52 protein-coding genes (1 of these 52 running past the window's edge) are annotated in these 57,671 nt (G+C 45.7%); 22 read left to right on the top strand and 30 right to left on the bottom strand.

Translation table 11 applies throughout. The features are described 5' to 3' along the window. Positions 1 to 592: the end of a L,D-transpeptidase family protein gene (locus DN730_RS01530; protein WP_115466344.1), read on the top strand. It extends 1,100 nt beyond the left edge of the window; only the last 592 of its 1,692 coding nucleotides appear in the window; its start codon lies beyond the left edge, outside the window; the stop codon is at positions 590 to 592. A gap of 51 nt (positions 593 to 643) precedes the next feature. Here DN730_RS01530 and rlmM read toward each other — a convergent pair whose 3' ends face one another. Next, positions 644 to 1,696, bottom strand: coding sequence for a 23S rRNA (cytidine(2498)-2'-O)-methyltransferase RlmM (rlmM, locus tag DN730_RS01525; protein WP_115466343.1), 1,053 nt, complete (start codon positions 1,694 to 1,696; stop codon positions 644 to 646). Between the two features lies 1 nt (position 1,697). After that, positions 1,698 to 2,393 (bottom strand): pseudouridine synthase, encoded by a 696-nt coding sequence (locus DN730_RS01520; RefSeq protein WP_115466342.1) that lies wholly within the window; start codon positions 2,391 to 2,393, stop codon positions 1,698 to 1,700. Between the two features lie 268 nt (positions 2,394 to 2,661). Between DN730_RS01520 and DN730_RS01515 the strand changes: the two genes are divergently transcribed. The 7 genes from DN730_RS01515 to DN730_RS01485 all read left to right on the top strand — a co-directional run bounded on the left by DN730_RS01515 (position 2,662) and on the right by DN730_RS01485 (position 8,976). Beyond that, positions 2,662 to 2,877, top strand: a complete 216-nt coding sequence (locus tag DN730_RS01515) for a hypothetical protein (protein WP_115466341.1) — start codon at positions 2,662 to 2,664, stop codon at positions 2,875 to 2,877. A 190-nt stretch (positions 2,878 to 3,067) separates the two neighbouring features. Beyond that, positions 3,068 to 4,531: an ABC transporter ATP-binding protein gene (locus tag DN730_RS01510; RefSeq protein WP_115466801.1), complete on the top strand. Its 1,464-nt coding sequence runs from the start codon at positions 3,068 to 3,070 to the stop codon at positions 4,529 to 4,531. Next, the gene (locus tag DN730_RS01505) at positions 4,528 to 5,595 is read left to right on the top strand and encodes an ABC transporter permease (protein WP_115466340.1); all 1,068 of its coding nucleotides are present in this window, start codon (positions 4,528 to 4,530) and stop codon (positions 5,593 to 5,595) included. The genes DN730_RS01510 and DN730_RS01505 overlap by 4 nt, the downstream gene beginning before the upstream one ends. Positions 5,596 to 5,604: 9 nt before the next feature. Continuing rightward, entirely contained in the window at positions 5,605 to 6,537 is a 933-nt protein-coding gene (locus tag DN730_RS01500; protein WP_115466339.1) for an ABC transporter permease, read from the top strand. Between the two features lie 64 nt (positions 6,538 to 6,601). Further along, a complete protein-coding gene (locus DN730_RS01495) occupies positions 6,602 to 7,672 on the top strand; it encodes a BMP family ABC transporter substrate-binding protein (protein ID WP_115466338.1) in 1,071 nt (356 codons plus the stop codon). Between the two features lie 121 nt (positions 7,673 to 7,793). Next, a complete protein-coding gene (locus tag DN730_RS01490) occupies positions 7,794 to 8,150 on the top strand; it encodes a DUF2750 domain-containing protein (RefSeq protein ID WP_115466337.1) in 357 nt (118 codons plus the stop codon). Positions 8,151 to 8,169: 19 nt separating this feature from the next. Continuing rightward, positions 8,170 to 8,976: a M48 family metallopeptidase gene (locus DN730_RS01485; RefSeq protein WP_115466336.1), complete on the top strand. Its 807-nt coding sequence runs from the start codon at positions 8,170 to 8,172 to the stop codon at positions 8,974 to 8,976. A 65-nt stretch (positions 8,977 to 9,041) separates the two neighbouring features. Here DN730_RS01485 and DN730_RS01480 read toward each other — a convergent pair whose 3' ends face one another. Further along, complete coding sequence (locus DN730_RS01480; RefSeq protein WP_115466335.1) at positions 9,042 to 9,350, bottom strand: high-potential iron-sulfur protein; 309 nt, start codon at positions 9,348 to 9,350, stop codon at positions 9,042 to 9,044. 233 nt (positions 9,351 to 9,583) lie between these two features. On the opposite strand from DN730_RS01480, the gene DN730_RS01475 reads away from it, so the two are divergent. The 4 genes from DN730_RS01475 to DN730_RS01460 all read left to right on the top strand — a co-directional run bounded on the left by DN730_RS01475 (position 9,584) and on the right by DN730_RS01460 (position 14,419). After that, on the top strand, positions 9,584 to 10,966 hold the full coding sequence (locus DN730_RS01475; RefSeq protein WP_281270477.1) for an HD-GYP domain-containing protein: 1,383 nt from the start codon (positions 9,584 to 9,586) through the stop codon (positions 10,964 to 10,966). Between the two features lie 79 nt (positions 10,967 to 11,045). Next, a complete protein-coding gene (locus tag DN730_RS01470) occupies positions 11,046 to 12,260 on the top strand; it encodes a LysR family transcriptional regulator (protein ID WP_115466334.1) in 1,215 nt (404 codons plus the stop codon). Between the two features lie 146 nt (positions 12,261 to 12,406). Next, entirely contained in the window at positions 12,407 to 13,354 is a 948-nt protein-coding gene (locus DN730_RS01465; protein WP_115466333.1) for a Gfo/Idh/MocA family oxidoreductase, read from the top strand. An 81-nt stretch (positions 13,355 to 13,435) separates the two neighbouring features. Further along, positions 13,436 to 14,419 carry an aldo/keto reductase gene (locus tag DN730_RS01460; RefSeq protein ID WP_115466332.1) on the top strand — a complete coding sequence of 328 codons (984 nt, stop codon included), beginning with the start codon at positions 13,436 to 13,438 and terminating at the stop codon, positions 14,417 to 14,419. 65 nt (positions 14,420 to 14,484) lie between these two features. Here the strand turns inward: DN730_RS01460 and DN730_RS01455 are convergent, their stop codons facing one another. Then, on the bottom strand, positions 14,485 to 15,093 hold the full coding sequence (locus tag DN730_RS01455; RefSeq protein ID WP_115466331.1) for a TetR/AcrR family transcriptional regulator: 609 nt from the start codon (positions 15,091 to 15,093) through the stop codon (positions 14,485 to 14,487). 110 nt (positions 15,094 to 15,203) lie between these two features. Here DN730_RS01455 and DN730_RS01450 point away from each other — a divergent pair, with 110 nt between their 5' ends. Beyond that, entirely contained in the window at positions 15,204 to 15,959 is a 756-nt protein-coding gene (locus tag DN730_RS01450) for a glucose 1-dehydrogenase (RefSeq protein ID WP_115466330.1), read from the top strand. A gap of 105 nt (positions 15,960 to 16,064) precedes the next feature. Here the strand turns inward: DN730_RS01450 and DN730_RS01445 are convergent, their stop codons facing one another. Genes DN730_RS01445 through DN730_RS01420 form a run of 6 tightly spaced genes read right to left on the bottom strand, consistent with a single transcriptional unit; the run spans position 16,065 to position 20,977 of the window. Beyond that, positions 16,065 to 16,913 carry a class III extradiol dioxygenase family protein gene (locus DN730_RS01445; protein ID WP_115466329.1) on the bottom strand — a complete coding sequence of 283 codons (849 nt, stop codon included), beginning with the start codon at positions 16,911 to 16,913 and terminating at the stop codon, positions 16,065 to 16,067. Further along, positions 16,913 to 17,272, bottom strand: a complete 360-nt coding sequence (locus DN730_RS01440; RefSeq protein WP_115466328.1) for a protocatechuate 4,5-dioxygenase subunit alpha — start codon at positions 17,270 to 17,272, stop codon at positions 16,913 to 16,915. The genes DN730_RS01445 and DN730_RS01440 overlap by 1 nt, the downstream gene beginning before the upstream one ends. A gap of 38 nt (positions 17,273 to 17,310) precedes the next feature. Beyond that, complete coding sequence (locus tag DN730_RS01435) at positions 17,311 to 18,180, bottom strand: amidohydrolase family protein (RefSeq protein WP_115466327.1); 870 nt, start codon at positions 18,178 to 18,180, stop codon at positions 17,311 to 17,313. A gap of 37 nt (positions 18,181 to 18,217) precedes the next feature. Beyond that, entirely contained in the window at positions 18,218 to 19,288 is a 1,071-nt protein-coding gene (locus DN730_RS01430; protein ID WP_115466326.1) for a 4-oxalomesaconate tautomerase, read from the bottom strand. After that, a complete protein-coding gene (locus DN730_RS01425; protein WP_115466325.1) occupies positions 19,281 to 19,958 on the bottom strand; it encodes a 4-carboxy-4-hydroxy-2-oxoadipate aldolase/oxaloacetate decarboxylase in 678 nt (225 codons plus the stop codon). Before DN730_RS01425 ends, DN730_RS01430 begins: the two co-directional genes overlap by 8 nt. Before the next feature lie 11 nt (positions 19,959 to 19,969). Further along, entirely contained in the window at positions 19,970 to 20,977 is a 1,008-nt protein-coding gene (locus DN730_RS01420) for an amidohydrolase family protein (RefSeq protein ID WP_115466324.1), read from the bottom strand. A 290-nt stretch (positions 20,978 to 21,267) separates the two neighbouring features. Between DN730_RS01420 and DN730_RS01415 the strand changes: the two genes are divergently transcribed. Next, positions 21,268 to 21,702 (top strand): pseudoazurin, encoded by a 435-nt coding sequence (locus DN730_RS01415; RefSeq protein ID WP_115466323.1) that lies wholly within the window; start codon positions 21,268 to 21,270, stop codon positions 21,700 to 21,702. Positions 21,703 to 21,718: 16 nt separating this feature from the next. Here the strand turns inward: DN730_RS01415 and DN730_RS01410 are convergent, their stop codons facing one another. The 3 genes from DN730_RS01410 to DN730_RS01400 all read right to left on the bottom strand — a co-directional run bounded on the left by DN730_RS01410 (position 21,719) and on the right by DN730_RS01400 (position 25,433). After that, positions 21,719 to 22,099, bottom strand: a complete 381-nt coding sequence (locus DN730_RS01410; RefSeq protein ID WP_115466322.1) for a nucleoside-diphosphate sugar epimerase/dehydratase — start codon at positions 22,097 to 22,099, stop codon at positions 21,719 to 21,721. A 62-nt stretch (positions 22,100 to 22,161) separates the two neighbouring features. Beyond that, a complete protein-coding gene (locus tag DN730_RS01405; protein WP_115466321.1) occupies positions 22,162 to 23,559 on the bottom strand; it encodes a sigma-54-dependent transcriptional regulator in 1,398 nt (465 codons plus the stop codon). After that, positions 23,559 to 25,433 (bottom strand): sensor histidine kinase, encoded by a 1,875-nt coding sequence (locus tag DN730_RS01400; protein ID WP_115466320.1) that lies wholly within the window; start codon positions 25,431 to 25,433, stop codon positions 23,559 to 23,561. The genes DN730_RS01405 and DN730_RS01400 overlap by 1 nt, the downstream gene beginning before the upstream one ends. A 367-nt stretch (positions 25,434 to 25,800) precedes the next feature. On the opposite strand from DN730_RS01400, the gene DN730_RS01395 reads away from it, so the two are divergent. Both DN730_RS01395 and cydB read left to right on the top strand, forming a co-directional pair. After that, positions 25,801 to 27,207: a cytochrome ubiquinol oxidase subunit I gene (locus DN730_RS01395; RefSeq protein WP_115466319.1), complete on the top strand. Its 1,407-nt coding sequence runs from the start codon at positions 25,801 to 25,803 to the stop codon at positions 27,205 to 27,207. Continuing rightward, positions 27,204 to 28,202, top strand: coding sequence for a cytochrome d ubiquinol oxidase subunit II (cydB, locus tag DN730_RS01390; RefSeq protein WP_245957868.1), 999 nt, complete (start codon positions 27,204 to 27,206; stop codon positions 28,200 to 28,202). Before DN730_RS01395 ends, cydB begins: the two co-directional genes overlap by 4 nt. A 170-nt stretch (positions 28,203 to 28,372) precedes the next feature. Here cydB and hutG read toward each other — a convergent pair whose 3' ends face one another. The 4 genes from hutG to hutU form a co-directional block, all read right to left on the bottom strand. Beyond that, the gene (hutG, locus tag DN730_RS01385; protein WP_115466317.1) at positions 28,373 to 29,179 is read right to left on the bottom strand and encodes an N-formylglutamate deformylase; all 807 of its coding nucleotides are present in this window, start codon (positions 29,177 to 29,179) and stop codon (positions 28,373 to 28,375) included. Continuing rightward, positions 29,179 to 30,381, bottom strand: coding sequence for an imidazolonepropionase (gene hutI, locus DN730_RS01380; protein ID WP_245957867.1), 1,203 nt, complete (start codon positions 30,379 to 30,381; stop codon positions 29,179 to 29,181). The genes hutG and hutI overlap by 1 nt, the downstream gene beginning before the upstream one ends. A gap of 81 nt (positions 30,382 to 30,462) precedes the next feature. Next, positions 30,463 to 32,001 (bottom strand): histidine ammonia-lyase, encoded by a 1,539-nt coding sequence (hutH, locus tag DN730_RS01375; RefSeq protein WP_115466315.1) that lies wholly within the window; start codon positions 31,999 to 32,001, stop codon positions 30,463 to 30,465. A 60-nt stretch (positions 32,002 to 32,061) separates the two neighbouring features. After that, on the bottom strand, positions 32,062 to 33,759 hold the full coding sequence (gene hutU / locus DN730_RS01370; protein ID WP_115466314.1) for a urocanate hydratase: 1,698 nt from the start codon (positions 33,757 to 33,759) through the stop codon (positions 32,062 to 32,064). A gap of 296 nt (positions 33,760 to 34,055) precedes the next feature. On the opposite strand from hutU, the gene DN730_RS01365 reads away from it, so the two are divergent. Both DN730_RS01365 and DN730_RS01360 read left to right on the top strand, forming a co-directional pair. Further along, complete coding sequence (locus tag DN730_RS01365; protein WP_115466313.1) at positions 34,056 to 35,456, top strand: formimidoylglutamate deiminase; 1,401 nt, start codon at positions 34,056 to 34,058, stop codon at positions 35,454 to 35,456. Then, positions 35,449 to 36,018, top strand: a complete 570-nt coding sequence (locus DN730_RS01360) for a HutD/Ves family protein (RefSeq protein ID WP_115466312.1) — start codon at positions 35,449 to 35,451, stop codon at positions 36,016 to 36,018. The genes DN730_RS01365 and DN730_RS01360 overlap by 8 nt, the downstream gene beginning before the upstream one ends. Here DN730_RS01360 and hutC read toward each other — a convergent pair. Next, complete coding sequence (hutC, locus tag DN730_RS01355; protein ID WP_245957866.1) at positions 36,015 to 36,770, bottom strand: histidine utilization transcriptional repressor HutC; 756 nt, start codon at positions 36,768 to 36,770, stop codon at positions 36,015 to 36,017. The genes DN730_RS01360 and hutC overlap by 4 nt on opposite strands. 244 nt (positions 36,771 to 37,014) lie before the next feature. Between hutC and dusA the strand changes: the two genes are divergently transcribed. The 3 genes from dusA (at position 37,015) to DN730_RS01340 (ending at position 40,329) form a co-directional block, all read left to right on the top strand. Next, positions 37,015 to 38,061 carry a tRNA dihydrouridine(20/20a) synthase DusA gene (dusA, locus tag DN730_RS01350; protein WP_115466311.1) on the top strand — a complete coding sequence of 349 codons (1,047 nt, stop codon included), beginning with the start codon at positions 37,015 to 37,017 and terminating at the stop codon, positions 38,059 to 38,061. Next, the gene (gene tal / locus DN730_RS01345; protein WP_115466310.1) at positions 38,051 to 39,001 is read left to right on the top strand and encodes a transaldolase; all 951 of its coding nucleotides are present in this window, start codon (positions 38,051 to 38,053) and stop codon (positions 38,999 to 39,001) included. Before dusA ends, tal begins: the two co-directional genes overlap by 11 nt. Before the next feature lie 221 nt (positions 39,002 to 39,222). Then, positions 39,223 to 40,329, top strand: a complete 1,107-nt coding sequence (locus DN730_RS01340; protein ID WP_245957865.1) for a PQQ-dependent sugar dehydrogenase — start codon at positions 39,223 to 39,225, stop codon at positions 40,327 to 40,329. A 9-nt stretch (positions 40,330 to 40,338) separates the two neighbouring features. On the opposite strand, the gene DN730_RS01335 is transcribed toward DN730_RS01340, so the two are convergent. The 4 genes from DN730_RS01335 to hrpA are packed head-to-tail and all read right to left on the bottom strand — an operon-like array spanning position 40,339 to position 48,549. Further along, on the bottom strand, positions 40,339 to 42,663 hold the full coding sequence (locus DN730_RS01335; RefSeq protein ID WP_115466309.1) for a putative bifunctional diguanylate cyclase/phosphodiesterase: 2,325 nt from the start codon (positions 42,661 to 42,663) through the stop codon (positions 40,339 to 40,341). Next, positions 42,650 to 43,699 (bottom strand): ABC transporter substrate-binding protein, encoded by a 1,050-nt coding sequence (locus DN730_RS01330; protein WP_115466308.1) that lies wholly within the window; start codon positions 43,697 to 43,699, stop codon positions 42,650 to 42,652. The genes DN730_RS01335 and DN730_RS01330 overlap by 14 nt, the downstream gene beginning before the upstream one ends. Before the next feature lie 37 nt (positions 43,700 to 43,736). Then, positions 43,737 to 44,630, bottom strand: coding sequence for an MlaA family lipoprotein (locus DN730_RS01325; protein ID WP_115466307.1), 894 nt, complete (start codon positions 44,628 to 44,630; stop codon positions 43,737 to 43,739). A 10-nt stretch (positions 44,631 to 44,640) separates the two neighbouring features. Beyond that, on the bottom strand, positions 44,641 to 48,549 hold the full coding sequence (gene hrpA / locus DN730_RS01320) for an ATP-dependent RNA helicase HrpA (protein ID WP_170139001.1): 3,909 nt from the start codon (positions 48,547 to 48,549) through the stop codon (positions 44,641 to 44,643). Positions 48,550 to 48,795: 246 nt separating this feature from the next. Here hrpA and cysK point away from each other — a divergent pair, with 246 nt between their 5' ends. Beyond that, the gene (gene cysK, locus DN730_RS01315; RefSeq protein WP_115466306.1) at positions 48,796 to 49,761 is read left to right on the top strand and encodes a cysteine synthase A; all 966 of its coding nucleotides are present in this window, start codon (positions 48,796 to 48,798) and stop codon (positions 49,759 to 49,761) included. A gap of 65 nt (positions 49,762 to 49,826) precedes the next feature. On the opposite strand, the gene DN730_RS01310 is transcribed toward cysK, so the two are convergent. Genes DN730_RS01310 through dnaX form a run of 8 tightly spaced genes read right to left on the bottom strand, consistent with a single transcriptional unit; the run spans position 49,827 to position 57,559 of the window. Next, positions 49,827 to 50,612 carry a class II glutamine amidotransferase gene (locus DN730_RS01310; RefSeq protein ID WP_115466305.1) on the bottom strand — a complete coding sequence of 262 codons (786 nt, stop codon included), beginning with the start codon at positions 50,610 to 50,612 and terminating at the stop codon, positions 49,827 to 49,829. Beyond that, positions 50,605 to 52,488, bottom strand: coding sequence for a vWA domain-containing protein (locus DN730_RS01305; RefSeq protein WP_245957864.1), 1,884 nt, complete (start codon positions 52,486 to 52,488; stop codon positions 50,605 to 50,607). Before DN730_RS01305 ends, DN730_RS01310 begins: the two co-directional genes overlap by 8 nt. 54 nt (positions 52,489 to 52,542) lie before the next feature. After that, a complete protein-coding gene (locus DN730_RS01300; protein WP_115466304.1) occupies positions 52,543 to 53,022 on the bottom strand; it encodes a YcgN family cysteine cluster protein in 480 nt (159 codons plus the stop codon). Continuing rightward, complete coding sequence (locus tag DN730_RS01295; protein WP_115466303.1) at positions 53,022 to 53,312, bottom strand: YcgL domain-containing protein; 291 nt, start codon at positions 53,310 to 53,312, stop codon at positions 53,022 to 53,024. The genes DN730_RS01300 and DN730_RS01295 overlap by 1 nt, the downstream gene beginning before the upstream one ends. A gap of 24 nt (positions 53,313 to 53,336) precedes the next feature. Beyond that, a complete protein-coding gene (gene rnd / locus DN730_RS01290; RefSeq protein ID WP_115466302.1) occupies positions 53,337 to 54,476 on the bottom strand; it encodes a ribonuclease D in 1,140 nt (379 codons plus the stop codon). Position 54,477: 1 nt separating this feature from the next. Then, positions 54,478 to 55,071 (bottom strand): recombination mediator RecR, encoded by a 594-nt coding sequence (recR, locus tag DN730_RS01285; RefSeq protein ID WP_115466301.1) that lies wholly within the window; start codon positions 55,069 to 55,071, stop codon positions 54,478 to 54,480. Positions 55,072 to 55,081: 10 nt separating this feature from the next. Then, positions 55,082 to 55,408, bottom strand: coding sequence for a YbaB/EbfC family nucleoid-associated protein (locus DN730_RS01280; protein WP_115466300.1), 327 nt, complete (start codon positions 55,406 to 55,408; stop codon positions 55,082 to 55,084). Between the two features lie 21 nt (positions 55,409 to 55,429). Next, positions 55,430 to 57,559, bottom strand: coding sequence for a DNA polymerase III subunit gamma/tau (gene dnaX / locus DN730_RS01275; protein WP_115466299.1), 2,130 nt, complete (start codon positions 57,557 to 57,559; stop codon positions 55,430 to 55,432). Between the last annotated feature and the right edge of the window lie 112 nt (positions 57,560 to 57,671).

The following is a 57,671-nucleotide window of genomic DNA, read 5'->3' as shown; positions in this document are numbered from 1 at the left end:
AGCCAACCCTACATGGCGAGTACCGCACCGAATCGCACAAGAAAACTTATTGCCAAAGTTACAACAAGACCCTAACTATTTAGGAAAGCGCGGCTTTAAAGTATTCTCAAGCTGGAGCATTGGTGCAAAAGAACTCGACCCTACCACCATTGACTGGAAGAACATCGACCCCGATCGGCTAAGCTATCGCTTCGAGCAAGCGCCAGACGAAGGTAACGCACTAGGGGCTTATAAGTTTATGTTTCCAAATAAGTTTGACATCTATCTTCATGACACACCATCTAAGCATCTGTTTCGTGAAGCCGATCGGGCATTTAGTTCAGGTTGTATTCGTTTAGAAAAGCCTGCCCATTTCGCAGACTTAATCGCTGGGAACTCGAGTAAACAAAAAGATGCACTGCTGAAAGCTAGGCAATCCAGAGAAACAACGGTGATTTCGCTGGAAGAATCACTTCCTGTGTACTTGGTGTATTTTACCGTCGTTCCAAATGCTAATGGCATGCCGGAATTTCGCAATGATGTGTACGATCGTGACCCATTAATGGAAGAAGCGATGGGTTATATACCATTTAAACCGTCTGAAAGTTTGTAATAAATAGGGGGGAGCTTTTTGGCTCCCCCTATTAACGCTAACTCCAGCTCTTTAATGAACCATAATACAAACGGTAATTTCTTCGCGGTCATGATACAAATGCTTATACTGCATTTCATATCGCATTTTCTTCTGCGATAGCTGACCTGCAATCAACTCCAGACATTGACTTACTTCTTGATAACGCTTTTTCATCGGCAATTTAAGATTAAATATGGCACGCTGAGTCCAACCTTCACTCAACCATTTCGCCATAAGCTCGGCAACAAGAATGGGGCGTTCGACCATATCACACACTAGCCAATCGACTTTAACAGGTGGTTTAAATTTAAAGCCGTCCTCGGCCATGTGTGACACCAACCCAGTGTCCATCAGCTCTTTTTGCATCGGCCCGTTATCCACGGCGAACGTATGAATGCCTCGAATAGCAAATTGGTACGTCCAACCACCGGGTGCAGCACCCAAATCAACCGCATGCATGCCTTCGTATAAGTCTTTTTGACGGCGCGCTTCTGGTACAAATTGCAGCAATGCTTCTTCAAGTTTCAATGTCGAACGACTCGGCCCGTTCGTTGGAAACCTGAGGCGACGAATCCCAAGCGGAAACTCTGAGCGACAAGAAGCGTAGCTGACACCAAGATATGCTTGAGAACCCTCCATGAAAAACACGTGATGACGAACACCTACTGCTTTTTTACGTAACAACCCTGCTTTTTTCCAACCTGTCCGCAAAGGCTTATCAATCTTTTTAATCAATCCAGCCATGGCTTTTGCTTCATTTGTATCCGCCGTTTCAAACCAAAGATCTTCGGCCAAAGGTAATTCACGCGCAGCTTCAAGTAACGCTTGAACACGCCCTCCCTTTTCGAAATCAATCACATCATTAACTGCGAGAATTTGACGAGCGAAAATCAAATGATTGAAAGAGAGCTTAGCAATTAGAGCTTCAGCCCCTGAAGCCTCTCCCGTATTAAAAATGATAAAACCTTGATTCTCTGAGGGTGTTCCATAGCCATAAAAACCTAGTTCTGCCGCTTTTTCTGTAATTTCAGCCAATGCATCTTTTTCAAACCCAGCACGACAGTAGATAAGTATATTTTTCATATTAAGAGTTAGACTTTTTAGGAATCGTGAATTTTGGCCAACTAACCTGACCCATGATGTAACGCTCGTTGTAGATTGACTGAGCACTTTCAGTGAAATGCACGCCTTGTTCAGGCCACGAATAAAATGAATAGGGCTCCCCACCCCAACAAAAAGACAACATCGCAGCGTGCAAATATCCGCGATCAGCCGACTCACCACCGTAACGTTCATCCCCCAAGATAGGCGCACCTAAACTTTTTAGCGCCACACGTATTTGATGTGTTTTACCTGTTAAGGGCCGAACCCAATAGTAGCGCAACCCCCTATCCGAAAAGCTAAAGAACTGTGTGGCGGCATAATTACTGGCCTCGTTTGTCAGACCCCATTGCCCTCGCCGACTAGGCTGCATTCCACCTGATATTGTACCTTGCTTTTTAGAAGGTTTTTTCGCTGATACTGCGATGTAGCGCTTTTCTACCATATGCTGCTCAAAAAGCTCTCCAAATAATCGAGCAGCCGCTTTATTCGTTGCAAACAAAAGTAGACCTGAGGTCATTTTGTCTAAGCGATGCACAGGGTAGAAGATTTGATCTGGAAACTGAGCAGAGAGTTTTGCTACAAATCCCTCACCCTCTTCAGAGTGAAAACTTTCGCCCGCTGGTTTAGAAACAATCCAAAAATCAGGATGTGTAAAGCATGGAGTGATTGGTGGCATTATCTTCTTAATGAATTATCGAGGACGGCTCGTTTGCGCCCACTGTTGCGCTCATTATAAAGGGACTGACTCACATGTGCTAATACCTCATCAAGCGCCAATACAATTAATCCTTACTATTTTCCTCGACACATTCGATACCTGCCCCACAACAAGACAAAATATGTTGTAAGAAGTCCATCACTTCACGCCCAATAATAAACCGATCGGTCAAAATTAAGCACCATTGGGAGGCACATCGTTTTCGATCAAGTCAAAACAAGGCAAAATGTTTAACTTTTTTTCATTACATAAAGCTGACCATGCAGACAAACAAACTGAAATTTCGTATTCTTCGCGCCCTACTGACAAAGATACTCAACTTGCTAATACTGGCACGAATATTGAACAACGCAATCAGGGCTATGTGCCTGTGATTACTATTCATGGTAATTCAGAACTCGCGATGACGCTTCTGTCACTGTATTACCTGGTAACGCCGTAAGGTAAGACGATTTATGGTTATCGCCCTATTAAGATGGGCAAAATGTTGTGTATCTATTCGCGTCTAAACTCAATTATTCAGAGAATTAACGGTGTCGGAAACATTGAAAAAACAGAGTTCTAAATTTCGATTAGAATTACTGAATATCACTAAACAGTACCCCGGATGTCTTGCAAATGATCAAATTTGCATGAATCTAATGCCTGGTGAGATTCATGCGTTACTAGGGGAAAATGGGGCAGGCAAAAGCACCCTAGTCAAAACAATCTATGGGGTCGTCGCTCCTGATTCGGGGCAAATCATTTGGGATGGGCATGAAGTTGATATCAAATCTCCATCTAAAGCGCGTGACCTCGGCATTGGAATGGTGTTTCAACACTTTTCCTTGTTTGAAACACTAACAGTTTCCCAAAATATCGAACTGTGCTTAAGTCCAGAACAATTGAGCTCAATTGGGGATTTAGCAGGCCGAATTCAAGAGTTATCCAAAACTTACGATTTACAAGTCGACCCGACTCGATATGTTCATTCACTTTCCATCGGTGAACGTCAACGTGTTGAAATCATGCGCTGCCTTGTACAATCCGTAAAATTACTGATATTGGATGAGCCCACCTCAGTGCTTACACCTCAAGAGGTCGCCGGCTTATTCGATGTACTGCGCAAGCTTTCAAAAGAAGGCTGCAGCATCATGTTTATTTCCCACAAGCTGCATGAAGTCACTGAGATTTGCCATAAAGCCACAATACTACGTGGAGGTAAGCTGGTGGGCACATGCTCCCCAGCAGAAGAGACGCCAGCAACGATTGCTAAAATGATGGTTGGAGATCTAGCGGAGCAAGATGCTGGGTACACAAAGGCCACCGGTGAGCACATCATTTTTTCAGCGATTGGACTAAACCTCCCCGCTAAGCACCCTTTCGGCACATCACTCAAAGACATTCAATTTGATATGCGTAAAGGCGAAATTTTAGGCATTGCAGGTGTCGCTGGTAATGGTCAAGAGGAGTTGATGTCGATCATCAGCGGTGAAGATAATCGCACCGTAAACAACGCAATAACGCTGGATGGCAAAGACATCAGCACTTTAAATGCAGGTAAGCGACGAAAGATGGGGTTGGCATATGTCCCAGAAGAACGCCTAGGTCGTGGTGCGGTACCTGACATGAGTTTAAGCGAAAACACGTTACTAACCCACAGCTCGGGCTTTGTGTCAAAAGGCCTCGTTAATTGGAATGCAGTAAAGCAATACGCAAAGGCGCTAATCAACGACTATAGCGTTAAATGTCATGGCGAGTTCTCTGAAGCAAAAAGCTTAAGTGGCGGTAATTTGCAGAAATTCATTATGGGCCGAGAAATAGGTCAAAACCCAAAAGTTTTAATCTGTGCCCACCCTACTTGGGGAGTTGACGTAGGCGCAGCACTCGCGATTCATCAAGCGCTGCTAGAATTACGAGATCAAGGCGCTGCTATTTTACTCATATCGGAAGATATCGACGAGTTATTCTTACTGGCAGACCGTATGTCCGCGATATGCAATGGACACCTCTCTCCAGTTGTTCGCACTGAAGAAACAACCATTGATCAGATAGGTCAATGGATGGCGGGGACATTTATTGAAAGCAACCCGTCGTCACAGGAGGTAAACGCATGATTCGCGTTCAAGCTCGTACCGAGCAAAGTACATTGATGGCATTTGCATCACCCGTTTTAGCCATTGTGTTAACGCTTATCTTTGGCTCCATATTATTTTCCGCACTGGATAAAGACCCTGTTCAAGCACTGCATGTACTCCTCATTATGCCACTCTCCGATGCATATAATATTAGCGAGATGTTCGTGAAAATGGGGCCCCTTTTACTGTGCGCTGTTGGCTTGTCGCTATGCTATCGCGCCAACATGTGGAACATAGGAGCCGAGGGTCAACTCTTGGCGGGAGCTCTTGGTGGAAGCGCCATGGCATTGCAATTTGTTGACTCAAACTCCGTGTTTGCGCTGCCTCTGACATTATTAGCAGGCGTTGTATCAGGTATGTTATGGGCAGCTATTCCAACTTTCTTAAAACTCAACTTTAATTCCAATTTGATCCTGACCACGATTATGCTGAATTACATCGCCCTCTATTTGTTAATTTGGGCGGTTCATGGTCCCCTCCGCGATCCGCAAGGATTCGGCTTTCCAGAATCAGCACTGTTTTCTGATGCGACATTATTGCCTGTTCTAACCGATCAAGGACGCGTTCATTTAGGCGTAGTATTTGCTAGCGTGTTTGCCCTAGTCGCATGGCTTATTCTGAGTAAAACCCATCTGGGCTTTAAGATCCGTGTATATGGATCTGACGCGCCTGCTGCGCTTTATGCTGGTTTCAGTTCTAAGGCGATTAGTTGGTTTGTGATGCTTTTTGCAGGAGGGTTAGCGGGACTAGCAGGCGTATCTGAAGTTGCAGGCCCAATAGGACAGCTTACTCCTGTTGTGTCACCCGGTTATGGTTATGCAGCCATCATTGTGGCCTATCTCGGACGATTACATCCTGCTGGAGCCATTGTTGCCTCGATCTTTTTAGCGATCCTTTATATGGGTGGCGACTTAGCGCAGATCGAAATGGGGATTCCTATCGCCGTTGTTGGTATGTTCCAAGGCGTATTATTGTTTTTTCTATTGGCCTGCGATTTTTTCATTCGCTACCGTCTAGTATCTACCCGCGATCAGGTCGCATAGGAGCCCAGCATGGATATCGATTTAATCACTCAAATTCTGTTCGCTGCAGTCAAAACAGGTACTCCTTTGCTATTTGTTGCATTGGGTGAAGTGATCTGCGAGAAAACAGGAGTACTTAATCTAGGCCAAGAAGGCATGATGCTAATGGGCGCGGTGGTTGGCTTTATGGCCGCATATGGCTCAGGCAATGCAGGGATAGGTATTATTGGCGCCATGCTGATCGGTTCAGCGATGAGCCTGATTTTTGGCTTTCTAGTACTACACCTCGGGGCCAATCAAGTGGCAACAGGCCTTGCATTGACCATTTTTGGTACCGGATTAAGTGCTTTCATAGGCTCCAGCGTAGTCGGCCATACTATCCCTGGGTTTCAACCGATGCATATCCCTGGACTTTCTGAATTGCCAATCGTTGGTAAAGCGCTATTTAGCCATGATCCTCTAGTGTATCTCGCCGTAGTAATGGCTTTTTTAGTCAGCTATGTTGCAAATAGAACTCGACTGGGCCTTACGATCAAAGCCGTTGGCGAAAATCCACATGCAGCTAACGCCATTGGTATAAAAGTGCTACGTGTACGTTATTTAGCGGTAATGTTTGGCGGTGCGATGGCTGGATTAGGGGGTGCGTATATGTCGCTCGTCTACACTCCTATGTGGGTAGAAAATATGACAGCTGGCCGAGGCTGGATAGCCCTTGCTTTAGTGGTATTTGCTTCATGGCGGGTTGGGAACATCGTCCTGGGCGCGTACCTCTTTGGGGTCGCAAGTATTATGCACTTGGTACTGCAAGGTATGGGGTGGTCCATATCACCAAACTTACTCGCTATGTTGCCTTACGTTGCCACCATTGTGGTGATGGTTCTGATCAGTGCCGATCAATTCAAAGAAAAGCTGTTAGCACCTCGGTCACTGGGAAAACCATTTGACCCTCGGCAAATGGCATAGGATGTTGTTAGTTAACTAGGTATTGAACCGTGTAAATCGCCTTCGGGCACAAAAGGAGCAAAAAATGAAACTGAAAAGTTTACTCGTGGGCTTAGGCCTTCTAGCAGGTATGGGAACTGCTTATGCAGAAGATGACCCATTTAAAGTCGGATTTGTCTACGTAGGTCCAGTTGGAGATCTTGGTTGGAGTTACGAGCATGATCGAGGTCGTAAAGAGCTAGAGGAGTACTTCGGCGACAAAGTTGAAACAACTTATGTCGAGAATGTGCCAGAAGGTGCAGACGCTGAGCGAGTTATCACTCAATTAGCTAAAGCGGGTAACGACCTGATCTTCACAACATCTTTTGGTTTCATGAACCCAACGATAAAAGTCGCAAAACGCTTCCCCAAAGTGACTTTTGAGCATGCGACGGGTTACAAACGAGCGAAAAATGTAGGCACGTACGTTTTACGTACCTATGAAGGACGTTATGTATCAGGTGTTGCCGCTGGCATGCTAACCGAAACTGACACCATCGGCTACATTGGTTCCTTCCCTATCCCAGAAGTTATTCGAGATATCGACTCTGCATTTATGGGAGCAAAGAGCGTTAATCCAAATGTAAAAATGAAGATTGTTTGGGTGAATTCTTGGTATGACCCAGGTAAAGAAACCGATGCAGCCAATGCTTTGATGGACCAAGGCGTAGACGTTTTATTGCAACATACGGACAGCCCAGCCCCTCTGATCGCAGCAGAAAAGCGTGGCGCACGTGCCGTAGGGCAAGCGTCTGACCAGAGCCAATTTGCTCCTAAAGCGCATATTTTCTCAGTACGTGACGATTGGGCTCCCTACTACATCAGTGTTGTAGAAGCCGTCATGAATGGCACGTATAAACCGTCAGACTATTGGGGTGGTTTCCAAGAAGATATGCTCAGCCTAGCCTCTATAAACGATAATCTTCCAGATGATGTTCGTGCGAAAATAGACGAAACATATGAAAAAATTAACTCTGGCGAGTTCCATCCATTTACAGGCCCGATCACTGATAATAAAGGCAACGTAGTTGTACCGGAAGGACACACACTGACCGATCAAGAACTGGCGCAAGTAAATTGGTATGTTGAAGGTATCACCGACGAGATTCCACGCTAAGACAATGGCGCAATACGACTGATCCTAAGGGGTAAAACGAATTTCGTTTTACCCCTTTTTTTCGCCCTCCTTATCATTATGTTATGATGCCCAAAATCACGTAGAGTCAGAAACCATTACTATGATCAGTACCTCAGAATACTTTCGCCAAACCAGCCAAGCACGATACGATTTGTTTATTGAACACCTTTATAAAGGCGAACCTTGCTTTACCCTTGCTGACGCAGAAGGTTGCTTAATTTTGACCGTTGCCAATGAAAAAGTACTACCACTCTGGCCGACTTCTGATATGGCTACTGATTGGGCAGCCAAAGAACATAGTGGCTTTAGTGCTTTTGAAATAGGTCAACAAGACCTAGTCGAAAAGTGGCTACCGGGGATGAGTAATGATGGCTTTAGTGTTGGGGTAGCACCAAACATGTCCGGCGAAGGCATCGTTGTGCAAGCAGGCGAATTTTTGCAAGATATCCAAGGATAATTAAAAAGAGGCGCACGATATGTCTTCATCTTTCTTGTTACGATACGTAGGGCTCTCGATGCTGAGCTTTGCGCTGGTGGCTTGTAGCTCATCGCCGACTGGACGCAATCAACTAGTCCTTGTGCCAGAAGATCAACTGAATCAAATGGGTGCCCAGTCATTCGAACAGATTAAATCTGAAACGCCTAAATCAGACAATGAGATACTGACCCAACACGTTCAATGTGTTGCAGATCGTATTATTTCGGTACTGCCAGATAAATATAAACAGCAAGCTTGGGAAGTTATTCTTTTTGACGATCCACAAATCAATGCATTTGCTTTACCTGGTAATAAAATTGGTGTGTATACAGGGCTTTTAGAGGTTGCAGAGAACCAGTCCCAACTCGCTGCAGTGGTTGGTCATGAAGTCGGTCACGTACTAGCGCGCCATGGAAATGAGCGAGTCTCTACTCAACTTGCGACCAGTCAAGCACTCGCCCTCGGCTATCAATTATCCGGAGAAGATTCGGCTGTTAAAACAGCAGTATTTCAAGGTCTTGGTATCGGCGCGCAATTTGGCATTTTATTACCATTTAGTCGCGCTCACGAGACAGAGGCCGATTTAATCGGACTCGACCTGATGGCGAAAGCCGGGTTTAACCCAAGAGAAAGTGCCGAACTATGGCGTAATATGAGTAAGACGGGGTCAAGTAGTACACCAGAATGGATGTCAACACACCCCTCTAACAATACTCGTATCAATACTCTCGAATCATCAATGGATGAGCCATACAGAATCTACAGTGTACTCAAATCTAACAACAACACTGCAAAGTGCTATTAACCGTAAAAAGCTCTTAGCCTTATTTAGGTTAAGAGCTTTTCACTGCACCTACTTAAAGATAGCGACTATGGCTTCTTGACCCAAGCCTGGCACCAACCGTTTGCATCAACTTTATGGCCAGCGAACAATGGACATGCCCCACTCGCTTGATACAACGCGCAGTTTGCGCACTTGCTATTGGCTTTAAAAGCTGGGTGCGACGTCGCTTGAGCGGCGTCTTCTACATAATTCAATGCTTTGGCATTCGGTGCATTAGGATCTAGCATTGGCATCGCAGCAAATGCTGACCGCGAAATCATACTGACACCAAAAGGCGCTACCGCTAACCCCAACAAACCTTTCTTGATAAATGCCCGACGATCTTTATTCTGCATACCCACTCTCCAACGGTTAATGTACACGTAATATACGTAAGTTATTGTCAGACAGACTAAATGCGAAATCATTCTCATGAGGTGATCTAAATCACTTATTGGACACCCTAGGAGTGAATTAAATCATATATTAATCGTTGCGCAGCTTAGCAAAAATTTACGCGCTTCCACTATGCACCCTATCGGTGAACAGGTACCCTGATTACTATCTTACCTAACGCACAGGAGTCCAAGTGATCGACTCAATGCCCATCAAAGAGTTGAATGCCCAAATACCGTTGTCTGAACTTATCCTGTCACTGACAACCGCTTTGGATATGACCGAGGGACAACCCCCTGAGCACTGTATCCGAGCTTGCTGGATTGGCATGCATCTGGGTAAATATATTGGTCTCAGCCCTTCTGACTTGCATGACTTATTCTATACATTGCTTCTAAAAGATGCTGGTTGCAGCAGTAATGCCGCTCGAATTTGTGAGCTGTACCTCACGGATGACCGAGAGTTTAAGCGAGAGTTTAAAACCGTCGGCACAAGTTTATCATCTGTACTCAACTTCGTTATCAAGCATGCGGGCCAAGGAGAGAGTTGGCTGACTCGTATCTCGACAACAATTGACATACTGAAAAACGGAAAGGACTACTCACAAGAGTTAATCCAAACGCGCTGTACTCGAGGTGCAGATGTTGCTCGTGAACTAAGATTCAGTGAATCTGTCGCACTTGGGATCGCTAGCCTCGATGAGCATTGGGATGGATCAGGACGGCCTCAACAACTCCAAAAGACCGACATCCCGATTTATGCTCGTATAGCGTTATTGGCACAGGTAGTTGATGTTTTTCAGGTAGAGGGTTCATTAGACACAGCAATTAAAGAGGTTGTTGCCCGCAGTGGTACTTGGTTTGACCCTACATTGGTTACAGCTTTTCAAGCGTTAGTAACAGACACACAATTTACAGACGGTCTCGAAGCATCGGATATCAAGCAGCGCGTAATGAGCCTGGCCCCTGCTAACGCTAGCATACTGTTAGACGACGAATATTTTGACTGCATCGTTTCGGCATTTGGAAAAATTGTAGATGCAAAAAGTCCTTTTACTTCAGGCCACAGTCAACGCGTCGGTATTTACTCTGAATTAATCGCGCAAGAAATGGGACTAGACGAAACAGAACGCAAATGGGTCAAACGAGCCGCATTGCTTCACGATTTAGGAAAGCTTGGAGTCAGTAACACCATCTTAGATAAACCAGGAAAGCTCAATGAAGAAGAATGGAAGCATATACAACAACACGCCCATTTAACTGAAGTCATCCTTAGTCAGATAACGCCACTTAAGCCCCTAGCAGGTGTCTCAGCAGCCCATCATGAAAAGCTAGATGGTACGGGTTACCCGAAAGGACTTTCGGAGGCCGAAATTCCGCTCATCACAAGGATCATTACAGTAGCGGATATTTTCGACGCCATTTCGGCTGAACGCCCTTACCGCAAAGCCATGCCACTATCAAAGGTTCTAGAAATTATGGATGAGAACGTTAACACAGCGTTAGACCCTGAATGCTTTGCCGCGTTACAACGGGCACTCGAGCACATCCCTAAAAGCTGGTTTGTCGAGGAATAAAAGCCATTTACCGCTTTTTCGACTACCATCTACATTCAATTTTGATATAGTTATTGGTATCAAATAATTGGAGTCTGAAGTGGATATTCAAATCCCAAATCTTAGGCACCTTCGGGTTTTTCTCGCTGTATCAAAGCTCAAAAGTATTACCAGAGCTTCTGAACAGATCTTTTTATCTCAGCCTGCTATTACTCAAGCTATTGCAAAATTAGAAAAGCAGCTAAGCACGCAATTTTTTGAACGGCATTCAGATGGTATGTATCCAACAGAATCTGGTGAAGCATGGCAGAAACGTGTGGTGCGCGCGCTAGATTATTTACAAGAAGCCACCAATGATATTCTGAGGGAGCATAATCAGCGAGAACAAAACACAAAAACCGTGTTGGCTCAAATCAGTACGACGCAACTGAAAGCTTTGGTTGCCGTTTGTGAGGCTCAGAATTTTAGTATCGCAAGCCGTAATCTTGGTGTCTCTCAGTCATCCGTACACAGAGCCGCTCGTGATCTTGAAAAATTACTGGGTATCTTACTGTTTGACAAAACCAGTATTGGCATTAATGCCACACCGGCCGCCAAAACTCTTGCTAAGGCATCTAAGTTAGCATTTAGCGAATTGCGTCAAGGCATTTATGAAATCCACGCCATGCAATTCCACGATGTATCTACGATTTCACTTGGTAGCATGCCGTTAGCCCGTACGACGATTTTACCTAAATCCATTCTTAAATTTAGCGATCGCCACCCAGATGTTAATGTAAAAGTTATTGAAGGCCCGTATCCTGACCTACTACATCACCTTCGACATGGAGACATTGACATAGTCCTAGGGGCTTTACGCTACCCAGCACCTGCAGATGATGTTATCCAAGAAGAATTATGGCATCCACCCTTGTCTATTGTGTGTCGTGAAGATCACCCTTTGCTACAAATTGATAACGTGACCGCTGCAGACCTTGCCCAGTATTCTTGGGTGGTTCCTGCTGAAAATACACCAACTCGGCAAGCGTTTGAAACTATCTTCACACAAGCTGGCACTGAGCAACCCACTCGTATTGTTGAATCTAGTTCACAGATTCTTATCCGTGAATTATTGGTCGAAAGTAACCGATTAACACTGATTTCAGCCCACCAAATGGAACGAGAAATAAACCTAGGTATACTCAAAATCTTATCCTTCCCTCTGGAGCACACGCGTCGCCCAATCGGATTGTGTGTTCGAAAAAGCTGGCTTCCAACTGTCACTCAAACACATTTTTTAAGTGTATTACGTGACATATCAGATAAATTTCGCTAACCCTTATCGGCCCTATCTATGCTTATTTTGAATACTTAAAAAGCCTTAACGAATTACTCATCCTATTAATGCAGTGTTAGATTGATTCACATTATGTAGAGCTAAAACATTCAGCAGAATATCAACTTAATGGTTAGGAGACAGTTATGAGAATTTGTATTGCTGGTGCCTCTGGTGCATTCGGTATGAAACACATGGATGCCATCGCTGCAATTGAAGGAGCAGAAGTGACCTCCGTTGTCGGTACGAATATCGACAAAATCAAAGCATTTGCTGAAGAACGCGGCGTTTCCCATTACACGACCGATTTGGCAGAATCTCTCGCGCGTGACGATGTTGATGCAGTGATTCTTGCAACACCAACTCAAATGCATGCTGCCCAAACGATTCAATGCTTGGAAGCAGGCAAACATGTTATGTCTGAAATCCCAATGGCCGACAACATCGAAGATGCACGTATGGTTGTCGAGACTCAGAAGCGCACTGGCCTCGTTGCAATGGCAGGACATACGCGCCGCTTCAACCCGTCTCACCAGTGGATCCACAACAAAATCCAAGCGGGTGAATTAAAAGTTCAACAGATGGATGTTCAAACTTACTTTTTCCGTCGCTCAAACAAAAATGCGTTAGGTAAGCCACGCTCTTGGACAGACCACCTGCTGTGGCATCATGCATGCCACACTGTCGACTTGTTTCAATACCAAACAGGCGAAGTAGCGTCTAAAGTCCAAGCCATACAAGGTCCAATTCATGAAGAACTCAATATTGCGATGGATATGAGCATTGGTATGAAAGTTCCCAGTGGCGCCATTTGTACGCTATCTTTGTCATTTAATAACGACGGTCCTTTCGGCACTTTCTTCCGCTATATCTGTGATAATGGGACCTACATTGCACGTTATGATGACCTTGTTGACGGAAACGAAAACGAGATTGATCTAACCGGAGTTGCGGTATCTAACAACGGTATTGAGTTACAAGATCGAGAGTTTATTGCTGCGATAAAAGAAGGACGAGCACCCAATGCTTGTGTTACTCAAGCCATAGACGCAATGGAAACATTGCATAAACTTGAGCAATGCTTGGACGACTAATTATCCTTGTCTAACCTTTCAGAAGCAGGGCCAAGCGCCCTGCTTTTTGCGTCTGTACAACACCAGTTAAAGAGGTTCACCATGTCAGGTAAACATCCTAATTTCCTCACCCCTAAAATCGGCTTAGGCTGCATGAATCTATCACATGCATACGGCACTCCGGTTGCAGAGCAACAAGCGATCGAATCACTACATAAAGCATTCGAAATGGGCTACCGCCATTTTGATACCGCCACGCTATATGGTGGTGGTAAGAATGAGCAATTAGTTGGTAAAGCTCTCGCACCATTACGCGATGAACTCTTTTTAGCAAGCAAATGCGGGATGGCCATTGTAGAGGGAAAAAAAATTATTAATGGCCGTCCAGATAATATTCGCAAACAGTGTGAGGATAGCCTAAAGCGCCTTAACACAGACCACATTGATCTCTACTATTTACACCGAAAAGACCCTAATGTCGCGATTGAAGAAAGCGTTGGCGCGCTGAACGATCTGGTTAAAGAAGGTAAGATTGGTGCGATCGGCCTTTCCGAAGTCTCAGCTGACACGTTACGTAAAGCGCACACTGAAGCACCTATTTCTGCACTTCAATCGGAATACTCGCTATGGACTCGTAACCCTGAGATCGCCGTATTAAAAGCAACCCAAGAGCTAGATATTACTTTTGTTGCATTTAGCCCTTTGGCACGCGGCTATCTTACCAATGCAGTTTCTAGTGTTGATGAGCTAGAAGAAAAAGACATTCGTCGTAATATGCCGCGCTTCGACAGCGAACACTACCCTAAAAACCGAGCACTACTAAAAGACTTTTTCGTCATTGCAAACGAGATTGGCTGCACTCCTGCACAACTCTCATTAGCATGGCTATTACATCAAGGTGATAACGTCGTGGCAATCCCAGGGACTCGTTTCGTCGAACACATGCAAAACAACCTATCAGGTGATAGTGTGTCATTGACTACCTCTCAATTGAACGATTTAAACCAGCTAATTAATCAATCTACTGTAAGCGGCCCACGCTATAACGCGGCTCAACAAAAAGAAATTGATACGGAAGAATTCTAGTTTAAATAAAGTATGCCGACATGAGCAAAGATCGTTAAAACTTGACCTTGTGTCGGCATAACCCATTAATGTGATCGAACACAAAACGCCGTGATAGACAGCGTTATAACTTGCTCTAATGCGTCCCGCTTCACCCCATTCTTAGCCATCACAGCCAGTCCAAACATTTGCGTCAGCAAATAATCCGCTAACTTTTCTGGATCAGAATCGGATGCGATGTTTCCCTGCAACTTCTCTGCTTGAAAGAAACGAATATATGTGTCGATAGAGGTCTTGTTGATTGCAAGGATTGTTTGCATAGCATTATCAGGCAAACAATTACTTCCCAACTCACACGTGCTATTGGTAACGAAGCAACCTCCTGGTAATGCTGGGTCCAGCAACATATCTAAAAGTGCGTTGAGATAAGCCTCTAGCCTCTCTGATAAAGGTAATGCCATGTCTTGAAGTGCGTCAAAATTTGGCAGTCCATAGCGATCAACATATTGATTAATTGCGCTAACAAACAATTCTTCTTTACTACCAAAGGCACTGTATACGCTAGGTTTGTTGATCCCCATCGCTTCAGTTAAATCACGAAGAGAAGCACCACTGTAACCCTTTAACCAGAATACTTTCATTGCTTCCATTAGAGCATACTCTTTATCGAAAGCTCGTTGCCGCCCTGCTGACATACTGAATTTCTCCTACCCATATAGAACAGTTGACATTATATACCAATCGGTACAATATTCAATTACATACCGATCGGTACAAATTAGATATCACTATGTTGGAGTAGAACATGAGTAACTTAGTCGGAAAGATTGCAGTCATAACAGGTGGTCACAGCGGAATCGGCTACGCAACTGCGGTGAAATTCAAAGAGCTAGGAGCTAAGGTGATTATAACCGGCCGTGACGAAGAGTCATTAAACCGCGCCGCAGCAACGATTGGCGCTACGGCGATAAAAGCAGATCAAGGGAATCTCAAGGATATAGATCGATTGGCGACCCAAGTAAAAGATCTTCACGGAACCGTAGATATTCTTTTCATCAATGCTGGCATTGCGACGTTTGCCCCAGTAGAAGAAACGACCGAAGATCAGTTTGATGACATGATGAATATCAACTTCAAGGGAGCATTTTTCACAGCACAAAAATTTATCCCGCTGCTAAATGAAGGGGCGTCAGTCATCAATTTATCTTCCATTAATGCCTATGCAGGGATGCCCAATACGGCAACTTATGCTGCCAGCAAGGCGGCATTAAATGCGTTAACACGAACGCTTTCAACGGAACTCGCACCACGCAAAATTCGAGTCAACTCGGTTAACCCAGGCCCAACCAAAACACCTCTGTTCGGTAAGCTTGGAATGCCAGAAGACACCATAAAAGAGTTTTCTACAGCAATGGAGAATAGAATTCCACTACACAGATTTGGGGAACCTAGTGATATTGCAAACCTTGTTGCGTTTCTCGCATCAGATGACGCCAGTTTTATCACGGGTGGGGAATACAACATTGACGGAGGTACCAATATAAATCCAGTACTCGCTTAGCAGGCTGCCTAGCAGTGTCCCAAAAAAGCGGGACACTGCTAGATCCTGATGCCATCGATTTGTTGTCATTTCGGCAATGGTACGAGGCACGTTCCTATCAAAACGTTAGGTAGGTGCATTATTTTCCAATAACATCAGACCTGAGCCAGTATTTGAGATCGGCGCATGGTAGTTACGGTGTAGTTCTTTCACATTGCCCAACAGTGTGCCACGCATCGCGATCAACATATTAAGCTCAACACCTTGCGCACCGGCAATTTCGACCAAGTCAAAGTTTGAATACTTAGTTAGATCCTGAGGATCCGTCACCAATTTATCTAAGCACTCCAAGTCAAATTTGCGGTTAATGATTCCTGCACGCTCACCGTCTAGTTGATGCGACATACCGCCAGTACCAAAGACCACAACATTCAAATCGTCATCAAATGACTCCACAGCACGACCAATTGCTTGCCCAAGTGCAAAGGTCCGCTTAGGCTGCGGCATCGGATGCTGCTCACAGTTGATACAAACCGGAATTACCTTCACGTGACCGTAGTTATGACCAGGCCACATTAGGTTAAGTGGCACGGTCAAGCCGTGATCAACTTTCATTTCTTGGCAAATAGTCATGTCAAAGCCATCTTCAACGAGGCTGTTAGCAATGTGCCATGAGAGATCAGATTCACCGGTGACAGGTGGTATCGTCGGAATCCCCCAACCTTCATCCGCATTGTGATATTCATCCGCAACACCAATGGCAAATGTAGGCTTTTTATCGATGAAAAACTCTAGGCCATGATCATTGTAAAACAAGATAATCACGTCCGGCTTTTTCTCATTTAGCCAATCGCGCACTGGTGGGTAGCCATCGAAGAATGGTTTCCAATAAGGTGTTTCTTCTAAGCCTTGAGCCATCGCATTTGCAATAGCGGGGATGTGTGAAGTCGTAATGCCCCCAATTATTTTAGCCATTAAACTTCTCCTCGACCGTTACGCTCTAACATTGCCTTGAATTCATCAACACTCATTCCAGTCTGCTGAGCGCCAATATCCTGCATATTAATTTTTAACAACCCAGCAAACTTCGCTAAGTAATAGATACTTCCGCCTTCTTGCAACAGGGTGATGATGTTTTTATCTCGGATGCCCTGCTTTTGTGCTTCGGTCAAGTTGAACTTATCGCAATACGCTTCGGGATCAGCATTGAACTCATCTCGAGCTGCTTGTTCATTGAACGAATAACACATTTTATTTAGGCCATAGCCCTTTTTCGCCATTTTGCTATCAAAGAGATAAGTACCTGGAAATTTTCGCGTTTCATTAGTCGCCATAGGGTGACCTCTTATTTTTAAACTATCGTTAGACTGAATTAGTTCCAGTACAGGCGCATGGGGTTATCAACCAGCAACTTTTGCTGCAGCTCCTGTGTTGGAGCTATCTCTGGTATTACATCGACCAAATGACCATCATTTGGCACATGTGATTTCATGTTTGGATGCGGCCAATCAGTACCCCACAAAACACGATCAGGGAACGTCTCAACCAGTTTTTTTCCAAATGGCACGACATCTGAATAATCTGGAGCTTGCAAAGTAAGACGCTCAGGACAGCTAACTTTTACCCATACATTATCGTTTTCTGCCATAAAGTTAATAAAGCGTTTAAAATCCTCGTGATCAACTCCTTTCGATACGTCTGGACGCCCCATATGATCTACGACAATGGTTGTGCCAAGTTCTTTCAAGAAAGGAATTAAGTCCTCTAGATCTGGTGCTTCAAAGTAGACAACGATGTGCCACCCTAGCTGTTTGACCTTTTCAGCAATAGACAGGAATACTTCGCGAGGCGTGCTATCTACTAAGCGTTTCACAAAGTTGAAACGCACGCCTCGGACGCCCGCTTCATGCATCTCTTTAAGCTGATCTAATGTAAATGAATCATCAATAAATGCTACGCCACGAGCGAGCTCACCCGCCGTGTTTAACGCGTCGATTAATGCGGCGTTGTCCGTACTATGGCAGGAAGCCTGTACAATTACATTGCGCGAAAAGCCCAAATGATCGCGTAAAGCGAACAACTGCTCTTTTGAAGCGTCGCAAGGCGTGTATTTACGCTTTGGGTGATAGGGAAATTTATCCGCTGGGCCAAACACATGACAATGGGCATCAACCGCGCCTTCTGGCGCTTTATAAGCGGGCTTGCTTGGGTTTGGGTGAAATGGAAGATAATCTTTGTCCATTTTTTGCTACCTACTTTTTATTCTTGAATGAAACGGCTTATAGGCCGTTCTTATGTACAAATACGTTACCGTCAAAAAGCTTGCGAGCCGTGCGTAATAAAGCAGCAGTCGCTATATTGCCAGACTCATCCTTATCTAAAACGACTGTCATTCGCCCTGTAGGATGCTCTACATCTAATGTCATCCTCGAAGAGTCTTCGTAAGACACTAGTGCGTTAGCCGGAGCGCCATGCAACACTGCGGCAGTGGCAACACTGACTGCCCCCAATACACCAATGGACGCATGACATCGGTGCGGAATAAAGGTGCGTGTCGAAATTGCCCCCCCGGCGGTGGGCTCAGAGACCATTGTCATCTTAGGCACAGATTTCTCTGTTACATCGCCTAAGTTCATCATCGGGCCAACTTGTAACCGAATAGACTCTAGCTTGGCTCGCAATGCTTCATTGGCTTCTAGCTCTTCACGCGACTCGGTTCCTTGGATTCCTAAATCAGAAGCTCGCATAACAACACAAGGCATACCGTTATCGATCAATGTCAGCTCTATGCCATCTACGACATCCACCACATTACCTGTGGGCAACAACGCACCACAACTAGAGCCCGCAGTATCTTTAAAAGTAATCGGTACGGGAGCTGAATAGCCAGGTACACCATCAATACGAGCATCGCCTTCGTAAACGACCTCTCCATCTTTGACTTGAACTTTGGCTACCGCAATTTGACCAGTATTCCGCATAAATATACGAACATCTGTCTCACCTTCAACCGCATCAACCAACCCTCGCTCAATCGCAAATGGGCCGACTCCCGCCAAAATATTGCCGCAGTTCTGCGCATCCGTGACGATCGCTTGATCAACAAACACTTGCAGAAATAGGTACTCGACGTCTGCATCCTCTCTATCGGATGAGCTAACCACCGCGACTTTAGATGCCAGTGGATCCGCACCGCCCATACCATCTATTTGTCGATTATCAGGAGAACCCATGACTCGCAACAAAAATGCATCACGGTCAGACTCATCCGAAGGCAATGCATCGGCAACAAAATACGCGCCTTTGGAGGTACCGCCTCGCATCCACATGCATTCGACGCCCTTAGACATACTTCAAGCCTTTTTCTTTTAAACGTCCACGCATGTCATAGATATCAAGGCCTAACTCGCCGTTTTCTAATCGAACACGCTTCTCTTCTTCTTTCGCTTCTCGCTGACGCGCTAACTCAAGCACCTCAGCGGCTTTCTCGCGACGAACAACCACCACACCATCGTCATCAGCGACGATCACATCACCAGCGTTAATTATTTCGTCAGCACAAACGATCGGCACATTAACAGATCCAACGGTTTCTTTTATGGTGCCTTCCGCAAACACGGCTTTAGACCAGACAGGGAAGTTCATTTTACGAAGATCACGAGTATCCCTAACACCTCCGTCTATCACCAATCCTACAACCCCTCTCGCTTGAGCGGAGGTTGCTAATAAGTCGCCAAAGAAGCCATGATTTGAAGGAGAAGTCGGCGCAAACACCAACATATCGCCTTTTTGACATTGCTCGATCGCGACGTGCATCATCCAGTTATCACCGGCTGCGCCCGAAATAGTTATTGCAGACCCCGCTACGGATTTATCTTGCTGAATAGGCCGCATGTAATGGGCAAGTAAACCGACACGACCTTGTGCTTCATGAATAGTAGCGACACCACACTTAGCCAAGCCATCTATAACGGATTGATCGGCGCGCTCAATATGTTGTACAACGACATTTTCTCGCATTTACTCGCTCCTTATACTTTTAATCGACTGAAAACACGACGAATGTTGTGCTCAAATATGTCTTGTTTCTGTTCTGCTGACAGCGTTGTATTGTTATCAATGTAGCGCTTCGTATCATCAAAGTAGTGCCCTGTCTCTGGGTCAATACCTCGTACCGCGCCAATCATTTCGGATGCAAACAGAATATTTTTGGTCGGAATGATATCCAACAGCAGGTCGATACCACGCTGGTGATAAACACAAGTGTCAAAGTAGATGTTGTTCAGCACACGCTCTTCAAGATCAAACCCTTTATCGAGCGCCAAACCTCGGAAGCGCCCCCAATGGTATGGCACTGCACCACCACCATGAGGAATAATGACTTTCAGCTCTGGGAAATCTTTAAATACATCAGACATCATTAATTGTTGGAATCCGGTCGTGTCTGCTCCCAGATAATGAGACCCTGTCGTATCGAAACAGCTATTACACGCAGCCGATACGTGAATCATTGCCGGAATATCCAGTTCACACATTTTTTCATAGATGGGGTAGAACGAACGGTCTGATAAACGACTACCGTTCCAATGACCGCCACTTGGGTCAGGATTGAGGTTGATACCAATGAACCCCATTTCTTCTACGGTACGAACGATTTCTGGAACCGACTTAGCTGGATCAACGCCTGGAGACTGCGGAAGTTGAGCGACAGGAACAAAGTTTTCAGGGAATAAGTCACACACTCGACGAATCAGATCGTTTTGATGCTCTGTCCAATACTGACTGGTATATTCATTACCAACATGGTGCCCCATCCAGCTTGCTCGTGGTGAGAAAATCGTAAGATCGGTACCACGCTCTTGCTGCAAGCGAAGTTGGTTATTAATAATACTCTCGCGGATTTCATCATCCGTTACATGGATCGCACCTTTCTCGCCTTTTGCCATGGGATCCTTTGCGACAAGCTCTTTCTGTTTATCGCGATATTCTCCTACAGCGGGCGGTGTGGTTGTGTAGTGACCATGGCAATCTATAATCATGCTACTGCTCTCTTTTAACGGTTAATTTTTATTTGATCTCGTGCACTGAAACCACAGCAGACAAGGTGTATTAAGTCAGCGCGCGGGTTGTTTATAACCAAAGAGTATTGTGTGGAAGGGGGATTTGACTATTTCAATTTAGAACAATATGCATTGTATTTTGATATAGCACCACAATGCTTTTTTTCAATATTGGTCCACTTATTCGCTTTGCTAGATCGTCAAAGTACGATCAAACGCGTAACATTCTATCTATTCACTTTCCCGTTTAAACATCGAAGAGATTTACTATGATCCGAACAGCTCTTGTCACCGCCTTACTCACGGTGATGCCAACTTTGTCCTACTCAGCCGATCATACAGTTAAGATGGTCAATCAAAATGAATGGGGCACTATGGCGTTTGAACCAAGCTTTCTTAAAGTAGAAGTTGGCGACACGGTGACGTTCGAGCCCACGGACTATGGTCATAACGCCGTGACACTCAATTATATGATCCCTAGAGGAGCCAATCGATATCGGGGAGAGATAAACAAAGAGATAACCATGACTATCAACAAGCCAGGTTTTTATGGCATCGAATGTGCTCCTCATTTAACCATGGGCATGGTAATGATTATTCAAGCTGGGAATGCCGACATCACTGAATTCAACATACCAAGCTCGCTTCCCAAGCGCGCCGAATCACGTTTTAAAGCCATCAAAGCGTACGCAATGAAACAATAGCATCGTGTCATCGACGCTATTGAGATCTTAGACAATGCAATAACTCGTCTAATGAAGTCGTTTTAGGGCACCTCAGACGCGTCACAGAAGTGCCCTCAACCTCTTGCCAAATATTTTGCGCAATCGACAGCTCCCCTTCTAAATCAATGATGATGTCGACCTTGTAACGTTGAACTAACGCAGCGATGTCGCTCGGGTAGCGAACCGTAGCACCGAGTAATTCGGTACGATTATTCCAAGGTTCGTCATCAATAAACGCAATAATATTAGCCAAACCGGCTTCAATAATGGCGTTAGCTAATTGATAAGGGCGACTTCCAACTCCGACAATTATTATGTTTTTGACGTAACATGTTTGAGTCAGGCGAAAACGTTTTAAAAAGGTAAACCAAGACATAAGCACTAGCGTACCATCTGCAAAGTATCGGAAATCTTAAAATAACTCAAAGCTAGACGCCCTCAACCGCTAAGGCCATATCGCTCAACCTTTTTAATCAATCCTTGTCGAGACAGACCAAGCAACTTCGCCGCTTGCGTCTTGTTACCTCCCGTCTTGGCCATCGCTTGGTTTATTAGTCGCAGTTCTAAAGCTTGCACCTGTTGCTCAAGCGTCAAATTAAAATCTGCTTGTACACTCGCCTCATTCAGCTCTATCTGTGGCAACGTTGGTTCGACTTCAGCGTCCTGAAAGTTCAACAACGAAATTTCATCCAATGTAATCTGGCCATCGACACAAATAGCGGAGATACTCTCTAGAGTATTCTTCAACTCGCGCACATTACCAGGCCATACGCGCGCCCTAAACCAGCTCAACGCTGCCGGTGCCAACGTGAGTGAACGTCCTTGATGCTGCTCTAAGCTACGCATAAACGCGTGCAGCAGAATAGGAATGTCCTCTTTGCGCTGATCGAGCGCCTGAGTTTCTATATTGACCCCCTTGATACGATAATATAAATCCTCGCGGAACGTCCCGGCCTTCACGAGCTCGGCTAAGTCTGCGTTGGTTGCAGAGACAACGCGAACATCGATGGTTTGCAGCGTTCGCCCGCCCACTGGGTAATAACTCCCCTCCTGTAAAACCCGCAACAGCTTCACCTGCATCGGCGCAGGCATTTCGCCGACCTCATCTAAAAATAGCGTCCCGCCGTCCGCCAGTTTTAACAGACCTTGTTTGTCCCGTTCTGCACCGGTAAATGCACCTTTTTCATAACCAAACAACTCACTCTCCAATAATTCACTGGGAATGGCGCCACAATGGACAGAAATAAATGGCCCATTGGAGCGACCACTGGCATCGTGTATGGCTTTAGAGATGACTTCTTTCCCTGTTCCAGAAGGGCCAGTGACCAGCACACGGACATCGGTCGGAGCGATGCGCTCTATCAACGCTCTAATCTTTTGTGTGTTGTCTGAAATCCCTATATACGTTTGTGCGCCCAGCTGCGTTGCGGCGGATTTCAAACGCTTCAACTCCCGCTCTAACCGCGTCTTAGACAGTGCTCGTTTAACCACGACGGCAAGCATGTCGGGATCAACCGGCTTAGCAATGAAATCCCAAGCACCTTGCGAAACCGCCGCCAGCGATAATTCTCGCTCGGCATGTCCGGTAATAATGATTACCGGGCTATCATGGAACTCTGACATGCTCATCAGTGTTTTTTGTGGGTCAAAAAAGGGTGGCAAGGATAAATCTAATAACACCAAGTCGGGGCTTCCATGCGTGGCTTTTGCATCCACCGCCTCTTGCACCGAGCCAACCGCCCGAACAGTAAACCCTTGATGTGTCAGCCAACTGCCCGCTAATTCGCGAAAAGCTGGCTCGTCATCGACTAGTAATAGGTATCCGGCTTCCGACATCACACGTCTCCTTCTGTATTATCAGGGGGCAGTGTCACTTCAAACGTCACAGGCCAACCGCAATCACTTCGATGTACAATCGTGCCGCCATGAGCATCGACGATGCGTTTAACAATCGCCAATCCTAAACCATTTCCACCACGGCGCTTGCTCACGAATGGCCTAAACAGCTCGTCCTGTGTCAGCACGTCATCTAATTGCGGGCCATTGTTATGAATACGACACACGAACCGCCCTGAATCAAGATAAGCCTCGACACACATGGCGCCACGTTCGAGGTTACGTACATATGCCAACCCATTATCTATTAAGTTGATAAACACCTGCTGCAAACGATGGGAATCCGCGTCTATCTGCAGCGTGTCCTCCACTTGTATATCAATCGATACCTGCTCCGTAGACAAGGTTGTCAGAACGGAAGACACCAATGATTTAATCGGCACGCGCTGATACTGCAACGACAGTTTGCCAGAATAGACCAGCATGTCGCCGACCAACCGATCTGCCCGCGCAAGTTGGTCTTTAATATGCTTGCGTGTCTCCTCTGGCGCGTTATAGGCCGCCATTGAGATGATATTGAGGGGATTGCGTAGTTCATGCGCCATGGAGGCAGATAAACTGCCAAGCTCTACCAAATGCTGCTCGTCAAGTCGCTTACGCTCCGCTTCTGCAAGGGCTAACGAACGCTCTAACGCAGCACAGCTGCTCGCAAACAACGAACCAAACACCTCAAGATTGAGGCGCATACCAGGACTCAAATCGTCTGTTTTTTCAACGTGCGCGCTCCAGCCAATATCGCCCTGCTCGATACACAAATGTAAACCCGAAGGCGCGGTATCATTAGGCAACTTAATGGTAACTGTCTGACCTAGTTGACGACGCAACAGCGCTTCACCGTCGCTCACCAACTGCGTCCAAGAGTCTGCAAGATTCAGTTGCCGACTCCAGGTATCAAGCACTTGCTCGTTTAACACCGCACCGGGGAAAACTAAGCGTTCGGTGATTCGACGCACCGTAGGATAAACCAGCGCCGCCATGAGCAAGACAACCAGCGAGTACAACCAAAGCTGCCAAATCGGCACGTTTGTCAGAGCCTCTAAACCCACGCGACCCGAAAATACGCCTAATACTGCAATCACACATAGTACGAGGAGCATCATCACGAGCGCTAACAGGGCTCTGTTCGCAAAGCGATTCACAGCCAGAATTTGATACCTAACGACACCATACACGAGCAACAACAAATAGCTTGGGAGAAGCAACATGGGATAAGGGAACACATCAATCCCAAATGAAGGAAACACAAAGCTCGTTGCAAGTAGTAACCCCCAAGCGCCCACGCCAAACATGGCTAAAATCGAACGACGCTTATTGCCGCTGTGATGCCGCCACCCCAATAGCAACACCGCGTGCGCCAGCACGCCAATTAGCACGGTATACCCCAGATTCAAAGCACCCGATTCGGTGAAGACAAAGAACGGCCGATCATCCATCAGACGAATGGTTGCGCCCGCATTCACCCAAATACTGTATAAGGTGACGCCAATACTGGTGATATAGATCCAAGGAATATGGCGTGTCATTGCCGTTAACCATGGTCTGCATGCGCGCCCTTCATTAACAAACAGTAATGCAAAATGAAGGAAAAAAGTTGGCATCAATGGATTAGCAAGCAGTAGCACCATGCCCAGAGATTGATAGCCATGAAATAAAGCCAAATGCCCAAAACACCACAGCGCCATCATCACAGCAAAACCCGCTAATGCAGACAAATCTCTTTGCTTACCAGCACGCCATGTCAGCCACAAAGCGACCAACACACCACACACACTGGTGATCCATATCGATAGTTCAAATATCAACGATAATGACAAATCGTAAACCTCGTTTACAGTTAAACCCCTCAAGAAATGTAAACCATGTTTACACCTCACACAAACTTAATTTTTTTATCTTTATTTTCAATAAGTTAAGAATCAGTCAAGTGTGGCACATGCCTTGCTATACACATTAATAAATTGATTTAACTCAACACTTACTTAAATAGAGAGACAGCCATCATGCAACTTACTGCTTTTTTGATCGATGCCATTGTTTTGTTTGGAATGATCAGTCTTGCGATTGCACCGCTCGCGGTTCAACAATTTCGCAGCAGACGTTAACTCATAGATTGTTCCTCAATCGGCCTATTTTCTTCGCCTACCGTACAGGTTGGTAAGTCATCTTTACATGGATTCTATTATGGAATTAGATACCGCTTTACTCTCGCGTTTGCAGTTCGCATTCACCGTGAGCTTTCATATCATATTTCCAAGCATCACGATTGGCCTTGCAACGCTGATCGCTATTTGGGAAGGCCTATGGCTTAAAACACACAACCCACGCTATTTACAGCTAGCAAAATTTTGGATCAAACCCTTCGCCATAACCTTTGGCATGGGGGTGGTATCAGGCATTGTCTTATCCTATGAGTTTGGCACCAACTTCTCTAAATTTTCAGACATCGTAGGCCCAGTACTAGGCCCGCTTATGGCGTACGAAGTGCTCACCGCATTTTTCTTAGAAGCAGGCTTTTTAGGCGTAATGCTGTTTGGCTGGCAGCGAGTGGGACGCAAGCTGCATTTCTTTGCGACCGTTGTCGTTGCCATCGGCACATGGATTTCTGCATTTTGGATCATTGTCGCCAACTCATGGATGCAGACGCCTCAAGGTTACAAGATTGTAGACGGGCAGTTTCATGTCGCAAGTTGGTTTGAAGTCATCTTCAATCCCTCTATGCCCTACCGATTCAGTCACATGTTACTCGCATCAATGATCACTGCGACCTTCGTCGTAGCGGGTATTTGTGCGTACTACCTATTGAAGAAACAACACACTGAGTTTGCCAAAAAAGGGCTTTCAATGACCATGTGGATCGCCTTAATTTTGACGCCTTTACAGGCATACATTGGTGATCTGCACGGCCTAAATGTACAAGAGCATCAACCCACTAAATTAGCCGCGATGGAAGGTATTTGGCCTGAGCGAGAGAAAAACGTGCCTCTGTTGCTTTTCGCTATGCCTAATATGGAAACCGAGTCCAATGACTACCAAGTGGGGATACCGAATTTAGGAAGCCTGATCCTAACGCACTCTATCGACGGAGAAGTTCAAGGCCTTAAGGCTGTCTCTCCAGAGGATCGCCCTAACGTCCCCCTCGTGTTTTGGTCGTTTCGAGTCATGGTTGGTTTAGGTTTCGGTATGCTTGGGTTAGCCGTATTAGCACTCTGGCTGCGCAAACAAGGCAAACTTTATAACAACCGATTGTTCTTAGGCTCTCTCGCTTTGTTCACTCCCTCCGGCGTCATCGCTGTGTTAGCTGGCTGGTATGTCGTCGAAGTGGGACGCCAACCTTGGTTGGTATATAACCTAGTGCGAACCAGCGATGTGGTCTCCCCTCTTCCCGCTGAGCGCGTACTGTTTACTCTCATTGGATTCGTGATCATCTACACATTGTTGCTGGGTGTGTACCTCTACTTTATGCGCAAACTCGTGAAAAAAGGGCCCCCTTCCATGGCCAATTTAGAGCAGCAACTGATCGGTATGAACGCTCCAGGCTACGCTCTCGCGTGGGTGAAAAATCTTAAAGAGAAAGAAGGTGACCTATGATGGATCTTACCCTGTTCTATTTCTTGATTCTCGGCTTTGCCGTCTTCATGTACGTATTGTTGGATGGTTTTGACTTGGGTATTGGCATTCTCTACCCGTGGTTTGACCGAGCCGGTGAAAAAGACCATCTGATGCGCTCGATCTCCCACGTTTGGGATGGAAATGAAACCTGGCTAGTGTTTGGTGGGGTCGTGTTATTTGCCGCGTTTCCCGCGGCCTATGCGGGGATTTTATCGACGTTTTACCTGCCGATTATGCTGATGCTGTTTGCCTTAATTTTCCGTGGGGTCGCATTTGAATATCGCTTTAAGGCGAATACTTCGAAAGCATATTGGGACTTTGCCTTTAGCGCTGGTTCTGCCGTCGCGGCTTTTTGCCAAGGACTGATACTGGGCTCGATTGTACAAGGGGTCAATGCAAGTCAAATCGCCGACGCGAGCTGGTACTGGTTGTCGCCTTTCGCCATCCTAACAGGGTTCAGCGTGATGGCAGGTTATGCATTGTTAGGGGCCAGTTATTTGTATATGAAAAGCCGAGGCCGAATTCAAAGCCATGCGGCTCATATTGCAAAGCGTCTATTAGTGATCGTTATGGTGGCCATGTTGTTGATCAGCCTCTGGACCGTTATCAGCTCGGTAGATATCCGCGCTCGCTGGTTTTCAGGGTTGAACTTCGTTTACTTGAGCCCTTTACCTATTATGTCCGTAGGTTTAGCGTTAGCTGCATGGCGAGCATTTAATAAACTTGATCACGAAGGTCGCCCTTTTTGGATGGTCGCTGGCATATTCTTATTAGGGTTTGCAGGACTCGTTGTGAGTTTATTCCCCTACCTCATGCCGAATCAACTCACCATATGGGACGCGGCTGCGCCTGACTCAAGCTTAGAGTTTCTATTAGTCGGCATTGTTATTTTCATTCCGCTGATTCTTGCATACACGCTCTGGGGCTACCGCGTATTTGCTGGCAAAGTCGAAGATTATCAGGAGGGCTACTAATGAAACTGAAGTCTTGGCAATGGTTCGCCTTGCTTTACATTGGCGGCATTCTTTGCGTCTCAACTTTCGCATATGGGATTCGCTTTATTATCAGCGGACTTGGGTAAATGCATTTGATCAAAATACGGACATCGCAACCTCTCGCGATGTCCGTTGTTCAATTCTTTGCTTTATTCAGACGCTACGCTTAATAACGCTTCCATCAATTCACCAAGTTGCTGCTTGATCGCAGGCAACTTTTCCTGATCAAGCTGGTATTGGTTTTGTTGAGCGCACTCATCATTTAAATAAGTCGCTTGCGATAACTCGAGTTGAATCGCATGTGTATTTCGCTCTGGCTGGCCGAAATGACGTGTAATGTAGCCCCCTTTGAAGCGCCCATTGAGCACCTGAGTATAATGAGGACGCAGGACCTGAGTGACAACATTCGTGATGGCACCACTACAGGCTTTGCCTTCATTTGTCCCCCAATTGAAATCAGGTAACCGCCCATCGAACAACATCGGTACTTCAGCCGCGATACTGTGCGCATCAAACAAGATGGCGTAGCCGAATTTGGCCTTTAACCGCGCAAGCTCCTGTTCGATCATCAAGTGATAGGGTTTCCAAATATGCTCTTTACAATCATTTCTATGTTTTTCAGACGGCATTTGGCCTTCTAAATAAACGGGCGTTTCCTCAAATAAGATGGTTGGGAACAACCCCGTCGTTTTCGTGGTGTATAAAGGTTTGTCATCAATGGGTCGGTTGAGATCAATAACGTACCGAGAGTAGTTGGCTTTAATCACGCCGACCCCAAGCGCTTCCAAATCGCTATACAGCTCAGGAATAAACCAATCAGTATCGGGTAATTTTTGCGCTTGCTCAGTCAATCCATGCTGAACATCTGAGGTCAGGTTCAACCCAGAGTGAGGCATACTAACAAGCAAGGGAGAATCTCCATGCGAAAACTCAAAAGCTGGTACAGGTAATATCATTATGTCCGCTCTCCTTGGTACACCCTCGATTTTAACAAATCTCCACCTAGCCAATAACTCAATTCACCGGGGCTTTCAACTTCCCAACATACGAAATCAGCCACTTTGCCCACCTCTAAACTGCCGTGAGATGAGTCAATACCTAAGGCTGTTGCCGCATGGATGGTCACACCCGCTAGTGCTTCTTCTGGGGTTAGGCCAAATAGCGTACATGCCATATTCATCATCAGTCGCAACGACAACGCAGGCGACGTCCCTGGGTTCGCATCCGTCGCAATTGCCATTGGCACACCATATTGCCGTAATAAGTTAATCGGTGGTTGCTGTGTTTCTTTAAGTGTGAAAAATGCGCCTGGCAATAGCACAGCGACAGTGCCCGAGTTCGCCATTGCTTTGGCATCCGCTTCTTCGATAAATTCTATATGATCCGCTGACAGCGCCTTAAAAGAGGAAGCCATTCGCGTTCCGCCCATAGACGAAAGCTGCTCAGCGTGGATTTTAACGGGCAAACCAAGGGATGTTGCGGCGTCAAAGTAACGTTCAACTTGATCAGTGCTGAAAGCTATCCCTTCACAAAACGCATCCACAGCATCCGCCATTCCTAATGCTGCGACTTTGGGCAGCACTGTGTCACAGAGATAATCAATGTAGGCATCTTTGTCTTCAAATTCTACTGGCATAGCATGTGCAGCTAGGCACGTGCGTTTTATCGTCACGGGAAACTGGTTCTCCAAAGTGGTCGCCACACGTAGCATTTTTAGCTCACTTTCAAGCGACAACCCATAGCCAGATTTTATTTCAATGGTCGTGACACCATCCGACATGAGGCGACTTAAACGTCGTCCAGCACTCGCAACTAACTGTGTCTCTGTTTCTTCTCTCGTCGCTTTAACAGTTGCAGCAATGCCACCGCCCTGTTGCGCAATCTCTTGATAACTGATGCCATTCAAGCGCTGTTCGAATTCTCCAGCACGATTTCCGCCGAATACTAAATGGGTATGGCAATCAATCAGCCCCGGAGTTATCCAACCACCGCCAACATTGTGCTCGCTTTCCGATTCATATGCGGGCAAGTCGTTCGCTTGACCTAGCCATACGATACGCCCCCCAACTACCCCAATGGCAGCATCTTGGATGACGTTATACTGACCATCTTTCATGGTCGCAATGTGGGCACCACGCCACAAGCTATCTAATTTCATTGGTGTGTCGTGAGTCATAATTTTTCAACTTTAAGTGTGATCGAATGAGGCGTTTGAATGCCTCATCTGATCACATGAATATTACAGATCTAGACTGGGTAATAAGCCTTGGGGCATGATTTCGTTATGAACGGCTTCTTGAAGCAGTTCGTTTGCCTTTTCAATATCGGGTGCAAAGTAACGATCTTTGTCATAGAACGGCACGCGTGCACGCAACGTTGCCCGTACGTTCTCCAGTCGTTTGCTCGATTTTAAAGGCGCACGAAAATCTAACCCTTGGACAGCAGAAAGGATTTCAACCGCGAGAATGCCTCGGGTATTTTCAGCCATGTCCTTTAATCGACGCGCAGCGAAGGTTGCCATGGATACATGGTCTTCTTGGTTTGCAGACGTTGGCAAACTATCCACTGATGCAGGATGCGCATAGGTTTTATTTTCGCTCGCCAACGCTGCAGCCGTCACTTGAGCAATCATAAAACCAGAGTTCACACCTCCATTGTCCACCAAGAAGGGAGGCAACTTACTAAGATTACTGTCAATCAAAAGCGCCATTCGACGCTCTGATAAACTGCCAATCTCAGCAATCGCTAACGCCAAATTATCGGCAGCCATCGCAACAGGCTCTGCATGAAAGTTACCGCCCGATATAATGTCGCCCTGCTCAGCGAATACAAGCGGGTTATCCGACACAGAGTTTGCTTCCACGCATAATACTTTCGCAGTGCTACGAATTTGCTCAAGACAAGCGCCCATCACTTGTGGCTGGCAACGTAATGAATACGGATCCTGAACCTTTTCACAGCCTTGATGGGAGTCACCTAACTCACTGCTGTCTCCTAACAGATGACGAAATGCCGCCGCCGCATCCATTTGTGTTTGATGTCCACGCACTTCGTGAATCCTTGCATCAAATGGGCTACGACTACCTAACGCCGCTTCGACAGATAACGAACCACATACCGTCGCAGAGGCGAAAAGGTCTTCCGCTTCAAATAGACCTTCTAGCGCAAACGCTGTCGAAGCCTGCGTACCATTTAACAAAGCCAAACCTTCTTTGGGTGCCAAGGCTATGGGTTCTAAACCAGCAATAGATAACGCGGCTTGCCCTGAGATCACTTCTCCACGGTATCGCGCTTTGCCTTCCCCTAATAAAATCGTACTCATGTGCGCCAGCGGTGCTAGATCACCCGATGCACCTACCGACCCCTTTTTCGGGATACACGGATAGACTTCCTTATTAATCAAGGTTAGTAACGCTTGTATCACTTCAAGACGAATACCCGAGAAACCGCGTGCCAAGCTATTTACCTTAAGCGCCATGATCATTTTGACGGTTTTGTCATCCATCAATTCACCGATCCCCGCCGCATGAGACAACACTATACTGCGCTGCAGCTCATCTAAATCCTCGGGGGCAATGCGCGTATTGGCTAACAACCCAAACCCAGTGTTGATACCATATACCGTACGATTTTCCGCAATCACGTCGTTGACCACTTGAGTACTGGCCTGGATATCAGGAATCGCGCTGTCGTCCAAGGTCAGTTTTACATGGCGACGGCTAATTTGGCGCAAGTCATTTAAAGTCAAATGGCCGGGCTTTATGGTTAATTCAAACATGATGTACTCCAATCAGGATTGCTGTGTTCTGCAATGCTGTTATTAAATTGTTTTTTAGATTTATTGTGCGTGTTTGTCGGTAATCATCGGCAAGTTCAGCCCCTGTTCTTTCGCACAGTCAATCGCAATGTCATAGCCCGCATCCGCATGTCGCATCACACCTGTAGCAGGGTCATTATGCAAGACGCGTGCAATACGCGCCGCAGCGTCATCACTACCATCACACACGATCACCATGCCAGAGTGCTGTGAGAAGCCCATACCGACACCACCACCATGATGCAAAGAAACCCAAGTTGCACCAGATGCCGTATTGAGTAGCGCGTTTAACAGTGGCCAATCCGACACAGCATCTGAGCCATCCTGCATTCCTTCTGTTTCACGGTTAGGACTCGCAACAGAGCCAGAATCCAAATGATCTCGCCCAATGACAATCGGAGCGGACAACTCGCCACTACGTACCATTTCATTGAACGCTAGCCCAAGCTTCGCTCGCTGACCTAGCCCGACCCAGCAAATACGAGCGGGCAAACCTTGGAACTGAATGCGTTCACGCGCCATATCAAGCCAATGATGTAAATGCTCATCGTCTGCAATCAATTCTTTTACTTTAGCATCAGTTTTATAGATGTCTTCTGGATCGCCCGACAGCGCAGCCCAACGAAACGGACCAATCCCTCGACAAAATAATGGGCGAATGTATGCAGGAACGAAACCGGGGAAATCAAAGGCATTGTCTACGCCCTCTTCCATGGCCATTTGGCGGATGTTATTCCCATAATCAAAGGTAGGAATTCCCATTGCTTGAAAATCGAGCATCGCTTTAACATGCTTCGCCATAGACTGCTTTGCCGCAATCACTGTCGCCTGCGGCTCTGTTTGAGCCTTTTCGCGGTATTCGTCCCAGCTCATCCCAATGGGTAAGTAGCCATTTAATGGATCATGGGCCGACGTCTGATCTGTCACCATATCTGGTCGAATTCCACGTTTGACCATTTCCGGCATTATTTCTGCAGCATTACCACACAACGCAATAGACACAGCCTTACCTTCTGATGTGTACTTTTTAATGCGCGCGATAGCGTCGTCCAAATCGGTCGCTTGCTCATCGACATAACGAGTTCGTAATCGGAAATCGATACGACTTTGCTGACATTCGATGTTCAATGAACACGCTCCCGCAAGCGTCGCCGCCAGTGGTTGCGCTCCCCCCATGCCGCCTAACCCCGCCGTCAGCACCCAACGACCGGTCAATTTTCCATCATAATGTTGACGTCCAGCCTCGACAAAAGTCTCGTATGTACCTTGGACAATCCCTTGGCTACCAATATAAATCCAAGATCCTGCGGTCATTTGACCATACATGGCCAACCCTTTTGCATCGAGCTCATTAAAGTGCTCCCAGCTAGCCCAATGGGGCACGAGATTAGAATTAGCAATGAGTACACGTGGCGCATTGCTATGAGTTTTAAATACGCCCACTGGCTTACCAGACTGAACCAATAAGGTTTCATCATCCTCTAGACTCGTCAGAGATTCGACGATTTTGTCGTAGCTTTCCCAATCCCGCGCCGCGCGACCAATGCCACCGTATACAACAAGCTCCTCTGGATTTTCCGCAACGTCCGGATCCAAATTATTCATCAACATACGCATCGGCGCTTCGGTGAGCCATGATTTCGCTGTCAGCGCGGTGCCTGTCGCCGCCTTGACGACTCCCGCACGGTAGCGTTGTTGCGTAAGTGTTTGCTTTGCCATTGTCAAATCTCCTAAAACTTTTCTAGAGTTTCTTATTATTCGCATAAATATGTATATACAACTATCAAAAAGATAAGATCTATTTTTGAAAGATGCAAGGTCTTTTTCATTAAAAACGCCGATGAAACTGGAGTGAATCGTACTGTAAATAGTCCTAATCAGGATCGAAGTTAGATATATCATTGAAATAGAATGGAAATAAGCCAATGTATAAAAAATCAATTGAAATACAAACTTGTATATACATTAATACCTAGATTACACTCATGTGATAAGAATCCATTAAGGAGTAACACGTGACAAAATCCAGTTCATCAAACAGCGATTGCTCCCAGCACTACTTCGCAGAACGCGCTTTATTGTCGTCAGGTTGGGCCGATAACGTGCTTTTCACTGTGAAAGGTGGCGTATTTAAATCTATTGAAGAAAACACTGTGCCATCCCCTGATATGTATCGATTAGAGGGGCCAGTATTACCGACCATCGCGAATGTTCATTCCCACGCCTTTCAACGCGTTATGGCAGGAGCTGCTGAAGTCAGCTTAAACCCTAACGACAGCTTTTGGAGTTGGCGGGATCTTATGTACAAAGTGGTTCGCTCATTGTCACCCGATGATGCACGGATCATAGCGACGCAGCTCTACATTGATATGCTCAAAGCTGGATACACCCAAGTAGGTGAATTTCACTATCTACATCACAATATCGATGGCAGCCCTTATACCCAAATAGATGAGATGTCACAGCAACTAATTGCTGCTGCAGACGCATCAGGAATGGGATTAACGCTACTGCCTACACTTTATTCTCATTCCGGTTTTGGTGGACAACCCCCGAGTTCAGGTCAAGCACGTTTTATCAATTCGACAGATTCGTACTTAAAACTCCACGACGCATGTCAAACCACATTAAAGGGTCATGCTCGACATAGATTAGGCACTTGTTTTCATTCTTTGCGAGCGGTCACTCAAGCTCAGATACACACCGTTTTAGAGGCGCTAGACAGTCATGGTCCGATTCACATTCACATCGCAGAACAACAAAAGGAAGTTCTAGACAGTCTTGCTTTCAGTGGTCAGCGCCCTGTGGAATGGCTGCATAATGAAATAGGGATCGATGATCGCTGGTGTTTAATTCACGCTACCCATCTTAGTGACACAGAACGCAAAACCATTGCGACCCATCGTGCCATTGCAGGCCTCTGCCCAACCACTGAAGCGAACTTGGGTGATGGAATCTTTCCTGCGGTAGAGTTTGAAAATGATCGAGGTCTATGGGGAATTGGCTCAGACAGCCATGTCAGTATATCGATGGTCGAAGAGTTACGTACTTTGGAATACAGCCAACGATTGCGCGATCAACAGCGCAACCTGCTATACAGTGATGGCCAAAAGAGCGTTGGTGATCACCTTTTTAAACAAGCATTATTTGGAGGCAACCAAGCCTGCGACATCTCACTGGGTCTCTCTGTGGGCAATCGAGCAGACTTTATGGTACTGGATGTCTCCCATCCATTTATTGCTGCGAGCGACTCCGAAGACTTACTCAACCGATGGCTATTTGCGACCAACGAAAACCTAATCAGAGACGTGTTTGTCTCGGGTCACCACGTCGTAAAAGACTTCCATCATGTGCTAGAAGAAGCCAGCCGCTCAGCATTCATCCAAGTCATTAAAAGGGTCATGTATCATGGCTAAATGGATCCTGCTTAAACAAGACCAATACACACGTATGCCGTGGAAAAATGGACTCGGCGAGACGCTGGAGATACAGCACGCTAAAGATGAACACGGTTTACGCTTTAGAATCAGTCAAGCGGCGGTTGTTGAAGACGGACCATTTTCAAACTTCGAAGGGCTGCATCGCACCTTAGTCTTGTTATCTGGCCAAGGCATGACATTAAAACACAACAACTTCGAACAAACACTCACTAAGCCCTTAGACATAGCATGTTTTTCTGGCGGAGAAGCGACCTTTGCCAGCCTCATCGAAGGTCCTATTGAAGACTTGAATATCATGGTACGAGAGGTCGATACATCGGCTTATGCAAAGACACTTCATGCTCCCTGCCAGCTCTCTATAACAGCCCATGATGATTTATTTACTGGCATTTATATATGCGAGGATAGCGTGTTAAATCTTTCTGATAATACTCACATTACGATCAAAGCGAACAGCATGATCGTTGTTTCTGATGCGCTAACGGGCATGCTCACGCAAGGCAGTGGAATTGCCATCAACATCATGACACGTAATTAGCGTCCAAAATGCCCAAACAGCTGGAAACGTGAGCCTGGGTGCAAAAGACGAGCAACCGTAACAATATCGTCACCTGCCCAAGTGCGACGCTTAATCTGTAAACATGGTTCAAAGTTCTGGATATTTAACCTCTGGCATTCCAACTCATTGGGCAAAATAGCTTCTACTAAATGCTCTCCTTCGGTCATGGGCGCAACGCTCATAAGGTATTCGTAAGGTGTGTGCTGGGAAAAGTCCTGCTGATCATAATCGGGGGCTAATCGAGCATTAACAATGCGCTCTTCTATCTGTATTGGCTGTTCGTTTTCGAAATGGAGCACAACAGAGCGAAATATTTCATGATTAGTTCGCACCCCCAGAGTCATTGCTTCTTCTACGGTTGCTTTGGCTGATTCTAGTACTAGCAGCTCAGAACGATGACGATGACCACGCTCAGCGATTTCTTCGGCGATGTTGTGCACTTCAAACAAAGCGGAGTGAGATTTTTTCTCAGCGACAAACGTACCTAAACCTTGATGGCGTTTCAGTAAACCCTCAGCCGTCAACTCTCTCAATGCACGATTCACCGTCATGCGGCTCACCCCTAGCGCTTTGACGAACTCTGCTTCAGATGGCATTCGTTGATCCGCCTGCCACGCGCCTGAGTTAATTCTCATCGTAATCGCCAATTTTAGCTTAGCGTAAATTGGCTGCTGAGCATCAGGCAAATCATCAAACAACCCTACCAACATTGGCGTTACCGAATCCGACACAAAGTGCTCCATAAACTGTTTACTTCCATCAGACGTTACGCCTGAAAACGACTTACCATGATAGTTATTTTGCTTTTGACAATCTAGCACGGAAGCCTGAACAACGAGTTTGTCATATCCTCAACTTGTAATTTTATGACATAATAGCGAGCATACAAATTGATACACCAGCCGTAGCCAAATGTCAGATAGAACTGTATGACATTCACTAGGCTCTCATTCCTACGAATATAAACAATACAAAATGCCAGAAAAAATAGGCCCTAAACCAGATATCACAAATCACAAGCTAGACAGGCGCTTCAGTGTCGCTCCCATGATGGATTGGACGACGTCAGATTTTCGAGTGTTTGCACGCTGTATTACCAAAAACACCCTTCTGTATAGCGAAATGGTAACGACTGGTGCTTTATTACAAGGCGACAATCCAGAGCGGTTTCTTAAATATGATGGATGTGAACACCCAATCGCATTGCAATTAGGTGGTAGCGACGCAAAAGAGTTGGCTAAATGCGCAAAATTAGCGGAGCAATTTGGTTACGATGAAGTTAATCTCAATGCAGGTTGTCCAAGCGATCGAGTGCAAAATAGCTTGATTGGTGCGATTTTAATGGCGCACCCTGAAAAAATAATTGATGCAATGAAAGCGATGCAAGACGCAACATCATTGCCTGTTACTTTAAAGCATCGTATTGGATTAGATGATCAACAGGAATACAGCATCGTTAGGGATTTCGTAGGGAATGTCGCCAACGAGGGTGTCGAAACTTTTATTGTTCATGCTCGAAATGCCATACTTCAGGGGCTTAGTCCTAAAGAGAATCGAGAGATCCCACCATTGAAATACGATTACGTGTATCAATTGAAGAAGGACTTTCCTCACCTTGAAATCATTATTAATGGTGGCATAAAGACAATAGAAGAGACGCAAAATCATCTATGCCATATTGATGGAGTGATGATGGGGCGCGAGGCGTATCATAATCCTTGGGTCATGAGCTCAGTTGATCAGATAGTGTTCGGACAGCCTTCAACAGCTACCGATCGTTTTGACGCCTTAGACCGCTACCTTCCGTATGTGGAACAGCAGCTAAAGCAAGGCGCTCGCCTCATGCACATGACACGTCATATCTTGGGGATTTTCCAAGGTTTACCCGGCGGCAAACAATTTAGACGTTACCTTTCAGAAAACGGTCATCGAACAGACGCTACAATTCAAGTGTTAATTGATGCGATTGAATTGGTTAAACAACAGTTAGATAAAACAAAGGACAGAAGCAATGAGCAATAAGTTATCTCAACTAAAAGAGTTCACAACGATTGTCGCGGACACAGGTGATATCACTGCCATTAAAGAATATCGTCCTGAAGATGCGACTACTAATCCATCTCTAATGCTCAAAGCGGCGCAGATTCCTGAGTATGCTCCATTCATCGACCAAGCCATTGCTTGGGCAAAAGAGCAAAGTAGCGACAAAGCTCAGCAAATCATCGATGCTGGCGACAAGTTGGCAGTCATTGTTGGCACAGAGATTCTCAAGTACGTCCCAGGTCGCATTTCAACCGAAGTAGACGCGCGTTTGTCGTACGATAAAGAGGCAACGGTTGCTAAAGCACGCCGTCTGATAAAGCTATATGAAGATGCGGGCATCTCAAAGGATCGCGTGCTTATCAAAGCTGCTTCGACTTGGGAAGGTATTAAAGCCGCTGAAGAATTAGAGAAAGAAGGCATTAATTGTAATCTCACTTTGCTGTTCTCATTCGCCCAAGCTCAAGCATGTGCTGAAGCAGGCGTTTTCTTGATCTCGCCGTTCGTCGGACGTATCTTAGATTGGTACAAGAAATCCACAGGTGAAGACTACACCGCAGAGACAGATCCAGGTGTTGTATCGGTTACCGAGATCTACAATTACTACAAGCAACACGGCTACAAAACCGTCGTGATGGGTGCAAGCTTCCGTAATATTGGTGAAATCGAGCAGCTAGCAGGTTGCGACCGACTGACGATCAGTCCAGCCTTGCTAGAAGAACTGAAGAAGGATGAGAGCCCTCTAGAGCGTAAACTCTCACCGACAGACGACATCAAGCCAGCTGGTGAAAAAGTAACAGAGCAAGCATTCCGTTGGGCTTTGAATGAAGATGCTATGGCAACTGAAAAACTTGCCGAAGGCATCCGAAACTTTGCTGCCGATCAGCGTAAATTGGAAGCAATGCTAGAGGAGAAACTATAAATCAGTTTTGTACTTCTACCGAAAAACGCAGCCAATTGGCTGCGTTTTTTTGCAGCCTGTATGCCTTAAATAGAAAAAAATAATATTGGCGTGAAGATTACAGTCACCACAGCACTGCGCAAAATTAAGGCAACCATTATGGAACCCCCAACCAGATCATAGTTGTTGCGATTTTCGCTTCTATAATATGAGCTAAATCCTTAGATGAAGGAATACTCCTTATGCTCCCATATATTAGACAAATCAGCGCGTGTTTCATGATTGCGCTTTGCTCAATAGGCTATGCAAAGGATACGCACACAAACTTCAAGGTCGATGAAATTACTTCCTTTAACGGCATCCCTTGGGGCATGGCCCAATTAGATGATACGAACCTTTTGGTGACGATAAAGCAGGGAGCGCTTTATCGGGTCAACACTGTCACGGGCAAGCAAACACCCATATCTGGATTGCCAAACATAGCAAATGCTGGACAAGGCGGGCTTCTTGATATTGCCTTATCTCCAGATTTTGATGAGACATCATGGGTCTACTTCACGTATTCCCACCCAATGGCTGACGGCGCTACAACAGCCTTAGCACGAGCAAAATTGCAAGGCTCAGCCCTAGTCGATTGGCAGGATGTCTTCATTACGGATGCAGGTTCAGACACTGGCAAGCACTTTGGCAGTCGCATTGCATTCGACAATGACGGGCACGTGTTTATCTCTATCGGTGACAGAGGCGAGCGAGCCAATGCACAAGATCTCACCAATCACGCGGGTAAAATCCTACGCCTAAACCTCGACGGCTCAGTCCCGAAAGATAACCCTTTTGTTCGCCGAGGTAATGTCCGCGCGGAAATTTGGAGCTACGGACACAGAAACCCACAAGGCCTCTATTATGATCAACACACTCAACGTCTTTGGTCTAATGAACACGGCCCAAGAGGTGGAGATGAAATCAATCTGATTCGAGTGGGGGCTAACTATGGATGGCCGATCGTTTCTTACGGTAAAGAGTACTGGGGGCCGTTTCAAGTCGGGGAAGGCACATCAAAAGAAGGAATCGATGAGCCTAAAAAGGTCTTTACACCTTCTATCGCCCCGGGCTCGCTATTGGTGTATCGCGGACAGCTATTCAATGGCTGGGATGGTGATTTCCTATCTACGGCATTGGCGTTACGTCATTTAAACAACGTTAAACTAGTTAACGGCAACGTGTCCGAATCGCGCCATCTAGAGGATCTCGACGAACGAATGAGGGATGTCATAGAGCTTTCAGATGGAGCGCTCGCCATAAGCACTGACTCAGGTAGGATTCTACGTATCCTGCCAGCTTCCAGTTAATCCACCACTTTATTGCTTAAGAGGCAGATAACGTTCGTGCCACTCTCGAAGCTCAACCAAGCTCATTGGTTGAGCAATCGAGTAACCTTGAAAATAGTCACATCCTGCATGTCGTAACACAGACAATTTATCTAAGTCTTCGACACCTTCTGCAGTCACTTTTATTGACTGTAAGTGGCAAAGCTCGACCGTAGGCTCTAACAGCTGGCGATATTGATCATTCGTTAAGCGCTGCACCAATTCTTTATCAAACTTAACTTTATCGACTGGATAGTCAATCATTTGAAGTAATGGCGTATAACCGATACCAAAATCATCAATCGATATACCGAAGCCCGCATCACGTAAACCTCTAAGTACAACTAAAACTTGCTCCACTGCAAAATAACCAAATGTTTCTGTTATCTCTAACTCTACCGCACCATCAGAAACGTTGTACTCTTCCTTCAGGCGAATCAACTTACTTGCGAAGTCTGCTTGACCAAGTTCAGCGGCGGAAATATTAATCGCAACCACAATGTCATCACCCAAAAATGTACAAAGCTTAGAGATGTGATCAAACGCATTACGAAATACCCAATCATCAATTTTTGAATACGTTCCAGTCTGTTCCGCAATGGGCACAAACTCATCCGGTGTTATATGGCCTAGCTCCGCTGAATACCAACGCAACAACACTTCTAGCCCTTTTATCTCACCGGCCTGATCAACAAATGGCATGAATACGAGCGAGAATTCATCGTCACAGTTTACAAATTTTAAGGCATCCTCGATCAGTTTCACCCTTCGCGCATCGCCAGCGATCGAATGCGAATATGTAGAGAATCGGCTTTTACCAGATCGCTTAGCGTGATACATGGCCATATCGGCATTGGCAATTAGCTCTCGTAAATCCTCACCATCTTCAGGATAGCTTGCAACGCCAACACTGGCAGAAACAGGTGTCAGATATCGGTCTGTTTTAAAACCACCGTCAAATAAACCGACCAAGTCTGCTGCTAAGTTTTCTCGATCTTTCAAATCGTCGTGGGCAAGTACGATAGCAAACTCATCACCCGCCAACCTAGAGACTAAAGTACCCTGTTGACGGTACTTTTCACTCTGGAGAAGTGATTCAAACGCGTTCGCAGCAAATTTCAATAGTTCGTCACCTGCTTCGTGTCCCAGGCGATCATTCACAAATTTGAAATTATCTAGATCTATATAGATGAGCGAAACGTATGTTTTTCGATTCCACGCTCTTACGATGGCTCGTTTGGCAAATTCTTGAAAGCGCGTACGATTAGGCAGTTTGGTTAGAGAGTCAGTGATCGCAAGGTTACGAGACTCGTTTAGGTTGGTATTTAACTGATCATATAAATCATAGAACTTGATGCCCAAGCGACTTAGTTCATCTGTCCCGACTGGGCGCTGAATGTTGTTTTGCTGGGCTGACGTAACAAGGTCAAGTTGGTCGTCCAATATTTCGATAGGCCGAATGATGTATCGCCGAATCAAATATAGCAAAACAGCCGCTACCGTAACTCCAAATATCAGGGACACCGCAATCAACCAATCAACGAGAGAAGTTCGAGAATGCCTTAAATAGGCATCAGTTAGTTCAAGTTCTAAGTAAAAGTTTGGCAATATTTCAATCGATCGCGTCATGGCCTCATCTGGCGCCTTGAAACTGGGCAGTCGATTGATAAGTTTGGGCGTGACGCCATACGTTTCTTGAAGTGTACGAAGGTCTCGATCAAATGCTTCCGTATACGACGTAACGACCACTACAATATTATTATCGGAGCCTACGCGAAATGGCTTCAAAAACGTACTAGCGTCTAATACTCGACCGTGCACGTACGCGTGCTTAAAACTGTTAATAAACATCAACTTACTAGACGTTTGCGTACGTTTCAAAATGGATGAACGAGCAAAGTTCAAGACAAATTTTGGCGTTTCACTAAATGGATTATCGCTGCGTTCATGGTGATATATTGGATTTCCAAGGTCGTCTATGACGGTGACCAACAATCGCGTATGGCCATCGGACAACACATCATCAATCAGCCGATCCAGCTTTTGAGTCACCAAATACTCTTCGACATCTTTACCAGCTGATCGGGTAAGGGCTGGCAACGTTTCGCCGTCCAAGAGTAACGACGCGACATTAGCCGCCACAGAGGCATCTTGTTCAAATTGTGCCTTAGCATGCTGAAGTTTCAGATCGAGTTTAGTCTGCTCCACTTCAGTCAACGTATCGCTTTGAACCTGATACATGCCAGCTGCGGCCACAAATACACCGACCAGCAAAATAGGCAGAACTAATAAAACTAAACGCTTAGTGAGTGTCATAGTATCGAATCAATGCATCCCTGATACGCAATCTCTGTAACATATCATTACCACTGAAAGAGGGAAATAAATTAGCAAGTTCTAATTCTTTCTCCGTTAAGTATACGGTAGTGTCTTCCTGAAAATCTGGATTTTGTATCAACACCGCGTCTTTAAAAGGCGACGCAGCATACATCGCTTCTGAGCTCTTTGCACTTATCTCATCACGAGACATAAAGTCGATAAATTTTTGCGCGTCGTCAACACGACTAGAAGAAGCAACGATTGCCCAACAATCCACCCACACTGTCAAACCTTCTTTCGGTTTAACAAACTCCCATACGTCTTTGTTTTGTAATTCATTTAGTGAAGCCGCATCACCACTATACGCAGGTGCTGCCCATATATCATCGGATTCTGGGTTATCCGCGATATAAGAGTAAATGTATTCATAATTAAAGACATGCTTAGACTGTTCGCGCAATAACTCAAATGCGTCTTCTAAGTGTGTTTGATTATTCGAGTCAACTGGGTAACCTAGAGCCAAAAATGCAGATGTTAGCAGCTCATCTGGCTGCCCTAACATCCCGATATGGCCAGTAAGCTCCTCTCTCGGTGAAAGTAGCTCTTTCCAGCTCCTTACTGGCGCTTGTACCTTATCCTTGCGATAGATAATTCCATACGTACCCCATAAATAAGGCACGCCATAGGATCCACATGCTTGCGGCCAGAACTCTCGCCAATGCTTGTCGTTCACTTTTAAAGAGTGCAGGTAACCCGCTTCTCCCATTTGATTGACCGCAGACTCATTGACGATGACAACATCAAAATAGCTAGCTGATTTGCCAGCTAGTATCAAATCTCGTTCTGACTCGTCATCGTAATACGTTTGTTGGACAGGAATTCCGGTTTTTTGAGTCCACTCGGTAAGCACATCTGGATCGATAAAATCTTCCCAGATCAACACATTTAATGGTTCACGAGCTGATGCTAACGACGCACCTAACGACGCACCTATAGCCCCTAGAACGCAAAATACTACTGACAATATTCTCATTTAACTTACCTTGTAGGTGTGCAATGAAACGCAGTCGTTAATTAGCGTTGCCCCAAGAGTCTTCGATCTGACTAGAATCAGAACCCCATGAATCCACCTCATCATCTCCCCAGCTAGATTCGGAACCCCAAGAGTCATCAGTCTCGTCACCCCAACTCGAGTCAGAACCCCACGAATCATCTGCTTCACTGCCCCAAGACCCTTGTTCTGAGGTTGAAGAATTCGATGATTGATTAGTCTGACTATCGAATTGTCGACCTTTATTGTCGTTTACGGCACCTTCACGGCTTTGTAGATAAACGTCTCGCAAAAAAGAATAACGATCACCGAACACCATTCGCTCAGCTGAAAGGTATTTAGCACGCACTTGAATTACGTTTAACGTACGTGCAAACAGCTCTTGATCACTGGATAAATCATACAAATCTAAGCCATCAAATAAAGAGTAGTCTACAACCAACCCACTGGCATCTCTAACCGTCGAGGAGCCTAAGAAAGGAATCACTACATAGGGTCCTGAGCTAACCCCCCAATAACCTAGCGTCTGCCCAAAGTCCTCTTCATATCGTTGCAAACCAAGCTCACTTGCAACGTCGAAAATCCCAAACCATCCAGCAGTGGAATTGATCAGAAAGCGAAACGTTGATGATGCGGTTTCATCCCACTTACCTTGAAGTAGATTATTACCAATGTTTGGTATTTCCCCAAGATTAGAGAAAAAATTGCTAACACCTTTTTGAACAGGTGTCGGTGTTACCGCTTGATATCCCTGAGCGGCGGGTTTGAGTGCATAACGATCCAACGTATCGTTGAAACTAAAGACTGCACGGTTATAACCTTCCCAAGGGTCCTCAGGCGTTTCAGCAATGGCTGTCAAGGCTGATAACATCACACCCAGGCTTACTAGAAACTGTCTAACTAACTGATTCATATCATTCGTCCTACACCAGTTTTTTAACTTCTTGCCACTGTTTAGCCAAACGCTTTTCGGAAACGGGCTCTAATGTTCCAACCGTCTGTGCAAACAATGATATGCGATATTCTTCTAATAACCATCGGTATTTTGTGAGATTAGGGTCGTATATACCCTCATCGTCGTGCGCCTTTTTCTGACACAAATACTGATCCCAAAGTTGCTCTAACTGCCCGATCAAAGCATTCTCTTTATTCAAATGGTTTTGAAAACGCTCTAGTCGAACCTCTACACCCTTAAAATAGCGCGGCAATTGCCCCAACCAAAATAAAGGGGTTACTCCTATAAACCCAGGGTAAACCAAGTTTTCAAGTTGCTTCTTGATGTCTCCATATACTCTAGTCCAAGGTAAAGGGATTGACCCCTTCATTCTCTTAGCGACTTTTTGGTAAGCGCTCAAGACACTGTGTAATTGTAAAGCCATTTCATTACCGACACTCACAAGTTGATTGCGGTGTTGCTCAAGCCGGCTTTCAAACTCCGCTTTCGTTCTGGGGAGAGTCCTATCCTCTAAAAAGACTTTTTCGATTACCGCATCTAGCAAGTCTTTCAGTAGCACCTCTTTTTTACCTACGGGTGAAAACAACAACATAGATTCACGTAACTTAGGAAGATTCTTCTCCAAGTAGCGCATTTCTTTCGTAAGAGACAACTTAAGTAACGCTATAACGCCTTTTCGATGCGCTTCCGCAGCGGTACTTGGATCATCAAACATTTTTAAAGAGACACTGTCATTAAGGGCGACTAATGCGGGAAATGCAGTAACTTGAAGCCCAGCTTGTTTGATCTCTTGTCGCTCTGGCACGTCTTGATCTGGCCAAGCTGTTAACTCGTTTTGCTCGTGTTTTTGTGTTCCGAACTTAGCGAAACTTTTTTCAACCATGTCTGCGAAACGACTTTGTAGTTCAGCCAAGTCTTTACCGGTTCCCAACACTCTGCCTCGTTCATCAACGACATCAATATTAAGCGTTAAGTGTCCTTCGAGTTTTTCCGACGACCACTGCGACAAAGGTATCTCAATCAGTGTTTCTCGTTTGATTTGCAACGTAAGCTGATCAAGCAAATCACCTTTTTCTTTGGAAAGATTCGGGTAGATACGATCAACGAATTGAGGGATTGGAACAAAACGTCTGCGTAGTGCTTTTGGCAGCGCTCGAATTAGAGACTCGCAGCGCTCTTTAACATAACCAGGTACCGCCCACCCCAATTCATCTAACGTCAGTTGGCGAAGTAAACCAACGGGAACTTTAAGCGTAGCACCATCTTTGACCTGGCCCGGTGCAAACTCGTAATCAATTGGAAGTGCGACACCATTCAGCGAAAAATTATCAGGAAAAGCGTATTCATCTACTCGAACATCCTGATTAATCAAATCATCACGCGTCATCGTTAGCGCATCAGGATTCTGCTTGGCGAAATATTCGATACCTTTCTGATTACGTATGTCGCTAGGTAAACGCTGATCATAAAATTGATAAACGGTTTCATCGTCGACCAAGATGTCCCGTGTCCGTAATTTTGCCTCTTGGGTTTCTAGATCTTTAATGAGCTGCTGATTATGATGGTAAAACTTCGCTTTTGACTTTAATCCCTGCTCGACCAACGCTTGACGAATAAAGACATCACGAGCGTCCTCTGGATTAACATGCCCATAATCAACTCGGCGTTTCGCAATCAGTATCAGGCCATATAGGGAGACCTGCTCAAATGCGATAACACGCCCTTGACTACGCTCAAAATGAGGGTCGAAATACTGGCGTTTAACGAAGGTAGCTGCGTATTCTTCAATCCATTTTGGATCAATTTTGGCAACAATACGCGCATATAGCTTGCTCGTTTCTACAAGTTCCGCAGCCATAATCCACTGTGGAGGCTTTTTGAACAACATCGATCCTGGAAAAATATTCAATTTACGAGAGCGACAACCCAGCATTTCTCTTGATTCACCCATTTTGTTGGCGACTTGAGTAAAGAGCCCCGCCATCAAAGCCCGATGAATCGAATCATACTGTCGCTCGGTATTATTCGTTTCCTTAAAACCCAACTGTTTGCAGGCGATGAGAATTTGTCGGTGAATATCACGCCACTCCCGCAAGCGCATAAAATTCAAAAATTGCTTTCGGCAATATTGGCGCAATTGATTTTGGGACAACTCTTGGCGCTGAGCCTCATAACGCTCCCATAAATTGAGCAGCACGATAAAGTCCGAATCTTCATCTTTATCTACAGCATGACATTGATCGGATTGAGTTTTCTTATCTTGTGGTCGTTCACGTGGATCTTGAACTGATAGCGCACTCACAATAATGCTGACTTCTTTGAGCACCCCCAAGCCATTAGCTGCGATCAACATACGCCCTAATTTTGGATCAATAGGCAACTTTGCTAGCTGGCGTCCAATGGGAGTTAGACGTTCCTTTTTGATCGCACCCAATTCATTTAGAGCACGATAGCCATCATTGATCATTCTCTGTTCGGGCATTTCTACGAATGGAAATTTCTCAACTGCGCCGAGTCGCAAGTTAGCCATTTGCAAAATAACCGATGCAAGGTTGGTACGAAAAATCTCTGGGTCGGTAAATTCTGGACGAGCGTTAAAGTCTTCCTCATCATACAATCGCACACAAATACCGTCTGCCACACGACCACAACGCCCTGCTCGCTGATTGGCACTTGCTTGACTAATCTTCTCGATTGGCAACTGCTGGACTTTAGAACGCACACTATAGCGGCTAATGCGTGCAAGCCCAGGGTCAATAACATAACGAATACCTGGCACCGTCAACGATGTTTCAGCCACGTTCGTGGACAAAACAATGCGCCGACCGCCATGAGACTTAAAGATACGCTGCTGTTCACTACTACTAAGACGAGCGTACAATGGAAGCACCTCAACGCCTTGCAATTGCTCGCGTCGAAATAGTTCTGCTGTCTCGCGTATTTCGCGCTCACCGGGTAAGAACACTAATACGTCCCCTGCTCCGCGATAACCCGATTGACGCTCCTCTGCAATCAACATTGTCACCGCATCCACGATGCCTTGTTCCATCGACTGGTCGGCATCTAACTCTTCGACATCCGCTTTACTCAATAAAGGCTGATAACGGACTTCAACAGGATACGTACGGCCCGACACCTCTATGACAGGCGCATTGTTAAAATGACGAGAGAAACGCTCTACATCGATCGTTGCCGAGGTCACAATGACCTTTAAGTCGGGACGATTTGCTAAAACGCGCTTCAAATACCCCAGCAAAAAGTCGATATTAAGGCTCCGCTCATGGGCCTCGTCTATAATGATGGTGTCATAGTTTTGTAGAAATTTATCCTGCTGTATTTCAGCGAGTAAAATACCATCAGTCATCAATTTTATTAGGGTTTCTTCTTGGCTTTCGTCAGTAAAACGAACCTGAAAACCGACCGCTTCGCCTAATGTCACAGCAAGCTCATCGCTGATGCGCTCAGCGACACTTCGAGCGGCAATACGGCGCGGCTGGGTGTGGCCTATCTGACCTGCGATTCCTCTACCTGCCTCGAGACACATTTTCGGTAATTGGGTGGTTTTACCTGAGCCAGTTTCACCCGCAATGATGACAACTTGATTCGACTGTATCGCTTCAATGATCTCGTCTCGACGATTGGACACCGGCAGTGAATCATCATATTTGATCTCAGGCAAACGCCCCAATCGTGCTTCATACAACGCTTTGGAGGTAGCGACATGCTCTGCAACTTCAGCTTCTAACTTATCTGTCGGTTGTGACTGCTCTCGACGCTTTGCAATCGTGTCTAGCTTTCGACGAATGGAATGACGATCTCGCGTCATCAATTGAGGTAGTTCAGTGCTGCGCAATGGATTGTCCTGATGATCTTGCATGTGTATGTGACTAACCTTAAACCAAGAGTGATGCGGCGTTTTATATCTGAATAACATAGTTGGCAAAGAATTCTACCACCAATCAAGCCTAAGTCGTGAACCACAGCTTAAGAAACCCCATCACAGGTGATAGTCTATACTTATAGTTTGAAATTCTTACCCCTCGCCCATACATCAGTTTATAGTGACTTCAATAGCATCTGCTAACCAAGTTAATTATTCATACAGAGACAGGAAGGATGTGTAATGTCTGAGAAAGTATATAACGACAACTCCCTAACCATCGGAGACACCCCACTCGTTCGCTTAAACCGCATTGGTAATGGCAACATCTGGGCAAAACTTGAGTCACGGAACCCTGCTTTCTCCGTGAAATGCCGTATCGGGGCCAACATGGTATGGGATGCCGAGAAACGAGGCATTTTAACGGAGGGTAAATCCATCGTTGAACCTTCCAGTGGTAACACGGGGATTGCACTGTGTTTTGTGGCGGCAGCACGAGGCTATCCTATTACCATTACCATGCCTTCCAGCATGAGTTTGGAGCGCCGCCAAGTTATGAAAGCCTTAGGCGCAAATATTGTACTGACTGAGCCCGCTAAAGGCATGAAAGGTGCAATCGAAAAAGCAAAAGAAATTGCGGAAGACGATAATTTCGTTCTACTCCAGCAATTTGAAAATCCGGCGAACCCTGAAATTCATGAGCAAACGACAGGCCCAGAAATTTGGCGTGATACGGATGGTGAAATTGACGTATTCGTCGCTGGTGTCGGCACCGGTGGTACCATCACTGGGGTTAGCCGCTACATTAAGAATACACAAGGTAAAGCGATCACAAGCGTTGCTGTCGAACCAACGGCATCTCCCGTCATTACACAAACCCTAAATGGCGAGACGCCAACTCCGTCTCCGCACAAAATTCAAGGAATCGGAGCTGGTTTTGTACCAGGCAATCTAGACCTATCTATCATTGACCGAGTCGAGCAAGTAAGCAACGAAGATTCCATCAGCATGGCTAAACGCCTTATGCGCGAGGAAGGCATCTTGTGCGGAATTTCTTGCGGCGCTGCGGTCGTTGCCGCCGAACGTTTAAGCCAAGAGCCAGAATTCGCAGATAAGAATATTGTCGTTGTGTTACCAGACTCAGGTGAGCGCTACTTGTCGACCGCTCTATTTGAGGGTGAGTTTAGCGATAATGAGCTAGTTCAGTAAGCGGTCTCTAACACTAAAAAGCCGACTTCCGAGTCGGCTTTTTTATTGCTCAATATTGAAGTGCGTTAAGCCAAGCACTTAACTCGTTGTACCAATTCGCCTGCCTCAAATACACAGAGCTCACCCGTTTGCATCTGTTGCCAGTCTTCATCATTGGTCAAAGGCTGCGTCGCTATCACAGTGACGACATCTTTGTCTGTTGTGACTTCTTTAAAATCAACTGTAATGTCTTCGTCTGCAAGGGTAGCGGGCTTAAAAGGCGCACGACGAGTTATCCAATGCAGCTTCGTCGTACAATAACAAAATAAATACTGTCCATTTGACAGCATCATATTAAACACGCCCTTTTCTCGAAGCTGATCACACAGCCCTAATAGTTTAGTCCCTAACACCTCTATGCTAGGCATAGCGTCACCAAATTCTGCGAGAAGCTGCTCAATGAGCCAGCAAAATGCACGCTCTGAGTCGGTTGTACCCAGAGGGTAGTGGCTCAAAATATCCAAGGTTTGTGGTGATTCTAGTTGCCCATTGTGCGCATAACTCCACGTTGTATCCCACAATAAGCGACTAAATGGGTGTGTATTAGGCAAGCAAACGTTTCCTACGTTCGCCTGCCGAATATGACTGATCACTATGTGGCATTTTAGAGAGGTATTACTCATCACTTCTGCCATATCAGAATCTGAACTTGGGCGAGGGTCATGGATAGACCAGACACTGTCATCACGATACATCGCCATACCCCAGCCATCTTTATGAGGCCCTGTTCGCCCCCCTCTCGCCCGCAAACCAGAAAAACTAAAGCATATGTCCGTGGGGACATTGGCACTCATACCTAGCAACTCACACATCTGAATCGTTTATTTCCTGTTGTTTACGCTTTTTACGGATACGGTGGAATATAAAATATCCTCCCCCCACGATGAGTAATCCCGCTCCATTCAATACCGCGTAAAATAGCCAATCAGTCTTATCCAGAGTGGCTTCATCTGTTACGAGCGTATCGACGTCAGTCTGGTTATCATCTTCTGTATTAATTTTTTCGGGCGCTGCTGCAGCCTCAGACTCGGCCTGTTCCTCTATTTCCTCTTCCGTAACAACAGATATTTGAGGCGTAACCACAACTGGCATGAGATCTCGGTTAACCGCTGCAGCAGAAGACAATGCGACTAAACTGCTATCTCGTCCTTGCTGAACCTGAACCCTTTCTGCACCTTGACGACTTAATGTCCAAACGTCAGAGGAATATTCAAAACGAACGCCAGTACGCGTAATACCGATCAGCCTCACATAAGCCGTTACGGCATCATTTGGCGGTACGGGAAATATTTTCTGCCAATATCCTTCGCCCAATAGTGGCATCTCTACCTGTTCTTCCGAACCATCTTTAAAGGTCATGATCAACCGTGCATTGCTGCGCAGACTATTTAAGCGCATATTCGTTGGCTTTGCTGAAATCATCACAAGGCCGCCGTCCTGTGATTGCGCCGTCACCTTTATGGGATCCACAACCGAAAAGAACTGGCTAAGCTTACGAACAAACGTTTTGCCATCGACTTCGGAGATAAGTTCGTAATTACCAGTATCAGTCAATTTATCTACTTTGTTTTTAAATTGTGAGTTAGCGATTCCTACTGACTGTTTAAAAAGCTCGGTTTCACTCTCTCCAGAAAGAAGGTTTAAGCGCTGCGTAACGTCAATCAAATCTAAAAACTCTGTATCTTTAATCAACTCGCGATCTTGGAATAAACCAACCGTCGAGTAAATAGGTTCGTTGACGAATATCACAGGGGCAATCTTCGTCGCTTGCGCACTTAGCTTTGTAATGACACGAACATTACTACGCTCAAGATCAACATCTTTGACCTCCCAAGTGCCAACCTTTGGTTTAGTAATCGTTACTAACGTATAGTGAGCTGCTTTTGCCACCGACACGTTTGAAGCCGACATATTCAGTGGTTGACCACTAGGTTGAGTAATGGTCGGCGTTAAGCCTTCTTTGTGAAACACCAGCAAGGTCGCTTCTTCAATCGCTTCGTCTATAAAGAAATGATTGTCCTCAAAAGGAACTTCTTCTGATGGTGCTGCTTGTGAAAATATTCGATCAAAGGTGTCTAACAATGCTTCGGGAGAAGCAACTTCAGTGTGCGTTGCATTAGTCAACGTTGAGACGGATTGAAGCAACTCTTTGTCGGTATAATTGGACATGGATACAGTATGCAGGTGAATCCCTCGCTCCGATAATGCAGACGCCAGATCTGTCATAATACGTTGACGGGAAGCTTCATTCACTTTTTCATCGAGACTAACATCTACCATCCCATCAGTGACAAGAATCCAGTGTCGATCAAACTCAGGCGCTAATCCAACATCATCTGGAGTTTGCAACAACATGCGAATAATGGATTCTAGATCAGTCTTTAAATCGCCGGGAACATAATCTTCAACTGCATTATTAAGACGCTGCTTAGTACTGGGATTAACCATGGCCTCAGGCAACAACACCCGTGGTCGCTCACCAAAAAGCCATACTCCAAGAGAGGCTCGCTCTTCTGGCGCTAAATTAGAAATGAGTTTTAGAGATTCAGACGTCAACTTATCCGGGTCACTAATTAGCATACTCCCCGATGCATCGACAATCAGCCGAAATTGAGTATCCGCTTTAACATTGGGCACCGTCAGTAGTAGCACAACAATGAGTGAAAAAAAATTCTTTATAGTGACCACGATTAGGCTCTCCAACGACTGCTTACGGTGATATGCGCCTTAAAGTGGAAGGCGCTAGCTCGGATCGTATTTTTCGGGCATTCCGTGCACCCACTTAATAATATGTTCTTGCCATTGGTCTTCGTCAACAGTGTTTTCGTTAACAGCATAATGGGCGACTGTTAAACCTTGGCGTTGCATTTCCCGATCATTGCCCACTAAAAGAGGATGCCAACTGGGTAACTCGCCAGTGCTGTGAAGCACTCGATAACTACACGTATCAGGCAGCCAATCAAACTCAGCAATGTCCTCGGGTGTAAGAGATATGCAACCAGCTACTTTTTCGAGCCGACGCTCATAAACTTTACATCGACAGACATTTAAGTCTAGCTGATGACACGATAGGTTGGTGTAGAACACCTCTTGTGTATCTTCATCTTCAAGTTTCTGTAGGCAGCATTTACCACACCCATCACACAAAGACTCCCATTCAGCAGGAGACATTTTATGCATTGGTGTGGTTTTCCAAAAAGGCTCGTAGCGCTTAGCGATCATTAGTAACGGGCTTCCGTGGGTGCTTTATATAAATCTAACAAATAGTCGTCTTTTGCTGGCGGCATTTGTAAATAAAAGCCTTTCTCTGTAATTGAATCCATTACATCTTGCGCATTAGCTCGTGCTAACTTTTGCTCTGGTTTAATCAGCATTGTCATCGCTGATATTGGTGTGCCAAAACGCTCCATCAGGGCTTCTGGTACATCTTTCGTGCCCTTACTTTTTTCAACGTACAGGTACATTTCGTCTTTCTTTGACGAACGAAAAATCTGAATAATCATTTGACTCATGATGTGCTACTCAAGGTTATCTAGTTAGTTAGAAAATTTCTCTAACAAGGGTGCGACTACTCGATCCTTACGCCAACCATTAAAGGATGGATTAGACCAATCCATTTCTGAGCCATCATAAATATGACGCATCAAAGGATCTAGTAATTTACGTTTTAGAACGACTTCTGGCGCAACATCAAGCTCTTGTGCAAGTGACTTTAAGTACGCTCGCATTGCCTTTGATAAGTCGCCCGCGTCAGAAGGTAGAGGTGGTGTAAGCGGTAGCTGATATTCATCAGAGCTGAGCTGATTCACAACGGCGACTTTTTCCAAGATGGCATCCGAATACAGCCTAACTTGCTTAGGGGAAATGTCCTCTGCTTGTCCGATATCTCTCGCAGTATCAGGTATGAATTTAGCGAGCGCCCATAAAGTCCGATCTTTCAACACTTGACCACGAGGAATGTTATCATTTCGAGCACGCTCATCCCGCCAAAGAAACAGTAGGCGTAGTAGTGTCAGGCTCTTGGGATTCAACCGCCAAGCTGCTTTAACACCATCCCAGTTCTGCTCAGCATCATTGTTTTGCAGGTATTGCCACTTAAGGCTTTCACAATCTTCCAATACCCAGTCAAGCATCCTCTTTTCAGTCAGCCTCACTTGTTGCAAAGGAAAGATTTCTGCTAGAAAGGTAACATCCAACGCAGCGTAACGCTTCTGGCCATCCGTTAACGGACGTAGCGTCCAATCTGACCGTGTTTCATCTTTCGCGACATCGATATCCAAATACGCTTTAACCAACTTGACGTAACTTAGCGACCATTGACCCGTGGCGAAAGCCTCGCCAATTTGCGTATCGTAAAACGGAGTAGGTAAAACCCCTAATAAATTATCAAACACATCAAGGTCTTCTGAACAGGCATGAAATACCTTCATGACCTTTTCATTAACCAACAAAGCACGCAAAGCCGACCAATCAGTAATTGGCTGAGGGTCAATCAATACGGCTTTGGTGCCTTCAGAAACCTGTATTAGTCCGGTAACCGGATAAAACGTCGTGCGACGGACAAATTCCGTATCGACTGCTATAAAAGGCAGTGTTGACCAGTATTCACACCACTCTTGCAATGCACTGTTTGTATCGACCCACACGATCTCTGGGCTATGTGTTTGATTATCCATGTTAAAGTTTTTTCCGGCCTTCAAGCGCCAACGCCAAAGTATTTCCGTCAACGTATTCTAATTCACCTCCCATTGGTACACCTTGCGCAATTCGACTCACATCGATTCCTTTAGGCTTCAACATCTGTGCGATGTAATGGCAAGTAGCTTCACCTTCTACGGTGCTGTTCGTGGCAATAATAACTTCTTCAACACCGTGATCTGTCGTCAGCATATCAAGTCGATCAAGCCCGAGTTCATCTGGCCCTATTCCATCAATGGGAGACAAATGCCCCATTAATACAAAATATAAACCATCAAATTGCTTGGTACTCTCTATCGCAATGACATCTGCTGGCGTTTCCACAATACATAAACGCGAGCGATTTCGCTCATCATCTGCGCAGACCTGACATAAGCTGTCTTCGGTCAGTGTTCGACATTGGCTACAGCGCCCCACTTTATCAAGCGCATGACGTAAAGACTCAGCAAGGCGATCTGCACCTTGAGAATCACGCTCTAGTAAATAAAGCGCCATTTTTTGAGCTGACTTTGGCCCTACGCCAGGTAAACAACGCAAAGATTCTATTAACTCTTTGATCAACGGGCTGAACAATCCATTACTCCTAGAAAGGCATCTTAAAACCAGGAGGGATAGGCATCCCTTCCGTTGCCTGTGCCATTTTGTCTTTTGAAGTTTGTTCGATATTACGTACTGCATCATTCATCGCTGCAGCCACTAAGTCCTCTAACATTTCCTTATCATCTTCAAACAACGAATCATCAATTGATACGCGCTTAACATCATGGCGTCCAGTCATGATAACTTTTACAAGACCCGCTCCTGCAGTGCCTTCAACTTCCATATTTCCGATTTCTTCTTGGGCTTTCTGCATGTTTTCCTGCATTTTCTGCGCTTGGCGCATCATATTACCCATACCACCTTTAAACATAGTAACTCTCCAATAAATAACTTAAGCTTTTACTTTGACAGTATCGTATAACACTTGCCCGCCCAATGTGTCTGATAGCGCTTTGACAACCGGGTGAGCATTTAAATGATTGATCGCTGATTGAAGTGCTTCTGCTCGCTTACTAGCAGCAAACTCTTCAGCCGTAACGCCATCCACTTCTGCGACTGTATCAATAATCAAAGGCACCGAAACAGAAAAGAAACTCGACAATTCCGACTGAATCTGTTCGTAGCGTGTTTGATTCAGCATATGCCCGTACTCTAGCGGCACTTGCAGTTTGATCCCTTGTTCAGAAGCATCCACTAATGATGAGTTCATCGCTATATTTTGTACTAACCCTGTCAATTTCAACCTTGGCGCTACCAGCCACCAAAGATTCATTGTCATATCTTTAAAATGAGCGATATCAGGGAGCGGCATACCAAGTGCAGGCTGAGTCACCGTATTTGCAATATTTTTAGCCGCAGCCGATTGTGACGCTTCTTCAGAATCTTCTTCAACAACAGCTTCTACGAGACTGGCAGCCGAACGATAAGGATCTTCGGTTTCTGCAATTGCTCTTTCGTCAGCATCTTCATCTGACTCTTCTTCTGACAGATCACTATCTTCAGATAGCATTTTAGAAAGTCGCTCACTTGGAGCAGAATCGATCTCGCTGATCTCTTGGTCTTTGACTTCAACACTTAAATCGAACGCTGCGCGACTAGGTTCAGAGATGTCGATTTCTGGCTCAGCCGGTGCATCTTCCCAAGGCGGCCGCTCTGTAGACGGAACAGCTGCAGGAGAAAGGTCGCTAGAGTTAGAAAGCTGAGTACTTTCATGATCTAGGTCGACAACTGCTTCTTTAATATTCTCAAGCTCTTGTACTGGTTCATCTGAGTAAGAGCCTAATTGTATATCAGAAGTTTTTTTTTGCTCATCTTCCGTTTTAGAAAGCGCCTGCTCTGTTGGGCTATTCGATACAGACTCAGGGGTCGAACTAGGCACCATCGAATCAGAGCTATAGGATGCTGGCGGTGCTTCGTAACTGACAGTCATCGCTCCTGCAGGGCGAAAAGCGATCAACCGCAACATTAACATTTCAAAGCCCGCTTTCGGAGCATGAGATAGAGGCAAATCACGACGCCCTATCAGAAGGCTTTGATACATCACCTGCACTTCTTCTGCACTCACACTTGCTGCTAAGGCCTTGATACGTGCCAAATCCCCCATTTGGTCAACCAAGACTCCGGGCACCTGCTGCTCGATCGCAACTCGATGCAATGTGTCGAGCAAAGAGCCACAAATAGAATAGAAGTCCGGCTGGTAATCGGCTAAAGCGTTTATTTTAACAAGCGTCTCTGCCGCATTCTTGCTGGCAACTGTTTCCAATAATGACAAAATTTGGCTTTGGTTCACCAGTCCAAGCATTGAGGTGACGCTGGTCTCAGAGATCTCACCATCGCCAAACGCAATGGCCTGATCTGTCAGACTTAAGGCATCTCGCATGCTGCCATTAGCAGCTTGCCCTATTTGCCACAAAGCTGGCTGATCGTAGGTAACACTCTCTGCGTTCAATACCGTTTGCAAATAGTCCACCACACGCTGAGGAGACATATTCTTTAAATTGAATTGCAAACAACGCGATAAAATCGTTACTGGCAGTTTTTGAGGGTCAGTTGTCGCCAACAAAAACTTCACGTGCTCCGGTGGTTCTTCTAGAGTTTTCAGCAGTGCGTTAAAGGAATGAGTGGATAGCATGTGCACCTCGTCTATGAGATACACTTTGAAGCGACCACGAGTGGGCGCGTATTGAACGTTTTCTAATAGCTCGCGGGTATCTTCTACTTTGGTTCGCGATGCAGCATCAACCTCAATCAAGTCAACAAAACGACCTTCGACAATTTCGCGACAGCTATCACAGGTGCCACAAGGCTCAGGGGAGATACCATTGGTTTCACAATTTAGACATTTGGCAAAGATACGAGCGATGGTGGTTTTACCAACACCACGTGTTCCCGTAAACAGGTAAGCATGATGCAAGCGCTGCTGACGAAGGGCATTAACCAATGCCTGCAGCACATGATCTTGCCCTGCCATTTCAAGGAAAGTTTGTGGTCGCCACTTTCGTGCGAGTACTTGATAGCTCATGCAGTCTGATCTGGTGAATAATTGAGGCCGTGTATAAACAGCGTGAATACGTCTATCGCGATTTCTATCTTTAACGCAACAATGTAATTACCTGAATTCTAAGCTTTTTGAG

Source organism: Marinomonas piezotolerans, assembly GCF_003362755.1.
In the GTDB taxonomy this organism is placed as follows: domain Bacteria; phylum Pseudomonadota; class Gammaproteobacteria; order Pseudomonadales; family Marinomonadaceae; genus Marinomonas; species Marinomonas piezotolerans.
This window is presented reverse-complemented; position numbering and strand designations above follow the sequence as displayed.

Coding starts and splice junctions, on each gene's coding strand:
- dusA (WP_115466311.1), top strand. CDS start 37,015: ATGCCAGAAAAAATAGGCCCTAAACCAGATATCACAAATCACAAGCTA.
- DN730_RS01395 (WP_115466319.1), top strand. CDS start 25,801: ATGGAATTAGATACCGCTTTACTCTCGCGTTTGCAGTTCGCATTCACC.
- DN730_RS01460 (WP_115466332.1), top strand. CDS start 13,436: ATGTCAGGTAAACATCCTAATTTCCTCACCCCTAAAATCGGCTTAGGC.
- DN730_RS01435 (WP_115466327.1), bottom strand. CDS start 18,180: ATGGACAAAGATTATCTTCCATTTCACCCAAACCCAAGCAAGCCCGCT.
- DN730_RS01490 (WP_115466337.1), top strand. CDS start 7,794: ATGATCAGTACCTCAGAATACTTTCGCCAAACCAGCCAAGCACGATAC.
- DN730_RS01410 (WP_115466322.1), bottom strand. CDS start 22,099: ATGTCTTGGTTTACCTTTTTAAAACGTTTTCGCCTGACTCAAACATGT.
- DN730_RS01325 (WP_115466307.1), bottom strand. CDS start 44,630: ATGAATCAGTTAGTTAGACAGTTTCTAGTAAGCCTGGGTGTGATGTTA.
- hutG (WP_115466317.1), bottom strand. CDS start 29,179: ATGATATTACCTGTACCAGCTTTTGAGTTTTCGCATGGAGATTCTCCC.
- DN730_RS01420 (WP_115466324.1), bottom strand. CDS start 20,977: ATGATTATAGATTGCCATGGTCACTACACAACCACACCGCCCGCTGTA.
- DN730_RS01330 (WP_115466308.1), bottom strand. CDS start 43,699: ATGAGAATATTGTCAGTAGTATTTTGCGTTCTAGGGGCTATAGGTGCG.
- DN730_RS01515 (WP_115466341.1), top strand. CDS start 2,662: ATGTTTAACTTTTTTTCATTACATAAAGCTGACCATGCAGACAAACAA.
- dnaX (WP_115466299.1), bottom strand. CDS start 57,559: ATGAGCTATCAAGTACTCGCACGAAAGTGGCGACCACAAACTTTCCTT.
- hutH (WP_115466315.1), bottom strand. CDS start 32,001: ATGTTTGAATTAACCATAAAGCCCGGCCATTTGACTTTAAATGACTTG.
- hrpA (WP_170139001.1), bottom strand. CDS start 48,549: ATGCAAGATCATCAGGACAATCCATTGCGCAGCACTGAACTACCTCAA.
- DN730_RS01485 (WP_115466336.1), top strand. CDS start 8,170: ATGTCTTCATCTTTCTTGTTACGATACGTAGGGCTCTCGATGCTGAGC.
- DN730_RS01480 (WP_115466335.1), bottom strand. CDS start 9,350: ATGCAGAATAAAGATCGTCGGGCATTTATCAAGAAAGGTTTGTTGGGG.
- DN730_RS01310 (WP_115466305.1), bottom strand. CDS start 50,612: ATGTGTGAGTTGCTAGGTATGAGTGCCAATGTCCCCACGGACATATGC.
- DN730_RS01295 (WP_115466303.1), bottom strand. CDS start 53,312: ATGAGTCAAATGATTATTCAGATTTTTCGTTCGTCAAAGAAAGACGAA.
- hutI (WP_245957867.1), bottom strand. CDS start 30,381: ATGAAATTAGATAGCTTGTGGCGTGGTGCCCACATTGCGACCATGAAA.
- rnd (WP_115466302.1), bottom strand. CDS start 54,476: ATGGATAATCAAACACATAGCCCAGAGATCGTGTGGGTCGATACAAAC.
- DN730_RS01445 (WP_115466329.1), bottom strand. CDS start 16,913: ATGGCTAAAATAATTGGGGGCATTACGACTTCACACATCCCCGCTATT.
- DN730_RS01300 (WP_115466304.1), bottom strand. CDS start 53,022: ATGATCGCTAAGCGCTACGAGCCTTTTTGGAAAACCACACCAATGCAT.
- DN730_RS01430 (WP_115466326.1), bottom strand. CDS start 19,288: ATGTCTAAGGGCGTCGAATGCATGTGGATGCGAGGCGGTACCTCCAAA.
- DN730_RS01360 (WP_115466312.1), top strand. CDS start 35,449: ATGGCTAAATGGATCCTGCTTAAACAAGACCAATACACACGTATGCCG.
- DN730_RS01335 (WP_115466309.1), bottom strand. CDS start 42,663: ATGACACTCACTAAGCGTTTAGTTTTATTAGTTCTGCCTATTTTGCTG.
- DN730_RS01510 (WP_115466801.1), top strand. CDS start 3,068: ATGAATCTAATGCCTGGTGAGATTCATGCGTTACTAGGGGAAAATGGG.
- DN730_RS01520 (WP_115466342.1), bottom strand. CDS start 2,393: ATGCCACCAATCACTCCATGCTTTACACATCCTGATTTTTGGATTGTT.
- DN730_RS01500 (WP_115466339.1), top strand. CDS start 5,605: ATGGATATCGATTTAATCACTCAAATTCTGTTCGCTGCAGTCAAAACA.
- DN730_RS01405 (WP_115466321.1), bottom strand. CDS start 23,559: ATGTCGGAAGCCGGATACCTATTACTAGTCGATGACGAGCCAGCTTTT.
- DN730_RS01505 (WP_115466340.1), top strand. CDS start 4,528: ATGATTCGCGTTCAAGCTCGTACCGAGCAAAGTACATTGATGGCATTT.
- DN730_RS01495 (WP_115466338.1), top strand. CDS start 6,602: ATGAAACTGAAAAGTTTACTCGTGGGCTTAGGCCTTCTAGCAGGTATG.
- cysK (WP_115466306.1), top strand. CDS start 48,796: ATGTCTGAGAAAGTATATAACGACAACTCCCTAACCATCGGAGACACC.
- DN730_RS01280 (WP_115466300.1), bottom strand. CDS start 55,408: ATGTTTAAAGGTGGTATGGGTAATATGATGCGCCAAGCGCAGAAAATG.
- hutU (WP_115466314.1), bottom strand. CDS start 33,759: ATGGCAAAGCAAACACTTACGCAACAACGCTACCGTGCGGGAGTCGTC.
- DN730_RS01340 (WP_245957865.1), top strand. CDS start 39,223: ATGCTCCCATATATTAGACAAATCAGCGCGTGTTTCATGATTGCGCTT.
- tal (WP_115466310.1), top strand. CDS start 38,051: ATGAGCAATAAGTTATCTCAACTAAAAGAGTTCACAACGATTGTCGCG.
- cydB (WP_245957868.1), top strand. CDS start 27,204: ATGATGGATCTTACCCTGTTCTATTTCTTGATTCTCGGCTTTGCCGTC.
- DN730_RS01440 (WP_115466328.1), bottom strand. CDS start 17,272: ATGGCGACTAATGAAACGCGAAAATTTCCAGGTACTTATCTCTTTGAT.
- DN730_RS01415 (WP_115466323.1), top strand. CDS start 21,268: ATGATCCGAACAGCTCTTGTCACCGCCTTACTCACGGTGATGCCAACT.
- DN730_RS01465 (WP_115466333.1), top strand. CDS start 12,407: ATGAGAATTTGTATTGCTGGTGCCTCTGGTGCATTCGGTATGAAACAC.
- DN730_RS01425 (WP_115466325.1), bottom strand. CDS start 19,958: ATGCGAGAAAATGTCGTTGTACAACATATTGAGCGCGCCGATCAATCC.
- DN730_RS01450 (WP_115466330.1), top strand. CDS start 15,204: ATGAGTAACTTAGTCGGAAAGATTGCAGTCATAACAGGTGGTCACAGC.
- DN730_RS01455 (WP_115466331.1), bottom strand. CDS start 15,093: ATGTCAGCAGGGCGGCAACGAGCTTTCGATAAAGAGTATGCTCTAATG.
- rlmM (WP_115466343.1), bottom strand. CDS start 1,696: ATGAAAAATATACTTATCTACTGTCGTGCTGGGTTTGAAAAAGATGCA.